The sequence below is a fragment of the Pseudarcicella hirudinis genome (assembly GCF_900115665.1).
GTDB classification, from domain to species: domain Bacteria; phylum Bacteroidota; class Bacteroidia; order Cytophagales; family Spirosomataceae; genus Pseudarcicella; species Pseudarcicella hirudinis.
On the sequence record NZ_FOXH01000016.1, the window covers coordinates 122,926 to 172,136 of the forward strand.

Consider the following 49,211-nt stretch of genomic DNA (forward strand, 5'->3'; position numbering starts at 1 on the left):
GCAGTTACTTAACAATTTTAGTTTCATTCACAGCAATGTGAAAATAAAAGAAGAAGTAAGAATCAGACTAAACGGATAAATTAAAACATTAGAGATACCATAAATAAAAATGCCTAAGAAGCGGCAACTTCAAAGGCATCGATTAAATCAGGAATGTATTAAAGCTGTAGGTGGCTTAACGGGGTTGGTAACCCTTTGGCATTCCATGTTATTGTTTTTATAACAGATTGCAAAGGTAATTGTTTACTTTGATTTACAAAACCTTTCTTCATACTCAATAGCAATACACCTTACCGGCTAGTTATCCTAACTCCGTGATGTAAAAGGATAATATTTTTTCACTTTTCAAATTATTTAAGATGCAATTTGAAGGAGCCGTAGTAAAAGAGCAAGGAGTAACCTTCGCTATCGTAGTGGTAAAACCTTATGTACTTAATAGTTCTATGGAATGTGATGATGCAAGGCAAGGATTTCGCAGCATTTTTCCCGGTATGCCAATAATATTAATGGCACAAGGGTCAAGAGGCGTACCTACTTATCAGGGAAGAACTGATATCATAAAATTCCTGGCTAATGTGCATCCATCAAGAATCCCGTGGAAGAGGTACAATTACAATTAATCATTTTTAAAAAACTAAGAACGCTTTATGGCAAAGAATGGAAAAGTCGGTGATGGTCACCGCAATGGAGCAGTAAAAGAAAGATCGCAGACCTACAATCCTAAAACTGAGACTTGGGTAAAACGCGATACGAACACAGGTAGATTTATGGATGGCAAATCTGATGACAAACCTTTCAAGGGGGTTACTAAAGAGAAGTAGCTTCAAGAATAGCAGGGCTGCATTCTGCAGCTCTGTTATATTTTCTAATTTAGAAAAGTAAAAACCATGTTTGATTTAAGCAAAGAAAAAATAGACGTTAAATGTGATTGTGGAAGAAAGCATATTGCTACGCTTCAAGATGCAATAAACCGGAAAACTATCAAGTGTTCTTGTGGAACCAATATCCAATTGAACGATAATAACCGTTCTGCAAGAAAAGGTGTAAATGATATTAATAAAGTATTCAGGGATTTAGAAAATACCTTCAAGAAACTTGGAAAGTAAGTAATGTTTGATGAGTTGTTAAACTATACCTCAATGTCGTCCATTGTTTCATAGTATTCTTTTAATGTCGCTTGAACAATGACTTCAATAATAAGATTTATAAAAGCCTTTCCTCTTCATTTTGAGCATGGAAATCGGTTATTCTCTGATCCAAATCTTTTTGGCTTCGTTCTATTTTAATTCTTGATTTTCGTTCCATAAAAACTGATTTGTTTGTTCTTACAACAGAGAAAGGGAGTCGAACTCCTAAAATATCGAAACACATTTATTATCAACTGTTTATTCAGAATTGATGATATAATGACAACATGAGTATAAAACAGCAAATCCTGTTTAAATCGTTGATTTAAACAGGATTTCGATATTTTCCAGTGGGCTGTGAGGGATTCGAACCCACGACCTCCGCCCTGTCAAGGCGGCGCTCTAAACCAACTGAGCTAACAACCCTTTTACCGGGAACTGCAAATATAACGGTCTGCTCTATGCCGGCAAAACAACTTTATAGGTTTTTTGAGAAGGGATTTTGCTTAACATCAGCACTCCCGCAAAAAATACCAGAACCAGTACCAGGATACTATTCCGCATTCCAAAGGCCTGATCTACCAATCCAAAAATCGAGGTTCCCAGAAAGGTTGAAATCTTATCCGTTACATCATAAAAGCTGAAATATGAGGCGGTATCGGTTGTTTCTTCCGGCAATAATTTGGCATAGGTAGATCGGGAAAGCGATTGAATACCTCCCATCACCAGTCCGATTGCTGAAGCCAGTACATAGAACTCAATTTCTGTATAGACAAAATAAGCACAGATGCAAATGACTACCCAAACACCCGCTATAAGCATCAACGCTTTAGTATTTCCAAGTTTCGCAGATAAATTGGCAAAAACATAGGCCCCGAAAATTGCAAGGATCTGCAATAGTAATATCGTCACGATCAGGGAATTGTCAGGTAAATGTAATTCGCTGCTTCCAAAAATCGTTCCTAAATACATAACCGTCTGAGCTCCCATATTGTAGAAGAAAAATGCAAGGAGGAATCTTTTCAAAATCGGGATTTGTTTCAACTGGGCAAATACTTTCTTCAATTCCTTAAAACCATTCCAGATCCAGTCTTTATTTCTTTCTCCGTTACTGACCTTCTTGTCTTCAAGGTAATGAAACGGAATCTGAGCAAAACCAAGCCACCATATACCAACTGTAAGAAATGAGATTTTACAAGCGGTTCCTGACGAAATACCTCCATACCATTGCGGCATGGTCAGCATGGTAAGATTAAAAATCAACAGCAAAACACTCCCGATATAACCCATCGTAAAACCCCGGGCACTCAGTTTGTCAAATCGGTCTTCTGTTGCAATTTCGGGGAGATAGGCATTATAAAAAACAATACTTCCACTCCATCCGATCAATGAAAACATAAAGGCAAATACACCCAGATACAGATGGTCCCGGTTAAAAAAGTACAAAAGCAAACAACAAACCGAACCCAGGTAAACAAATCCTTTCATGAATAATTTCTTCCTTCCGCTGTAATCAGCAATAGCACCAAAAACGGGGCTTAAAAAGGCAATTAATAAGAAAGCAGCAGAAACAGTAAGTGAAAAAAGTGCGGAGTTTTTGATATTAAATCCGAGAAATTCAACAATTTCTCCTCCCTGGGCATTTACTGCGGTATTGCTGAAATAAATCGGGAAAATACTGGAAACGATTACCAGAGCATGTACGGAGTTTGCCCAGTCATACATGCACCAGGCGTTTAAAATCTTAGGGTTATTTTTCATTTTAAAAATTAGGTAAAACTTAATATCATAGCTATGGGGAATTTACACAATCTATTGCTAACTGAGATTACCCGACGGATAAACTTCTCTTAAAAAATCAAGTACCGCATTGGTAAATGCGTGATTCGAGTCTCCGGCAACCATATGTCCTGCACCAGACACGTTCACACTTCTTACATGCGGAACAGCATCCAGAAACTCTGCCATTATTTTCTCAGAAACAACGTCCGACATCCCTCCTCTTACAATCATAGTCGGAACATTCAGCTTTTTAGCGGCTTCATACATTCTTTCCTCATTTCGGGTCATTTGATCCGGTCCAAGGCTTTTCCATAATTTAAGCATTTGCACATCCCAATGCCAGTAGTATCTTCCATCTTCTCTCAACCGCAGATTTTTCTCCAGCCGGGAATGATCTTCCGGTTTTGTCCGATGAGGCAAATATGCCGCTACAGCCTCAGCTGCTTCATCCAGAGATGCAAATCCATGTGTATTTGAAGACATAAATGCAAATATTCTTTCTATTCCTTTTTGCTCGGTTTTAGGCGCAATATCTACCAAAACCAGGGCAGAACAGATTGATTCCTCCGCTTCTCCTTCTGCAACCAGTGAAGTCATACCTCCGAGTGAAGCACCAACCAATGCGGGTTTACCTTTGAGATTGGCAATCAAAGATTTCAGGTCTTTAACCAGGTCTTCAATACGATAGGCTCCTTCCTCAGACCAACTGCTGTCGCCATGTCCTCTGGCATCAAAAGCTATAGCATAATATCCCTGTCCGGCAAATTTTGCGGCGGTATCTCCCCAGGAATGCCTGGTTTGTCCGCCTCCATGTAAAAGCACTACGGGAGGATTATCTGCATTTCCGAACACATCTGCGGTAAGATAAAAGTCTTTTGCTACTTCAAATTGTAATTTTTGAGATAAAATCATGTTTTTGGAAGAGAATCGGGCAAGATATCTTCGGATACCTGACAAAGTGTTTTTTATTTGAAATAACAGAACATTTTTCCTGATTTCAAAATTTCGACCTTATTTATTGTAATTGAAGAAGATCAGGGGGCTTATTTGTAATGAATGATTCTTTGCTGAACCGGGGAGGCTCTTTTAGACTCATACCTTGATCTGTCAAGGAGATATACATCAAGAATAGCTTTTGGTCTGGCAAGGTATTCACGCAGGTAGGTACGGAAAGAATAACCTCCGGGAACGTCCTGCGCTGCAAATGCTACGGCATCTACGCCCAGTTCCTTGGCGAGAAACAATGCTCTGGCATTATGGGTAGGCTGGGAAATAATTGTAAATCTGCTTTGTTTGAAAATCTCCTTGCAGCGGATAATCGAATCATAGGTCCGGTAACCTGCAAAATCCAGCACCATTGCTTCTTCCGGAATACCCAATGCCAGCAAAGATTTTTTCATATCAGCAGGTTCGTTGTAAAACACAGAATCATGATTACCACTCAGTATCAGAAATTTCACTTTTCCTTCTTTGTATAAACGGGCGGCAGCCTCCATTCTAAGTTTAAAGAACAAATTTTCCTTCCCTTTGTACACATATTTACTGGTACCTAAAACAAGCGCTACATCATTGGATGGTAATTTATCTATGTCGTAATAGTTCCTGCCGGAAGTGGAAATGACAATCCAGATATTACAGATCAGAATCCCACCTACAATCAGAAAAAACGCCGCAATAACGCCCTTCACCAGTATTTTTACATATCTGGTGATATCATAGGGGTTTTGCAGCGATATTTCTAATGTGTATCTCATTGGTTTTCAGGTCAGAATCATCAGATTACAACACTTAAATGAATTTACAAAAAACATTTTAAATCTGTGTCGTTCCTTAAACAATATCCTGTTCAAAATCAGATTGAAATGATATTATCTCCGTTCCTGAAAATTCCAACTTAGAATAATCCTAATTGTTCTCCTGTTCCGGTCTCACCCGAATCCGGAAATTCTATTTCCTCAGGTGGAGTTAGTTTTACTGCGGAGTCGTTTTCAATTTCCTGTTCTTCAGCAGTGCTTTCTGTTTCCTGCTCTTCTGTCGCTTCAGAAACTGTTGGTGTTACCAATCTTGGTTCCAGTACTTTTATATGCTGAACTTTAAATCCGGTCAGTTTAGAACCCTGTGCTTTCCAGCCTCTCACTTCAGCTAATTCATCCAGATTAATCTCTTCTTTCTCCAAAACAGCATTTTTTTCATCTTTTTTGAAGGAAAGTTCTATTCTCGGATAAAGATCTATTGATGCTGAAATCAGCTTGGATCCTTTTTCATCCGAAATAAACAAGAATTTTTTGTCAATTGTGGTGGTTTCTATACGGAATCGCTTCACAAAATATGTTTTTGAGCCTCCGTCATAGTAAACTGCGGTGATAATTTTATCCGGAGTAAATCTCGCTAATACAGAAATCTCCTTTGATTCATAGCGATTTGTCAGTTCGAAATTAGTGAGTTCATACTGTCCGTCGTTATAAACAACCAGAATATTATCTTTGGCATTAAAATTACCCAGGTATCTGCCATGTTCATCACGGTTTAATCGTCCTACTGTGCTGTCATACCAGATATCCACTCCTCCCAGGGTAGAAACTCCCGCTGATTTCAAGGAAATTTTTCTTACCGGAAATTTGGTTAGCACATTCCCCAATGAATCCCTTCCTTTGATCATCAGTTTAGAAAAATCATAATCAAACTGCTTGATTTTGGCCGTACAGCTTGCCGTCAGATTGATCTGTATGATTTCAGCTTCACCATTTTCATTGGCAGAAAAATAAGTAATCTTGGATTTCGGATTCCCGGCGGTTAAATCATATTCCCGGTCACGGGTTACGGCAGTTACCTTAAATCTTTTTACATAAGAAACACCTGTTTTCGCATCAAAATAGGCGAGATTGTACACTTTCCTGTCATCATTCTTTTTGAAGACTGCGCAATGAATGATGTCTTTACCTACAAAAACCTTATCCTGTATTTTAGTGACAAGGCAACGTCCGTCTCTTCTGAATACAATGATGTCGTCGATATCCGAACAATCCATCACATATTCATCTTTTTTAAGGCCATAACCGATAAATCCATCTTCTCTGTTAACATAGAGTTTCTGGTTTGCGGCTGCCACAACTGCGGCGGTAATGGTATTAAAGTTTCTGATTTCAGTTTTACGCTCCCTGCCTTTTCCGTATTTCTTTAATAAATCTTTAAAATAGTCAATAGAATATCTGATAATATGGGCAAGATTGTCTTCAACTTCCAACAATTCTTCCTGCAGACGTTTCATCAGCTCATCTGCTTTGAAACTATCATATTTAGAAATTCTTTTGATTCGGATTTCAAGTAAACGAAGGATATCATCTTCTACAATTTCTCTGTAAAAATCAGCTTTATAAGGTTCCAAACCTTCATCTACTGTTTTTATGACTTCTTCAAAAGTCTCACATTCTTCAATTTTGCGATAAATCCGGTTTTCGATGAAAATCTTTTCAAGAGAACTGAAAAGGACTTTTTCCATCAGTTCTTCCTTGCGGATTTCCAACTCTCTTTCCAGCAAACGAACGGTTTGATGAGTACAGGTTTTCAGAATATCCGAAACACCCACGAAATGTGGTTTGTCAGCAATAATGACACAGGCATTCGGTGAAATGGAAATTTCACAGTCGGTAAAGGCATAAAGGGCATCAATTGTTACATCCGGTGAAGTGCCGGGAGCCAATTGCACCTGAATCTCAACATCTTTGGCCGTATTATCTATTACTTTCTTGATTTTGATTTTTCCGGTATCATTTGCTTTAATGATCGAATCGATCAAACTGGTCGTAGTAGTAGAGAACGGGATTTCCCTGATTGCCAGTGTTTTTTTATCTATTTCCTCAATTTTCGCCCTTACTCTGATTTTACCGCCACGCTGTCCATCGTTATAGATCGAAACATCAATAGCTCCTCCGGTTTGGAAATCAGGGTAAATTTCAATGTTTTTATTCTTAAGAATATCAATAGATGCCTCCACCAGCTCACAGAAGTTGTGAGGCATAATTTTAGTGGCCAGACCAACCGCAATACCTTCTACGCCCTGAGCAAGCAATAAGGGGAATTTTACAGGCAGGGAAATCGGTTCTTTCTTTCGTCCATCATACGAAAGCTGCCATTCGGTGGTCTGATTATTAAAAACTACTTCATTGGCAAATCTGGAAAGCCTGACTTCGATATAACGGGCCGCTGCCGCACCATCTCCTGTGCGCACATCTCCCCAGTTACCCTGACAGTCGAACAGCAAATCTTTCTGCCCCATGTTTACCATGGCCTCATTGATAGAAGCATCCCCATGCGGGTGATACTGCATGGTCTGTCCGATAACATTGGCTACTTTGTTGAAGCGGCCATCGTCCATTTCACGCAAGGCATGTAAAATTCGACGTTGTACAGGTTTTAATCCGTCCTCTACGGCAGGTACGGCACGTTCAAGAATAACATAAGAGGCATATTCCAGGAACCAGTTCTCATACATCCCCGCTACCGCAATTTGTTCATGTAAGGCGTCGTCTTGTTGGTTTTCCATGATGGGTTTACTGTGATTTACTAAAAAGAGTTAGTGGCTCTAATTCGTAAAAATAGTGATTATTGTTGATTTACGCCATATCTGAGTATTTAAAAAATTAATCAGAATTTGTGGCAGCTTTCTCCCTCACAAGCTTTTGCATTGCCCGGATAATTGCTTAAAATCACTGAGTATTTACAAATAATCTGAGTCAGAATGACATTTAAGCAGACTTAAATTAAAAGGAAGTGAAAGAAAAACAGCCATTTACCTGTCTGAAAAAATGGAGTCCTGCATCTCCAAAAGACTGATTTCTAATCAGAATAAGCTCAGACAAAATTGATTTCAGGAAACAGGTTTCTCCATTTTCAGGAATAAGTCTTTTACAGGATTTTTGAAAAATTTCAATTTACGTTTACCTAAAACCGTTAACAGTTTCATATTGAGTCTTAGTATATACGTTACTATAATTTAACATTCGGAATCTGTCATAAGCGCACTAGTTACGCTTTCAGCTTTCTTCATTATAATCAAATGTCAATCAAGGTGATAGGCAATTTTTCTTTTAAAAATCATTCCTGTGTAATTCATTTTAGCATTCAGGCTTTGTTTTAAGCATTTCATAAAAAAATCTGCAAGAAAACAGTTGATAAATTATATTTTTTCTCAAAAAACAAATATATTAATCATGTAATTATCAAAATAGTTTTATCTGCACAACCTATAATTTCTTATCGCAATGTACAGTTTCATCAAAAAAAATGCTGGTTTTACTGCAGTGATAATCCTGCTGGTTTTATTCATCCAATTCATTCAGAATTCTTTGTTTCTGAGTTTTAAGGAACTGGGGAAATGGCTTATGGAAAAAGAGAGCGGCCCGTTTATCATTTCTCATTTCAAGGTCTTCCTGCTTCTGATATGGTTTTTAGGAATTATTTACAGCAAAAGACTTTTTCAGAGCTCTATAATTTACAAAATCTTCTTTCTTCTTAGCCTCCCGTTTCTGATGTATGCCTGGAATCTGAAACTGCGGGTTATGCCTCTTTACAATCTGGCCAAAGAACGGGGAGATAAAGTCGGGAAAGTTTATATAAATGATAATGTGTTTGGTTATACTCATGCCCCTTTTTCAACAGGATACAGGCAGCTTGGCGAAGGTGATATTATCATTCATCACGATGCTGAAGGGTTCAGAATCCCAGTAAATTTTGTCCATTCCGGCAAGAGACCAGGTTTTCTCGTACTCGGGTGTTCGGTTTCTTACGGAGATGCCTGCCGGGCAGAAAAGACTTTTCCATATTTATTGAGCAAATCAATGAACGGGGATTATTTTAATGCCAGTGTCAGCGGTTACGGTCTTTCACAAATGGTACTGAAAGCTGAAAAATACATCAATGAAAAACATCCCGATTATGTAATTGTCCAATATTCTCCCTGGCTTGCAGATCGCTCTAAAACGTATTACCAGAATTTCCTGGGAGGTAAATTTCCGATACCTTATTTTAGCAAAAAAGGACTGGAAATGCCTGTTTTTAGTCCTAAAGGTCTGAAAATGCCATTGGCGGATTTTAAAAATACTCCGAATAATACCTGGGATTTCAGCAAATTTTATCTGAAAGTTACTCCGGTATTGGCCTATCAGGACATTAACTCTATGATTACAAGGATTAAATCTGTACTTGGTATAATCCCGAAACCTCTGAATGACAATGAAAAAATTGAGGAATATGGCTACGACAGAATTTATCAGGCCTGTAAAAGGAATCATGCCAGAATGATTCTCTGGACCAGCGGTACGGGGTTTTCATTTCCAACGAAATTACCTCCGACGAAACTCATTACCAATAAAGAAATTATAAAAGTATATATCGACTCATTATTCATGCGTCTGCATCCTACCGGTAATTTTAATGCTTATCAGCACTTCTATGGTCACTGGTATGTGCCAAAAGGAAGTAAAGATTCTGTTTTTGCAGATGGTCATCCTAATGACTATGCACACAAACTGATTTCGGATGAGATTTTGAAGAATATAAAGGAGCGGGAAGATTCTTCGGAATGATATACGGAAAATGCTGCTGAGCTCAAAAAGGAAACTCAGCAGCATTTTCAGATTTATTTTCTTACCAGAATCACTTTAGGCTGAGAATTTGTGGAATCTAACTTGATTCTGCCGTCCTGATCGTAAACAATCACTACAAATTTTCTTTGATTCAGTGAATCGGTTTCAATTGGCTGCTGCAATGGGTTTTGAGCTACTTCTTCTGTATTTTCATCAGATAATGTATCTTCTTCCGATTCCTCCTCTGCAAGCAACGCACCACTGCCCAATGATAAGACTTTTATTCTGACATGTGCTGAGCCTTTGCTTAGCAGCCCTAATTGCTTGGCGGCTTTATAAGAAACATCTATAACTCTTGAACGGGTATGAGGGCCTCTGTCGTTTACTCTGACAATGGCTTTAGAGCCATTACTCTGATTGGTTACCTCCAGTATTGTACCAAATGGAAGGGTTCTGTGAGCGGCGGTAAGGCGGTTTGCCCGGTACTTTTGCCCGCTTGAAGTGCGTTTGCCTTCAAACTTTCTGGCGTAGTAAGAAGCTTTGCCATGGAGTGTTTTTTTCCCTGTATGAGATATATTCAGCAGGCTGGCTGCGAAATAAAAGAACAAGAAAACATTTTTTAAAATCATGCCTTTGGGTTTTCGTTCAACAATGATTTAGTACCCTGAAACGAGTCTTCGACACTAAAACTTTAACGTCAAATAAGAATAAAAAGGATGTTAAATCCTTCCAAAGTCAGGCTGCTTTTCTTCTTATTAATTGCAAAGATACGCATTCATCTGGTAAAAGTCCAAATTTGAGACTTCCGGAGTGCAAATTCTGATCAGGCTTTTATTCTGTTTTGCGCCAGAACATGACCTTTAAAACGTCTGTTTTTCTTTTATTATTGTAAAAAGTATTTCCGGAAATCAGATTCAGTCTTTCAAAAACTGCTGCTTCAAAACCCTTTGCCATCAAATGGCAGCAGGAATTTTTCAGCATCAAATTTCCCGGGTGAAGTATTGGCCAGTCCTGAAAAGGTTTTAATAAAATGTGCCTGGTCATAAAATCCATTTTCCAAAGCCAGTTGAACCATCGAGTGAAACTGCTTCATTCTGGTCATCTCATCAACTGAATTCCTGATTTTAAGAATGGTGCTGAATTCCTTCGGACTGAGTCCTAAATGCTGTTTAAACTTCTTTTCCACAAAGCGGGTAGAAAAACCTAATTTCCCTGACAATTCTGCTACGCTTATATTTCCTTTGCCTTCCTTCATCAGCAGACTGGCTTCCAGAATCAGGTCAGAATCTCTGTTTTTCTCAAGATATTTCAGGAAATGATTCTGGAAAAACTGAACAATAAATGCCTCATTATAAAGCTCTATTCCGGCAAGATTTCGGCTCATTCCGGAATTAATTTCCTGTAAAGGGACATAACAATCAGCAGTCTTTTCGAAAGGAAAATCAGAAAACATGACCGGAACCCAGGGATACAGTTGCGTAAGAAAAATCTTGGTGAAAGGTTTTATAATTACGTCGATCGTCATACTTAACTGACAACTTAAATAAATCCCTTCCTTCAGAACCGTTTTCCCGGATTTATTCTCAATTACGATCTCATTTCCTGAAATAAACGCAATGTTAAAACATCCGTTAGGCAATACACTTTTGTTGGAAAACTCACTGTGATTCAAAGCATTATCGAGCACCCAGAATTTCTTGACAAACTTTGAAAGTTCCTGAGCCGCCGCAAGTTCTCTATAATTAAACAGGTTCATGGCATGCAATATATTTCCGGTAAATTTTCATTTTAAAGCAGTTTACACTATCCTTTTCTGTAATGAAAAAAAACAGGCAAGGTCCGCAGTCGCAAGCTTCGTTCGCATTTTTACAATATCGGGCTTTTTGCCGAACCTAAATTTGTCACTTTGATGAGAAAGTTTTTCATCAAAACCAAAAACAACTATCCCCTAAATAAATTTAATATGAGTAATCGCAGAGAGTTTCTGAAAAAAGCCGGATTATTAGGTGCATTTGCCTTCTCCAAACCTGAGTTTATAAAAAGCCCGAAGTTTAAGCTGGGCTTGCAATTGTACACCCTTCACAAAGAAATGTCCGCTGACGTTCCCGGAACTTTGAAAAAGGCAGCTTCCTTCGGATATCAGGAAGTTGAAACCTACAGTTATAATTATGGTAAAAATAAATATTACTGGGGCCTGAAACCGGCAGAACTAAAGCAAATTCTGGATGACAACAATCTTAGCAGTTCAAGCGGGCATTATGATCTTGATAAATTCATTCTGAACGGTTCTACGCCTGACGACATGAAACGTTATGTGGATGATTGTATTTCAGGAGCGCTGGTACTTAAACAGGATTATATCGTCTGGCCCTGGCTGGATCCACAATTCAGAACGATGGAAAAATTCAAATTTCTTTCCGATACCCTGAATACAATCGGTGAACAGATTAAAAAGGCAAAGCTTCAGTTGGCCTATCATAACCACGATTTTGAATTCATTGATCATAATGGTCAAATCGGCTATGACTTGATCCTGAAAGAAACAGATCCTGATCTTGTTAAAATGGAAATGGATCTTTACTGGTTTTCACATTCCTCTAAACTTACTGCTCATGAATATTTTGTAAGAAATCCGGGACGTTTTGTCTGCTGGCATATTAAGGATATGGACAAAAACAACCGCGATCTGCACACAACGGTCGGAGATGGTACTATTAACTTTAAAACATTTTTCCCTGATGCAAAACTGGCCGGTGTAAAACACATTTTTGTGGAGCAGGGAAATAACTACATACCAAATGCACTGGATTGTGTAGAAAGAAGTGCAAAATTCGTAAAAAGAGAATTGCTCTGAGAAAGTTGTCTTTATTTTAATTTTTTAAACAAAAGGGCAGGTTTATGACCTGCTTTTTTGTTATAGGTTTTCTGTTTTAAAACTGCTCACTCTGAAGCAGCTCCAGCAATTCAGCAATCATCATGGCAGTGGCACCCCATATCTTCCGGTTCTGGATATTGTAAAACGGGGCATCAACATCAACTCCCCGTACATTCATAACCTCTCTGCCAATAATATCAATATTTCTGAGCTCTTTCAGATTAACTTCAATCACATCCTCCACTTCTCTGGCATCCGGATAAAACTCCGGCCGGCTGGTCAAATAACCGATGACAGGCTGTACAAAAAAATTAGACGGAGGTATAAACAGTTCGGTAAGTTCTCCGATTATTCTGACATCCGTCAGACGTATTCCAATTTCTTCCTGAGCCTCGCGCATGGCTGTACGGATAAGGTTTTCATCCTCCTTTTCCATTCTTCCACCCGGAAAAGCCATCTGACCGCCATGTACCCCGTCATAAGCAGGACGCAGGATCAGGGGAAGATAAATTTCTCCTTCGTAAGGATAAAACAAAATCAATACCGCACTTCTTCTGGTTTTTGCATTGGGAATGGCTTTTACCAGAAGACGATTCGAAGAAATCATTTTCTCATGAGCCGGTCGTCCCGGAAGCGGTTTCTCAAACCGGACCTGCAATTGCCTGATGAAGTGGTTAAAATCCTGCATAAAACTTTTAATAATTAGAAATACTATTCAAATTCTCACACTGCTTTTACTGACTCAACGTATTCTTCAATTCTGTTTCAGACTGATTTTTTCATTTAAGGTCATTATTTCCCATACAATTCCACTAATTTTTCGGCGCATCTTTCTCCATCCATTGCAGCAGACATGATGCCGCCTGCATATCCGGCCCCTTCAGCACAAGGGAAAAGTCGCAGGATTTCCACATGCTCCAGCGATTCCTTGTCTCTCGGAATTCTTACCGGAGAAGATGTCCTGCTTTCGATCCCGATAATCTGAGCTTCGTTTGAAGTATAACCCCTCATTTTCTGGCCAAATTGTTTCAAACCATCTTTGAGAGGAAAAGCAATGTGTTCTGGTAAAACCTCTGACATTTCCATTGATTTCAGACCCGGCTGATAAGATGTTTCCAGTAATTGCCGGGAAGTTCTCTTATTTACAAAATCCGCCACTAACTGAGCTGGAGCAGTCTGTCCACCTCCGGCCATTTTGCAGGCTTTTTGCTCCAGATCCATTTGTAAATGCAAACCTGCCAAAGCTCCGAATTGTTTGTAAGGTTCAAGGTCTGAATCATTTATTGCGACAACCATTCCGGAATTGGCAAATTTTGAGTCTCTTCGTGAAGGAGACATTCCATTTACAACCAATTCACCCGGAGCAGTTGCTGCAGGAACGATGAATCCTCCCGGGCACATACAAAACGAAAACACTCCCCGCTGAATACCTTTATGATAAGTCTGTGCTACCAGGCTGTAAGAAGCCGCAGGCAAATAAGGTCCCCGATCACTCCGGTGATATTGCAGATTGTCAATCAGGCTTTGCTGATGTTCTATCCTTACTCCCATTGCAAAAGGTTTGGACTCAATCAGCACCCCCCGGTTCTGACACAACTCAAAAATATCTCTGGCTGAATGTCCGGTAGCCAGAATTACGCCTAAACCCGTTAATTCCTTCCCGTTCTCAGTTATTACTCCTTTTATCTTTTTCCCTTCCAGGATAAAATCTACCACTTTTGTATCAAAATGAACTTCTCCTCCGGCCTTTAAAATACTTTCCCGGAGTTCTGCTACAATCTGCGGAAGTTTATTTGTTCCAATATGAGGATGTGCATCTACCAGAATCTCTTCCGTAGCACCATGTGCCACAAAAATCTCCAACACCCTGCGAATATCCCCCCGTTTCTTACTTCTGGTATAGAGTTTTCCGTCAGAATATGTACCTGCTCCTCCTTCACCAAAGCAATAATTGGATTCCGGATTGACAATATGGTCTTTATTAATCGCGGCAAGATCCCTTCTTCTTGTTCTTACATCTTTTCCTCTTTCCAGAAGGATCGGTTTTACGCCCAATTCAATCAAACGAAGTGCGGCAAACATTCCTGCCGGACCTGCACCTATTACAATCGCTTCTTTTGCTTTAGAAACATCCTTGTAATCTTTCTGAAACTCAATCACCGGATCGGGTGTCTGATTGACAAAAACATCAGCTTCAATATTTACTTTTATCTGTCTTGACCTGGCATCAATCGATCTTTTCGTAGCCCTGACAAATGCTTCGTTGTTTTCTGCAGGAATATGCAGTAATTTGAAAATATGTTGTTGAAATTTGCCTGCATCGAAGGCAATTTCCGGTTCGAGAACCAAAGAAACGTGCTTTTTCATTATTCCGGTAAGGTTTTTATCCTTAAAGCTTTAGTGGATTCTGGAAGAAAAATATCTGAGAGGAGTATTTTGAGTTAATCAAATCTCCAAATCAAACCTTATTGATTTTTTAACACAAATTTAAAATTTTCATTCGATTAAAATTTAGATTACGCTCAATTTATACTCAATCAAAAGTATAATCTTATGTACTTTTCGCATTTCTCAGGCATAATGTTTATTATTTTTGAGAAAAAATCGATAAAATCAGAGCGATTTACAGTTGGCTATTTCAATCCGCAAACCTTAAAAATCTTAAAAACATTCCATGAACAGATTGTCACAGGAAACCAGTCCTTATCTTTTGCAACATGCCCATAATCCGGTAAACTGGTACCCCTGGAGCGAAGAGGCGCTTCATAAAGCTAAAACAGAAAACAAGCCTGTATTGGTTTCTATCGGTTATTCCGCTTGTCACTGGTGCCATGTCATGGAACGGGAGTCCTTTGAAAATGAGGATATTGCCAGAATAATGAACGAGCATTTCATAAACATTAAAGTTGACCGGGAAGAGCGGCCAGATGTGGATGCTATTTATATGGACGCCGTCCAGGCGATGGGTGTAAACGGAGGCTGGCCGCTGAATGTTTTTCTGATGCCTGACGGGAAACCTTTTTACGGAGGCACTTATTTTCCTCCTCAGAACTGGCGGCAAATGCTTCTTGCCGTTAATAATGGTTTTTCTAATCATTTTGAAGAACTGCAAAAATCAGCAGAGGGATTTACGAAGAACATGCTTTTTTCCGAATCTGAAAAATACGGACTTACCATAGAAGAGAAACTGTTTTCTGAAAAAGGTCTTGAAAATATGTTTAAAAAACTGGCCTTTGGCTTCGATGCGGAATGGGGAGGTTTTAACAGAGCACCTAAATTTCCGATGCCGAGTATCTGGCTTTTTATGTTAAGATATTTCAGGTCATCCAACAATCCTGAAGCCCTGGAACATCTGAAACTGACTTTGAATAAAATGGCTCAGGGTGGTATTTACGACCAGTTGGGTGGTGGTTTTGCCCGCTATTCTGTGGATGGAGAATGGTTCTGCCCTCATTTTGAAAAAATGCTTTACGACAACGGACAGCTGGTCAGTCTGTATGCAGAGGCTTATTCTCTGACCAAAGAACCGCTTTACAAGGAAACAGTTTATGAGACCATTGAATGGCTGAGCCGGGAGATGGTAAATGCTGAAGGTGGATTTTATTCTGCACTTGATGCGGATTCTGAAGGGGTTGAGGGGAAATTCTATACCTGGACCAGGCATGAAATCGAACAGATTCTCGGAGAAAATGCCGGAGAATTCTGTGAGACTTATCAGGTTACCGAAGCAGGGAACTGGGAAGATGAGGTAAATATTTTATGGAAAGCCGAGCCTGTACTGAACAGCAAATTTGCAGAAAGTATTCGTTTGTTAATGCTGGCAAGGGATCAAAGGATAAGACCTGGCCTTGATGACAAAGTATTATGTTCCTGGAACGCTCTCATGCTGAAAGGATTAGTGGATGCTTATAGGGTATTTAATGAAGACCGTTTCCTGGTGCTGGCAAAAAACAATGCGCATTTCATCAAAGACAAAATGATGAATGGATCTCAGTTGTGGCATTCCTATAAAAACGGAACAGCAAAAATCATGGGGTTTCTGGAAGATTATGCCGCAGTTATTGATGCTTTTACCTCACTTTATCAGGCTACATTTGAGGAAATCTGGCTGCATGAGGCGGAAAAATTAACACTTTATGCCTACCAGAACTTTTATGATGAAAATGAGCATCTTTTCTTTTTTACGGATCAAAATGCAGAAGCACTTATCGTCAGAAAGAAGGAAATATTTGACAATGTCATTCCAGCTTCCAATTCCATCATGGCGAAGAATCTTTATGTTTTGGGTCTGATTCTCGATCGGCAGGATTTTAGTGAACTCTCCAGAGTTATGTTGGGGAAAATGAAAAAACTGATTATTTCCAATGTAGATTATCTGACAAACTGGGCATGTCTGGCTACGCAGCTGGTCAGTCCGACTGTTGAAATTGCCATCGTCGGACCTGATTATCTGAAATTCAGAGAAGAAATCGATCAAACTTATTTTCCAAATAAAGTGCTTTCAGGCACAAAAGTGAAAAGCGAATTACCCTTGCTGGAAAACCGTACTGCCAAAGGAGAAGAAACGCAGATTTTTATCTGTTACAATAAGGTATGCCAGATTCCGGTGACCTCTGTGGAAAAAGCCTGGGAGATGGTTTTGTAACCATAACATTGCAACCACATAGGAACATAGGACACAGAGAGAACAACTGTGTGGAAACATTGTAACCACATAGGAACATAGGGTACATAGAGAGCAACTACCTGGAAACATTGTAACCACATAGGAACATAGGGCACATATAAAACAACTGTGTGGAAACATTGCAACCACATAGGAACATAGGGCACATAGAGAGCAACTGCTTGGAAACATTGTAACCACATAGAAACATAGTGAACATAGAGGCATTGCAACCACATAGCAACATAGGGCACATAGAGAACAGACTTCACTATCTTATTTGTAACCACATAGAAACATAGTGAACATAGAGGCATTGCAACCACATAGCAACATAGGGCACATAGAGAACAACTGCGTGGAAACATTGTAACCACATAGGAACATAGGGCACATATAAAACAACTGTGTGGAAACATTGTAACCACATAGAAACATAGGGCACATAGAAAAAAACTAACCACATAACATAGGACATATAGAACCAAGCCCTGGAAATACAATCTATATTTCCAGGGCTTGGTTCTTATGTATCGCTTCTTTATTTCACTCTGTCAGGGTTTTCGTTTACGAAAGCGCCCCAGCCTTTTTTGGTACCTTTGGTAGTTGACATAATGCTGTTTCCGTGGAAAAAATGACATACGGCAATCCCTAAAGCGTCAGTAGCATCAAACATGGCAGCGTCAAGTTTCTGCTTCAGTAAATGATCAAGCATGGCCGCGACCTGCTCTTTGGAGGCATTTCCATTTCCTGTAACTGATTGTTTAACGGTTTTGGGAGAATACTCCACAATCGGGATCTGATGTGACAACGCAGCAGCCATTACGACTCCCTGAGCTCTGCCCAATTTTAACATAGATTGCACGTTTTTTCCAAAGAACGGAGCTTCAATTGCCATCTCATCCGGAGTAAACTCTTCGATAATTCCGACAATTCGTTCATATATCTTCTTCAATTTCAATTCCTGCGTGCTATATTTGCTCACATTTATGACCCCGTATTGTAACAAAGTCATGTTTCCTTTGTCGGTCAGAATGACTCCATAACCCATAAAGCGGGTTCCGGGATCAACGCCTAAAATAATTTTTTCGCCCATTTCCGTTCCTCTGAATACAATTCGAATAATTCTGATGCAAGGTAACTCCAAATTCATCCCAAAAACAAACAACCTCTCTGAAAAACTATTCCTGTTTCTGAAGATTTTCTTGTTTTTGAGCGTTTTGACTGGCATTGTTTATTCCTTTCAACAGAAGCATCAAAGCATTGACAATCTGATACTTGAATACAAAAAAGCATTTAATTCCACTAATTTCTGGTTATTACTAACACTCATTGTACTCACTTTTGCCAATTGGGGATTTGAAGCATTAAAATGGCAAAAACTAGCCAGTCCTATTACGAAATTTTCCTTTTCAGAAGCGTATCAGTCAGTTATTATTGGTTTGTCATTGAGTTTTATTACACCGGCCAACCTCGGTGATTTTGCCGGAAGAATCTGGAAACTCAATAGTCCCAACAGATTTCAGGGAGTCGGGGCAATTTTAATGGGAAACGGGATACAGTTTTATGTAACGCTTTTCTTCGGAACCATCGCTTTCGGGCATTTTATCCTGCATCAGTTACCGCAAATACCGCTGTTATTCTGTATTTTCTTTTTACTCCTGATCGCCAGTCTTCTGTTTGGAATTTTCTTTTATTCGAGAAGACATTGGATTGGCCTATTTTTTCAAAAAGTAAAATTCCTCAAACGTTTCGCTTCATATTTTGAAATTTTCGAAACTTATAATTTGTCAGAAATTCTGGAAATCCTGCTTTGGGCCACACTCAGATACCTTACTTTTTCGATTCAGTTTATTATTGTTTTACTGATTTTTTCAATAAATCTTCCTCTTTTGGAGTTGTTTACACTGACAAGTCTTGTATTTTTCTTTAAAACCCTCATACCTTCGTTCAACTTCCTGAGCGATTTGGGAATAAGAGAATTCACAGCCTTGTATTTTTTTAGTTATTATGCTATTCCTCCGGCAGCTGTTGTTTCTGCCACGCTGAGTTTATGGCTGATTAATATCCTTACTCCGGTTTTATTCGGAATGGTTTTCATCGTAAAAGAGAAAAAGAAATAAACCGTTTTAACAGGAATTTACCGAAAAACCTTCATGCTTTATTTTGCGGTAAACGGAAGCACGAAATTTATTTAAAACTTGCTGATTATTTGACCAAATCCTTAGTAAATGATTCTTTCGTTTCTATATATTATTGCGCTTTTATACTTTTTATTCAATCTGGTACTTATCTTCACCTGGCTCCGGTTCAGAGAGGTCGGGAAGGACTATACTTTTCCACAAACCACCAGAATATCTGTTATTATTCCTGTCAGAAACGAGGCTGAAAATATCCTGAATTTATTGGAAGATTTAAACGATCAGACTTATCCTTTTGAAAACTTTGAGGTAATTGTAGCAAATGATTCTTCAACGGATTCTACTGCTGAGCTTGTTAAAGATTTTCAGAAAAAGGCTCATTTTAAGCTTATTCTTAATAATCTGTCCGCTGACAAAAGCCTTTCTCCTAAAAAAAGAGCTATTACAGAAAGCCTTAAAATCGCCACGGGAGAATTAATAATGACCACCGACGGAGATTGCCGGTCTGGCAAAAACTGGATACTTGCTGTTCAGCAGTATTTTCTGGAAAAGCAGGCAAAATTAATCAGCTCACCTGTAACTTTTCATTCCCGGAAAGGGCTTTGGAGTAATTTACAAATCATAGAGTTTTCCAGCCTGATTGGTTCCGGAGCCTGTGCTATGTTTATGAAAAAGCCAAATATGTGCAATGGTGCCAATCTGGCTTATACACGGGAAGCCTTTTTTGAAGTGGGTGGCTTTTCAGGTTTTGAACACCTTGCCTCAGGTGATGATGAATTTCTTATGCATAAAATCGCCGGGCAATTTCCGGAAAAAGTTTTCTTTCTGAAAAATCAGGATGCCATTGTGGAAACAAATGCTCAGGAAACACTGCATGATTTTTACAATCAGCGAAAAAGATGGGCAAGTAAATGGAAATTCTACGAGCGTATGAACGTAAAAGCTCTGGCCATTTTCGTATTTTTGACAAACTTTTGCTGGATTTTAACTGTCCCGGGACTTATTTCCGGCAGCCTGAGTCTGTCAGATTTCATTTCACTGACAGTAATTAAGTTTTCAGCTGAAATGATCATTTTATCGCTCTTTTTATCTTTTTTACGTAAATCAGCTTTAATATGGCTGGTTCCGGTTGTTCAGGTAATTTATCCGTTCTATGTAAGTTTTTTCGGACTTCTGGCACAGGGAAAAGGTTACGAATGGAAAGGAAGAAAATTGCAGTAATCTGGCAATACAAAAAGGAAACATTTAATCTCATGTTTGTTCATAAAACAAATTTCATCATGCGGGCTATTTATCCGGATTTTATCTGGAAAATTCCCGAAAAAGACAAGGTCATTTACCTGACTTTTGATGATGGCCCGATCCCTGAAGTGACGGAATTTGTCCTGGAACAGCTTGATCTTTTTCAGGCAAAAGCGACATTCTTCTGCATTGGGAATAACATTGAGAAAAACCCTTGTATTTTCAGCAAATTAGTTGAAAAACAACACGGTATCGGCAATCATACTTTTAACCATCTGCGGGGCTGGAATACCGAAAAGGATGAATACCTCGAAAATTTCTCAAAATGCCATGAGTTGATCAGCAGCCAGTCGGGTATAGCAGCACCTCAGTTATTCAGACCACCATATGGCAGAATTAAAAAAAGCCAGGCAAGAGAAATCATTAAATCTCATCAGATTGTCATGTGGGACGTATTAACGGGAGATTTCTCCAGAGAACTATCCCCTGAAACAATTTTGAAAAAAAGCATAAAATACACCGAAAATGGCTCTATAGTCTTATTTCACGACAGCATAAAAGCCAGTCCTAATATGAGTTTCGCTCTTCCGAGATTTCTGGAACATTTCAGTGAAAAAGGATATCAGTTCCTTCCCCTGCCTGAAAAACTGTAAATACATTTTTCATCAAACTATTTTAAAAAACTTCATGCTTAACCCGGAAAGAATGCTCCCGAATGTTACCGTCTGGATTGCCGCAAGAAATGAGGAAGACAACATTCTGCATAGTCTTTCAGCCATGAATGCCTTAAGTTATCCCAAAGAGCAGCTCCAGATTCTGATCGGAAACGACCAGTCTGATGATAAAACCAGGGAATTAGTATTGGACTTCATCAAAGACAAGCCTCATTTTCAATTAATTGATATTGAAAAAACTATCAATAATCAACGGGGAAAAGCCAATGTTCTTGCCAACCTTTACGAACATTCCACAGGTAAATATTTTTTAATTTCCGATGCTGATGTAAAAGTTAATCCGGATTGGATTCACGGAATGATCCGAAACTTTGAACAAGATGCCAGAATCGGTCATCAGGTAGGCGTAACGGCTTTAAACGTCGGATCCATGTTTCATGCTTTTCAATCAATTGACTGGCTTTATGCTTTGTCTTTATTGAAAAAAGCAGCAGATTTAAAGATTCCCCTGACAGGTCTGGGGAATAACTCAGCTGTTAGCAGAGCAGCTTATGAGGCAACGGGCGGGTATGCAAAAATGCCTTTTTCAATCACCGAAGATTTTGCACTTTTTCATGAAACTATAAAAAAAGGTTTCGGTTTCAGAAATACCATTAATCTACAGGTTTTTGCCAAAACACAGCCTATTTTCAGCATGAAGGAATTTCTTCATCAGCGGAAACGCTGGATGGTCGGAGCCTTGCAATGCCCTTGGTGGATTGTGTTGCTGCTTTATCTGAATGCTTTATTTCTTCCGATTCTGGCTGCAATCGGTATCTTTTTTTCCTGGAAACTGGCGGCACTAGTCTGGCTGATAAAATGGATTATCCAAACCCTGAATGTTTTGCCGGTAATTTTAAAACTAAAGCAGTTTTCATTGGTAAAACACCTGATTTTTTATGAATTTTACTCGAATTGGTGGGGACTTACAATGGTTCTTTTCTATTACCTGCCTGTAAAAGTAGATTGGAAGGGAAGGATTTATGAGTAATACGGCATCGCCATTGTTTATGGCCGGTTTGTATGTGTTTGTGTCATCACAAACGAAGTCCTCAAAACAGAAACTTTAATTATCCATTGATAGCCAATACATTATATCATCATTCATGAATTATAAAAACTTAAATTTATCTATTATAGAAACTCATGCTCATATTTATGATGAGCAATTTGCTGAAGACCGGAATGAAATGCTGGAAAAGGCCTTTTCTAATGGAATTTCAGAAATATGGATGCCCAATTGTAATTCTGAAACAATTGATGGAATGATGGCTCTGGCTGGCCAGTTTCCTGAAAAATGCCTGCCTATGATCGGTCTCCATCCCTGTTATGTGAAGGAGGATTTTGAAAAGGAACTTTATATCATGGAAGAATGGCTGGGGAAACATAAATTTCTGGCAATCGGAGAGATCGGAATGGACTTGTATTGGGATAAAACCTTTGTTAATCAGCAGGAACAGGCTTTTCTTACCCAATGCCAGCTTGCCAGAAAACATAATCTCTGGATTGATATTCATTGTCGTGATGCTTTTTGGGAGACCGTTAAACTGATTGAAAAGAATGGAGATTCAGAATTGAAAGGCATATTTCATTGCTTTTCCGGTGGGTTAGAAGAGGCTCATAAAGTAATTGAACTGGGATTTCTGCTCGGAATCGGTGGAGTTGTTACCTTCAAAAACGGAGGCATTGATAAGCTTATTCCGGAAATTGACCTGAAACATATCGTTTTGGAAACCGATAGCCCTTATCTGGCGCCTGCACCACACAGAGGAAAGAGAAATGAGCCTTCATATCTGACACTTGTTGCTCAGAAAATTGCCGATTTGAAACAGATGAGCATTGAAGATGCGATTCGTATTACTACTGAAAATGCTTTAAGATTAAAAGGATAAATTTACCACAGTGGGCTTAACCGGGATTTACTTCATCAATCGCTATGACGACTTTAATTATTATCACAATCTGCACCCTGCTCCTGGTAGCTTATGTGTTTGATCTGACCTCTTCCAGAACGAAAATCCCTTCGGTGATTTTGCTGTTACTACTTGGATGGATAGTCAGACAGGTCTCTGATATGATGAAATTTCATATTCCGGATCTCACTCCTCTTTTGCCGGTTCTGGGAACAATCGGGCTTATTCTGATTGTACTGGAAGGTTCTCTTGAACTGGAGCTTGATAAATCCAAGGCTCCGTTAATCAGGAAATCATTTGTGGTGGCACTGCTTCCGATGCTGGGACTTGCTTTTGGGATGGCCTTTCTTTTTCAATATTTCGGGCAGGGTTCATTCAAAAATAACCTGATAAACGCCATTCCTTTATGCGTAATCAGCAGTGCGATTGCCATTCCCAGTGTGAAAAGTTTAAGTGCCGGTGTGAAGGAATTTGTTATTTATGAAAGCAGTCTGTCAGATATTATCGGGGTATTATTTTTCAATTTTATTGCCTTAAATGAGACATTCGGATTTGCCTCTTTTGAGCATTTTGTACTTGAATTACTGATTATGATTGTGATTTCTTTTGCTGCAACCATTGGTCTTTCTTTGTTGCTGAATAAAATCGATCACCATATCAAATTCGCTCCGATTATTCTGCTGATCATTCTGATTTACTCTGTTTCCAAAATTTACCATTTGCCCGCTTTAATTTTCATTCTTCTGTTTGGTTTGTTTTTAGGAAATCTTGATGAATTAAAAAGGTTTAAATGGATCCGTAAACTGAAGGCTGAAGAATTAGATAAAGAGGTACATAAATTTAAGGATTTGAGTAATGAAGCTACCTTTCTGGTAAGGGCTTTGTTCTTTCTGCTCTTTGGCTATCTGATTGAAACAAAAGAAATCCTCAACGCTGAGACCATTGTCTGGGCGATAGGCGTTGTGGCCGGCATATTTGCCCTTCGTGCCATTCAGTTAAAATTATCAAAATTGCCTTTAAAGCCCCTGCTGTTTATTTCACCAAGGGGACTAATTACCATCCTGCTGTTTCTTGCCATTGAACCTGCCCAGAATATCCCGATTGTGAATAAATCACTGATTATTCAGGTCATTATTCTGACGGCGTTCATCATGATGATCGGTATTATGGCTCCTTCATCTCCTCAAACCGAAGAGAAAGATGATACTGAAGGCCATGCCTGAGAAAGAATATTCTATATAAATACATAAATCCATCAACAAATTTAAAATGTATAAAACCGTAAAAATCAAAACCAGTTCCAACAATCAGGCTGATGCCAAGGTACTTGTAATCTATACCGGAGGAACATTAGGAATGGTTTACGACAAAAAATCAGACAGTCTCGTACCGTTTGACTTTACTCAAATTCCGGATAATTTACCAGAAATGGCAAGACTGGAATTTGAAATAACAGTACTGACTTTCGATCAGCTATTGGATTCCTCCAATATGAAGCCCTCTGTCTGGGCTGATCTGGCAAGGATTATCGGCGATAATTATGAAAAGTATGACAGTTTTGTAATACTCCACGGAACTGATACCATGGCATATTCGGCCTCCGCTTTAAGCTATTTATTGGAAAACCTTAATAAACCTGTCATTTTCACAGGAGCTCAGTTACCCATCGGAGTGGCTAGAACTGATGCCAAAGAAAATTTCATTACAGCTTTGGAAATTGCAGCGGCCCGACAAAACGGAAGGCCACTTGTTCCGGAAGTCTGCGTATTTTTCCATTCCATGCTTTTGAGGGGCAATCGTTCTAAAAAGCAGGAAAGTGCCCAATTCAATGCTTTTCAGTCAGAAAATTACCCTGCATTAGCCGAGGCAGGAATTTACATAGAATACAATCATCCTTTCATTAAGCATTATAAACCCAATTCTTCGTTGAGGATCCATGAAAGACTTGATGAAAATGTGGTTATTCTGAAGCTTTTTCCGGGAATCTCTGAAAAGATTGTCCACAATATCCTTTCAATCAATGGATTAAAAGGGGTTGTTCTGGAAACATATGGCTCCGGAAATGCCCCTACCGATGAATGGTTTCTCAATGCCATCAAAAAGGCTATTGAAAATGGAATTGTTATTTTCAATGTCTCTCAATGTAATGGCGGAAGGGTTACTCAGGGACGTTATCAGACCAGCAAGGTCATGCAGGAAATCGGGGTAGTCAGTGGTTCTGATATTACCACAGAGGCTGCTATTACAAAAATGATGTTTGCCTTCGGACAGACTCATGAAGTGAATGAGGTGAAAGCCATTCTGGCAAAGCCTTTTTCGGGAGAAATGTCATAAAACAAAAAGACCAAACGTTTTTAGGGGGCGTTTGGTCTTTTTTCTGTCAAATTCACAATCTAACAAACAGTTTCTTGCTGTCAGAAGTGTAAGTATGACAAAATTAGTAACAAATACCTAATTTCCAAATTTAATTAAGCATATATACTCAATTTTCATATTTCACTAATTTTCTTACAGATTTGGGTAACGTTCGAAGAATTCCCTGAAAACATTTAAGGCACTCGACACAAATTTGCTCACATATTCCTCCTGCTTAGATTTCAGGATAACCTCCGGTTTATCCAGTTGCAGTAGTTTTCCTTTGTACATCACTCCTATCCGGTCTGCTACCAGAAAGGCATCCATTAAATCATGTGTAACGAATAAGCAGGCAATTTCTTCCTGTCTGATAACTTCGACCAGTTTTTCCCGAAGTTTCTGCTTATTTATAGAATCCAGGTTACTGAATGGTTCATCCAGTAACAATACCTGTGGTTCCTCTGCAATGGCTCTTGCTATTGCGGTACGCTGTTTTTCTCCGCCGGAAACTTCCCTGGGTTTCTTGTCTTTTACTTGTGTAAGTCCGCAGAGTTCCAGCAATTCCATTACTCTTTCCCTGCGGTATTCATGCGTGTATCGGGTAAGCGCCAGGTCAATATTCTCCCAGATTTTATGTTCAGGTTTTAGTCTGTAATCCTGGGGAACCAGTTTAATTTCAGGAAATTCTTTAATTAATCTGTCAAATTGTAAATCCAGTTCCTGATTTTCAAGAAATAAATGCCCGGTTTCAGGTTTCACATTTCCTGAAATCATATTTAATAAGGTCGTTTTCCCTGAGCCACTTTCTCCTACTATGGCAACGATTTCACCTTTCCCAACTACCAGTGAAATATCATCTACAACGGTTCTGTTTTCGTACTGTCTGGTAAAATTACTAATTGTTAGAATGGACATTTTTTATTTCGACTTTAGTCTTTGTTCTTCCTGTAAATCATGCAAAAATAGTTGATTATTTTCAGGAGTTTGCAACCACATAGGAACTGTAACCACATAGCAACATAGAGAACATAGAAATCTTTATAACCACATGGCAACGCAGGAATCTTTGTAACCACATAGCAACATAGAGAACATAGAAAAGGGAACATAAGACATGCCTAACCACATGGCAACGCAGGAATCTTTGTAACCATATAGCAACATAGAGAACATAGAAAAGGGAACATAAGACATGCCTAACCACATGGCAACATGGAGAATATAGAGGATAGATATAAGATAGATGGATAGATATAAATGGATAGATATAAATCGTATTTCTGATTTTTATACATTCTCCTTAAATATGAAACAAAAAGAAACCTCAGAAATCTCTTAGAACTTCTCTGCAATGAGAAAAAGTTCTACGAGATTTCTGAGGTTTAATGAAAAACGTGTGATACTTGAAGATTCTACTTAACGCTGAAACTTACTCCCACTCTTAGCCCTACGTTGTATGCATTGGTACTCAATAAATGCTCATCATCTGAAAGCCCTGTAAGCGAATAAGAGGTGGTTGGTTCAAATGTCAGAAATACTTTCTGACTTAAAATATGCTGCAAACCTAAGGAGAAATTCGCAAATGCCTTTGGTTCTGCATCTTTCAGGGCCAGTAATGCTGAGGCTCCGAGGCTTACGAAATAACGGTTTCTGCCTGAAATCCTGAAAAACTTCTGCACATCAGCCTTCAAACCTATCATCTGAAGCTGCTGACTTTCATAAACCGTATTTCCTACGTTCTGTAAAATATCCACGCCAAGGCTATTTCCAAGGGTATTCGCAGGTTTGTAAATGATCTGATCTGTTCCGGTCTGGTACTTTGCCCAGTTATGCATACTTAACCACGAAACTCCTCCTCTGAAATTCCAGTTGTTTGAAATCGGTTTTACCATGTTAATATCTGCCTGCCATCCGTTTCTTTCAGAACTGATTAAACGGTCTGTTTCAACATTCTGAATCATCATTTTTTGATTTGGCGATTGTCTGATATTGACAATTCTATAAGTCTGCAATGGTGTAATACTGATACTCACAAACCATGGTTTTTCAGAAGGTTTAACCACTGAAGCATACGAGTTAGCCGCTACTTTTGGTAAAATAAGTCCTGATTTTTTCATTGCAAATGCCTTGCTTTCCAGCAAAACCAATGGGTAAACCCGACGGACTTCCTGAATCAGTGATTCCTCCGGCAACCCTGCCTCATTTTCCTCCTTGAGGTTATTCCTGCTTTTTTCAGACTGCTTTTTATCATTAATTACCTGTTGCTGAACAGTTTTACCTTTCGCTGCACTAAGTGTTTTAACAGAAAGATTTGCCAGATCTTTTGAGGAATTTGCCGGACTTTTAATTGTTTTCGAATTCCTTCGGGCAATAGTATCCTGATCCGGTTTTTGTTTTCCATCAATCTGATCCGGTTGATGAAAAGCCATTGGAGTTTTCTCAGCAGAAGATAAATCTTCCTTTGTTTCTGAAAATTCCAAATGGCTTTGTTTTATAGGAGAGGTAAGCGTAATGTTTTCAGAAACCTTTTCTGTTTTATTTAAATGTGTTTTATTTCCGTTTACTGCAATAGTCTGATTTGATAATCGGTTTTCTGAAATATAGGAGTCTAAACTTTTATTTCCTCTTCTCCGGACCTGTTTCAGGGATTTTTCAGTATAAATCTTATTTTCTGGAGAATATTTTAACCCCGTCGATCTATTATCTGCAATTTGTGTTTCTGATGCAGTGTTTTTTGCCTCATGAATTGTCCTCTTATTTTGAAAACCGGAAGCCTTTATCTCATTAAAGGACTTCGTTTCTGCTATATTATCCTGTTTTTTAGTAAGTAAATTATCAGTAGATTTTTTCTGCACTTGTGAAGCAGATTCTTTGGAAACGCCATTCTTGTTTACTGCTTCTATCCCGGCTACTTCAGCAGTCAGTTTATCAGGCTGGTGAGTGACAAAAGTGGTCATCCCCATAAAAATCAATGCAGCAACCGGGGTGATCCAGGATTTCGCTGTTCTCCAAAACGAAAACTCAGGAGCTGCTCCTATGGCTTGCTGGATCTTACCCCAGGTCTCGTTCTTCGGTTCGGCTTCGAAATCCGAGAACATTCCCTGCAGAAAGTCTTTTGTTATGTCTTTTCCTGTCTCCGACATGATATTAAGGTATTAGCAAATGTTTTTTCAATTATTCGTTTCAGGCCAGCGTTAAGCCCAGTTTGATTAAACGTTGTTTTAAAATCTCTTTAGCCCTTGAAAGCTGGGATTTTGAAGTACCCTCAGAGATATTCAGCATCTGGGCAATTTCTCCATGATTATATCCATCAATCAGATAAAGGTTTACAACCATTCTATAGCCATCCGGCAGTTTATTAATTGCCTCCAGTATCTGCTCCCGGTTAAATCTGGCAAATACATTTTCTTCCTCGCTGACAGAAATATCCAGTAATTCATCGTAATTGCTCTGCTCCCGCTCCTGAATCGTTTTCCGGTAATGGTCAATCGCAGTTCTGATTACAGAGGATTTTACCCAGGAATTAACCGATTCCGGCTTTTCAAGGCTGTGCAGGTTTTTGAAAATCTTAATAAAAGCTTCCTGAAAAATATCTTCAGCCTCCGCTTCCGTACGCGCATAGCGTCGGCAAACGCCTAAAAGCCGCCCCTTATATAAATTATAAAAGGCGGTTTGAGCTTTAGGGTCGTTGCTTTTACAGGCGATGACTAATTCCTTTTCTTTCAACATTTATAGTTCTTTGAGGCAATGGCAAATCCGGAAACTTTAGTATTAATTACCTCCAACTATCTTTCATAAATCATGTAACAGAGTTGTTTTCTGAAATAAGTAATCAAAATTCTCCAAATCAAACCCGGGACAGGAATGTGCTTTTGACTTTTACTTATCGAACAGTGTACTGGTATTGAAATTCTCCTTTTCCGTTAAATCTCAATGCGTATTTTCCTGATCCCTTTAATACTTCTATGGTGTAATGATTGATATTTCCTCCCACACCATTTTTACTGACTTCTTCAACTAATCTTGCTGAAGAGAATGTCCATCCGGTAATATTGTTATTTAAATACGTCAGAATATTTTGTGGTAAAAGACTTTGGTCAACCTGTCTCGAATTAGTAACAGACAGGTTATTTTTATCCGTTACATCCACTCCTATCCTGATACTTTTTGTACCATTCTGTACCTCAACAAAATAAACAGCATCTTTGGCATAAGACTGTTTTGCCAGGGCATAATCTACCGTAAAAGAATTAGCGTTCCGGGTCAGGTAGCTGGTTATTTCTCCTGGTAATTCTTCAACCTTCAATGCACGGTAAGTCAATTCCCTCTGTAATGGTGTTTCCCATTGTAATACTTCACCCTTTTCAGACATCAGAATCCGGGAAGAAATAACAGAATCATTTTGTTTTTCCCGATAATTCACGTCAATCGTAATATTACCATCGTCCAATCTGGTTACGAGCAAAGCTGCACTTTTGAATTGATTCTGCGTAAAAAACTGCCTGACAACTTCAGGAATACCGGGGGTAAAATTGATTTGTTCGGTACTTGATGCGTAAATGGCATTTATTCTGATGGAAAACTGCGGGGTCTGTCTGTTAAAACTTTTACTTGCCTCGTCAAAAAACAATTCAGTGTTTCCGGTATCTGACTTTTTTAAGAGTACTTTAAACCCGGCAGACTGAGCAGGGCTTTTACTAAGTTCGTACGCTCCTGCAATATAATTATCAGCCCCCTTTCCGGCAGCGGATTGCTTCACGGCATCGGGCAATGCTTTTTTCAAGCCATTAAGCTGCTCTAAATCAATCACTTCACCTTTATAATCTACGGCAGAAATTACGGTTCCGTCAGAATATACAAATACATTCTCCCAGGTTTTTCCCTCATTTAAAGGACGAAACCTGAAATCCTGAACACCCGTATAAACCTGCCTGAAAGCCTCAAGTGTAGCCTGAGGAATTGCGCTGCTATTCGGATTATTCTGATTGGGACCGACCGGATCATTTACGACTGTATCACAAGCCGTAAAGCCCCAAATGGCGAGTATAAAAAACAGGTAAAAATTCTTTTTGTGCATGGCTTAAACTCCTTAATTTCTTCTCTTCAAAAACATAGACGTGATTAGACAGGATAATGGTTGCAATACGAAGAAATATTTTCTTCTTTTTATTCTGAGACAACCTCCAAAAGCCTTGTTTTCAAGAAAAAACAGTTATCTACTGTTCTATTTTTATTTTATCTGAAAAAAAGTGAATTTATTCTTTATTTTTGTCAAAATAAATCCACATTAAACTCAAATCTGAAACATTACACATGTTACTTTTAGGAATTGATTTAGGTACGTCCTCCATTAAAGCTTCAGTTGTTGACGGTTCGACCGGAAAACTGATTGCTTCAGCACAATACCCTGATACCGAAAACACTATATCTTCTCCAAAAGAGGGATGGGCGGAACAAGACCCTGAAATGTGGTGGGATTGCGTTCAGCAAGCTATACAACGTTGTAATTCTTCCGGCAAATATAATCCAAAAGATATTCAGGCGATAGGAATTGCTTACCAAATGCACGGCCTGGTGATGGTAGACCGTGATCTGAGAGTTCTCCGTCCGTCAATTATCTGGTGTGACAGCCGTGCGGTGGCGATCGGAAATAAAGCTTTTCAGCAAATCGGGGAAGAAAAATCTTTAAAACATCTTCTTAACTCTCCCGGGAATTTCACTGCTTCAAAACTGGCCTGGGTAAAAGAGAATGAACCAAAAGTATATGGTTCGGTATATAAAATCATGCTTCCGGGAGATTATATTGCCATGAAACTGACCGGAGCCATTACCACATCTAATTCTGCGCTTTCAGAAGGTATTTTCTGGGATTTCCAGACTAATGCCGTATCAGAAGATGTGATGAAATATTATGGTTTTCCTGCTGCAATTCTGCCGGAAATCCGTCCGCTTTTCTCTAATCATGGGGAAGTAAAAAGTTCGATTGCTGATCTTTTAGGCTTAAAAGCAGGAGTACCCGTAACTTATAAAGCCGGTGACCAGCCTAACAATGCCCTTTCCTTAAATGTACTCGAGCCCGGAGAAGTAGCAGCAACTGCCGGAACCTCAGGGGTGGTGTACTCTGTTTCTGATCAGATCAGTTATGACCCATTATCAAGAGTCAATACTTTTGCTCATGTGAACCACGAGCTGAACGGGCAAAACCGCTTAGGTACTTTGCTGTGTATAAACGGAACCGGTATTCTTAACCGTTGGGTGCGTGACAATGTGGCCAGCGGATTAAGTTATCAGCAAATGAATCAGGCCGCTTCTGAAGTTGCAGCCGGAGCTAATGGTCTGAGGGTTTTACCTTTCGGAAATGGTGCGGAAAGGGTTTTAAGCAACAAAACTCTAGGCGCCTCTTTTTCAAAACTGGATTTAAACCTTCATTCAAAAGGACATATCATTCGCGCAGCGCAGGAAGGAATTGCCTTTTCTTTGAAATATGGAATGGATATCATGGCTGAAAATGGTACAAAACCTACTGTTATCCGTGCCGGAAAATCCAACATGTTCCTAAGTGATGTTTTCTCACAAACAATGGTGAATGTTACCGGAGTAGCTGTAGAATTATATGATACAGATGGCTCTAAAGGAGCTGCACTCGGCGCAGGAATAGGGAATAATGGCTTCAGCACGCCTAAAGAGGCTTTTGCCAATATGGAAAAGACGGGCATTATCGAACCGGATCACAGACTTGCCGGACAATATAAGGAAATTTACCAGGATTGGGAAAATGTTCTTTCCAACCGCTTAAAAGAAATTCCTGCCTGAAATAAACCCGCAATTCCCGGAACGAAGAAGGCTTCGGGAATTGCGGGTTTTTTAAGTTAAATCTTATAACTCTTTAAATAGCTTCTCTTTCAGGAGTTTGTAACGTGTTCTGCCGATTGGCAAAAGTTCTCCGTTTTTCAGTAAAATCATATACTTGCTCCCCGACTGAACAATAATCTCTTGAATCTGAGCCATTTCTACCAGATAAGATTTATGTATTCTTCCAAACGAATCCGGAAGAAGTTGTTCCAGTTTCTCCAATGATTTATCATGCAGCTCTTTCCTGCCATTTTTCAAATGAAGCTCGGTATAGATCCCTGCTCCTTTTACATATAATAACTCATTGATGTCAATAAGCAGAATATTGCCATTCTTTTTAACCGCCAGAAACCTGAGCCCTTTTCCCTCTTGTTTTTCATGATTAGAAATCCGCTGAAAAGCCTGCGCCAGTCTGGCCTGGTCAAAAGGTTTGGGAATAAAATCCAGAACACCATATTCAAATGCCAGAATTGCTTTCTCCTTATAGGCTGAAATAATAATGGTATGAAATGATTCAGAAACAACTTTCCTCAGTACGTCAAAACCATCTTCTCCATTGAGGTTCAGATCAAGAAATAACAGGTCGATCGGATGAGTGAGGATAAAATCTATGCCTTCCTGTAAAGAATCCCTGATGGTGATATTACCGGCATTTCTTCTCAAAACGTCCCGGCTTATCCTTTCTATCCTTCCGGCAATTCTGGCCTCATCTTCAATAATCAGAATATTCATGATTTTTTATAAATTTTAATGGTCGTCTGCCAGCCGTTTTCCATACTTTCAGAATGCAGCTCCCAGTCAGAATCATAACTTTCTCTCAACCGGGCTTCCATATATCTGATACCGGTTCCAGCCTGTTTTTCAGAAGTTTTGGGTCGGTTTTGGGCAGTGGTTGTCAATTGATATTGCTTAAAATCTTTCGATTTTTCAAAAGAGAGTCTGAACCTGATTGATCCGTCAGCCAGGGCCTGACTATGGGTAACACCATTTTCAAGGGCTGTATGAATCAGACCGGGCGGGGTCATTTCTGAAGGATCAATGCCGGAATCTTCCCAGATATAATCAATCTCTTTTCTGAATTTCATCACGGCAAGATGGCTTTTACATAACTGGATCTCCTGCTCAACCGGAATGAGTTTTAAGGTCGAAATCTTGCTGAAAATTTCAAATTCACCGGCCAGTGCTTCAATAAATATGACTCCCTGTCGTGGGGACTCCTCCACCCAGTCGATCAATGAAGTAAGTGTATTCATAAGAAAATGTGGTTGAATACTCTTTTTCAATAACTCAGCTTCCAGTCTGGAAGAAAGCATCTGAGAGGAATGATAAGCATTTTCAATTTCTTTAATCCTGAGACTAAGCAAATAAAGCATGCAGAAAATAATAATCGTAAAGCTGATAAATAAGCTGTAGTCGTAATAAATTAAAACCGCCAGTACACCACTCAACAGGATTCCGCAAAAAACAACAGTACTCCCTTTTTTCTTCTGCACAACCGCATAACTTACAACAATAAATGAGGCGATCCACATTGTTAAACTCATTAAATGGGCCGTGAGATCATATCGTTTGAAATACCAGCCATAAATTCCCGCCAGAATGAAAAAAAGCATCCAAAGGTAAAATCTCTTTGTCGGAAATGAGAATTGCATGGTAAAAAAATGCGGGATCAGGAAGGACAGGATAAAAGTAAATATGCCTATCAGCTCAAGTCTGATGGTTTGAAAATAATAAGGATAAAGCAGGTAACGACCGGAGTATTCCAGCATAATCAGTCCGAAAAACAAAAAGCAGATAATACTGAAGCTCAGAAAAGAATATTCTTTCCGTTTATTCAGGAAAAGAAAGAGGTAATACAACGCTCCGACAAAATACGCTCCTCCCAACAGATGCATCCAAAGTGTAGAAATAAGGGCATTTCTGGCAAGGCTGAAATAATCTGCGACGATTACATTATAAAAACTGTAATTATTTAAGGCATAAAAATTAGAAACCCGTAAGGCAATTATATGGTTTCCCTGAGTTGCCAGAGAATCCGGAATTAAAAAATAGCTTCTGTGTTTTCCGGGAATTTCCTCTGTTTTCGATTTCCCTATTTTCCCGTTTTCTCCTACCTTGACACCATCCCAAAAAGCATCAAAAGAACCTAATGAAATCGCTTCCATTCCTAATGCCTTATAAGGACGCAGAGCAGAATCTACTTTTATATGAAATCTTAACCAAAGTACCGTTTTCCCATTGATCCCATTTGCAGAGAGCCAGTGGTGGTCATCAAAGTCCTTTGCTGCCCAGGCCGGATTATCTCCGGTCTTCAGCTTTGCTCCTTCCGTTTTTTGAAAATTATCAAGTTTACAGGAAGCAGCAATAAAGGTCATGCAGAGATACAAAACAGTCCTGAATCCTTTTGTTGTAAACATTTTAAAGCTGATCAAAATTTATGTTCGAAAGATAAGGCTTATTGTAAAAAGAAAAGTGCAATTCGAAAGTAATTGGAGCAGTTGACAAGTCATGGCTCATAAAATCCTGAATTCCAGGTTAAAATTGTATCGGCTAATAAATATCAATCATTTCAAAACATCAGTTTATGTGTAAAATTCCTTTCATATTCCTCATTCTTTTTTTCTCAATTGTTTCAGGAAATAACCTCCTGGCGCAACTCAGTCCTACAAAAGTGAAACAGCTTGATTCTCTTTTAGAGGCAGCGCATCAGATTGGCGTTTTTAATGGAAACGCCCTGGTTTCAGAACATGGAAAAATCGTTTATCATGCCGAAACTGGATATGCAAATGGCAGCAAAACAGTTAAATTAAGCCCGGATCATTGTTTTGATATCGGTTCTATTTCCAAAGAATTCAATTCTGTCGGGATTATGCTTTTACAGGAAAAAGGAAAGTTAAAACTTAGTGATAAACTGTCGAAATATTTCCCGGAACTGCCAGCCTGGGCTGAAAAAATCCAGCTGAAACATTTGCTGCAATATACCAGCGGTCTACCCAATAGTAAAGCTCTGTCTGATACAGCTATTCTGAAAGAAATAAGTCTGCTGAAAAACCTGCAATTCGAACCGGGTACGGCGTTTGATTACAATATCAGCAATGTTTATCTGCAAAGGGCAATTATTCAGAAAATTACGGGTATTTCTTACAGCCGGTTTGTAGAAACTTTCCTGCTGAAACCCTGCAAAATGGATCAGTCTTATGTAGATAAACCGGGTATTAATACCATCACAGCTATTCCGTTTGACAATAATTTCAGGGAAACAATCTATCAGCAAAATATGACCGGCTGGGTACGATTGCCTGCGGAAGATTTGTTCAGGTGGGCTCAATGTCTTAATTCTTACAAAATTATCAGCGAAAATTCTTTCAAAGAACTTTCCGAAGGCTTTCCCAATAGCGAAACCAGTCTTGGCGGAACAAAATACGAAAACGGTAAACTGATCTGGCATCAGCATCATGGTTCGAACTACAATTATGAAGCCCTGATGTACAGTAATCTGCAAAAAGATATCACTATTATTCTTATGACGAACAATCAAAATTTCAAGGTACATGCCCTCAAAGATGCCATACTTGCCATACTTGAAGGCCAGCCTTATAAAGTTCCGAAGAAATCCATTTATCTTGATATCAGGGAAAAGGTCTTAAACAATTTTGAACAGGGAATTGCTTTTTTGAACCAGATAAAGGCCTCTGAGCAGAACAAATATGATTTCTCAGGTGAAAAATACGATCTGGTCAGTACCGGCAAATACTTAATGAGACGCGAACACTTTGACGACGCAATTAAGATGTTTCACCTTGCTACATTGGCGAATCCCAATAAGGAAGATTTTTCATATGCGTACGAGCTTATTGCAGAATCTTATTACAAAAAAGGCAGTAAGGAGTTAGCCATTATTTACTATAAAAAGGCTGTAGAAGTGTATTCAGAGAATAAAAATGCCGCGGGAATGCTTCTTGAAATAGCAAAGGGGAAATAAAACCTCAGCGATGACTCGCTCTGCTTCAGGAAGTTTTTATAAATTCATGGGATTATGCCACAATATTCAGGTTATATAAGAGTTAAATCTGAGGTCATATATTACAAACAGGCATTACAAAGATCATTTTCATGAATAAGACTTTTTTATACCTTTTTACATTTTCAACACTCATTACTTCTGTAAACTGTGCTCAAAAGAATACGGCACAGACATCTGCTTCTCAGGCAAAGAATGACTTTATTACAGGTCAGGTAGCGGAGATTCAGCGGGGGAAAGATGGTTTTACTGCCAAAATCATTACATCAAAGCACAAAGTATATTTTGCTACGATCAGCCGGGCTAACCTTACTGACCCATCGCAATACCGCTCTGTCAATACCGGAGAATCGATACAGGTAAAAGGAGATCTCTGGAAAATGGGAAAGGAATCTCATATTACAGTAAGACAGCTAAAGTAGCTGTCCTTTAACCCACTGAACAACAGATATACCCATAAAGCTTAAAACTCCCTGAAACATCTTTGATTTCAGGGAGTTTTTTCAGCGATTTATACCAAACCAAAAGTGCTATCTTTTCAGGTTTTCTTTTACAATTTTCCGGATTTGGTCATGGAAGAAAAAGGTACGTATGACGTTATCAAAATTCCAGGCAATATTTTCAAGGATGACAATACTTGTTTCTGTTTCAGGAAAATACAAATTGGAAGAGATAAAACCAATCAAAGCGCCGCTATGGCTTAGCTCTAAAATGTCATCCTGCTTATCAATCTGAAGTCCGTAACCATAATCAATATTTCCCCATCTGGCATGTTCTCTGGAAGAAGATGCAGTAGCCATCAATTTATAGGTATTCGTTTTTAGTAATTTCCCGTGGTGAAGTGCTTCATTCCATTTAATCAAATCATTTTTAGTAGAAATAATGCCTCCGCCCGGCGTTGCAAATCCCAGTTCCTCCGGTTTAACCTTTTCCAATGCCAAAGTACCGTCATTTTCTTCCGAATAACATGAAACCAATTTTCCAGACTTATATGCAACAGGAATGGTTGAATTGGTCATATCACATTTCTCAAAGAGTGTTTTCATCAGCTCCTGATAAGTTTTGCCACTCAGTTTCTCTGCGATTTGCGCTAAAAGCTGGTAACAAAGCAAGGGGGAATATGAAAACTTTGTACCCGGTTTAAAGGACAAAGGTTTATCCAAAGCCACAATTCCGGAAGTATGATTAAGCAAATGATGAACCGTTACAGAATCGGCCCAGCTTTCCTTTAAATCAGGCAGGTATTTTCGGATAGGATCTTTTAAAGACAAATGCCCTTTATCAAGTTCCTGAAGCACTAAAACGGCTGTAAACTGCTTGCTTAGCGACCCAAGAATAAACTGACTTTCTTCGGTAAAAGAGGTTTTCTGAGCAAAGTCAGAATAACCATAGTTTTGGGAGTATATTATTTTCCCGGATTGAGCGATGGCAATAACACCGTTAAATTTCCTCGGAACGTTCAGTTTGATCAGAGAATCAACCCGGGTCTTCAAAGGAATCGATTGTGCAAAAGCAGAAAAAATACTTAAAAAACAGAAAAAGGTAAAAAGAGAAGCCGGGCGAATCAGGTTCATTTATCGGTTATATTGAGAATTAATTGGTTGACAGCGTTAAGATTAAGTATTATTTATTGATTGCTTTCAAAGTATTTTTTAATCAGCAGATTGATATATCGTTTCAGATAAACCTCATTCAGGAAGGTATTTGACCAGTTTTCATATCGCTCACACTGAATACCAATGTAAAACAGGTAAAGCGCCACTCCTAACATTGGCAAAAGACGCTTTTCTTCGCCGGAAATCGCTGTAACAGATTCATAACCTCTTAAAAAGCTTTCTTTTCTGAGATTACATTCATTCTCGTCCTTTTCCGTACTATGAATCTGCAATACATAGTAAGCAATGTCTAAACAAAGCCAGCCATTTCCACAGAAATCAAAATCGAAAATTGTAACCTCATTATCTGAACTGATGTTAAGATTGTCAAACCAGATGTCAAGGTGCACGACTCCCTTTCTGATTTCAGATAAATCTACGCTGAGTAATTCCTGTTTGAGGTATTGCTGGGTAGATTTCATAAAAGCCATCTCCTTAGATTCTTCCGGAAGAAATCCGGCAAGATTGACAAGAGAATCTTCAACCAGTCTTTCGGGCGTATATTCAACACGCTCCAATTTTAAATCAAGAGTCTGCTTATGAATATTTGCCATAATTTCTCCGATTTTAAAATGGATTTCCGGAGAAAAACTGAGCATTTTCCCACCATTTGCATATGAAAAAAGAACGGCCAGTCTTTTACCTTCAATCGCTTCAAATGTCTGAATAAAATTATCATTGACATCAGCAATTGCATAAGAAACCGGAATTCTATTCGTTTGAAGCAGGGTTAAAAGTCTTATTTCCTCAGAAATTTCTTTTTCCGTTCTCCAATTGAAGCTATAAATCCTGAAAATAAATTTATCAGAACCATCTTTGATCAGATAAGTATGATTTATTCCGGCTTTGATCAGTTTACAGGAAACGTCTGTACTAAAAGCATATTTCTCCTGTAAAAATGCATTAAGATGAATTGAAGAAAGGATAGAACTTGCTGCGGGGAAAAAGGCCATGACCGGATTAATATTTAGCTGTTTTTAGTACTGTAAAATTAGCTGAAAAAGAAGGTTTTTTCATACAAATATGTTTTCAAATTCCGGCCTGAAATCACGAACCGGAAGTATTATTTCCGAAAAATAAAACCTGTTTGAAAACCTCAAAATATACTATTCTTCCACAATCTTCATTCCCCAGGGTTCCAAGGTAATCCGGGCATTTTTATCGATGCGAGTATTAGAAAGTAAGTCTGTTCCTCCGTTATATGGATAAGTAAAGTTACCCGGTGAAGAAGAATAGTTGAAGTAATAATGAATCTTTTTTCCGTATTGATTTACACCGGATTTGGTAATAACCGGAAAAGCAATTTCTTGATTCGGACCCCATAATCCTGCATTTTTCACCGTTTCCTGTATAATCTTTTCGGTAAGACTGTTACTGGTCATACAGCCGATATAAGTGGCTGTTCCTTTACCATATTTATTTTCCGTAATAGCAGCATATTTTCCCCAAACCGGATGGTCATAAGATGCAAGCACTTTAGCTGTAGTTGGTGTAACAAGTTCCATCCAGTTTTTTACCTGATTCTTTTCTTTTCCTACCTTGTAAGGATCGCCCTTCAGGCTTACATTGTCCGGAATCGTAAACTGACTATATGAAATGCCACAGGCTTCATTAATAATTCCGGGCTGCACCGCAGGTCTTACTTTTACATTTTCATCAGAAAAACCACTTTTAAAAGTATAGACCACATTTCCTCCGTTTTTTACAAATCGATTCAGACGATTCAATAAGCTGTCAGGAGCGGCATATAAGGCCGGCACAATTATTAGCTTATATTTCTCAATATCTGTACTCGTTGGATCAATAAAATCAACATCGAGGTTACTACGATATAAAGCATCATAAAAGGGACGCAAAATGTCATTATAATTTTCTTTCGCTCCCCAGCCAAAACTAAAGGCGTTAAAGGCTGTCAACGCTTCATTGCTGAATAAAATAGCAACATCGCTTTTCTTTTTCAGGTTAATGAGATGGTCTCCGATTCTTTCAAAATCTTTACCGATGGTTTTTGCTTCGTTGTAAGTAGGATTGGGTTCAAAATCATGACTTAATAACCCTTTCCAATACGTTTCTGCTGAATTATGGATTGAATGCCAATGCCAGTATTCCAGCATATTCGCTCCCGAAGCCAGATGGCTGAAAGCTTGCAGACGAAGCTGATTCGGGTATGGAAGCCATTGAGGAAAACCCTGCGCTTCTGTTTCAATTACCAGATAGTTTTTACCGTTTTTCATAGAACGGGCCATATCTCCTCCAAAAGAAATCTCAAGGCCGGTCAGATTATCCTGAGAAGGATGGTAAATATCAACTCCGGCAATATCAAGAGCTTTGGCAGCAGCAAAATGATCTACATCCGGTTGGATTCCATAGGAATAGCCTCTCCATTCAAAATCAAAGTTCTGGGTTACAAATTGCTCCGGACGTTTATACTCTTTTACAATAGCAGCTTGCCAGGCAAGGTAATCTGTAACTTCTTTTCGTTGAAACTTAGAAAATTCAGCAGCAAGACTTGCATTAATTGTCCCTAAAGTTGAGGGAAAATCTTCCCAGCTATTAATCCGGTTACTCCAGTAATCTAATCCGAATGCTTTGTTTATTTTGTCGAGTGACTGAAACTTTCCTCTCATGTATTGCACAAAAAGTTTCTGTACCTCCGGCCCTGCTGTATTATAGTGTTTGGTCTCATTGTCAACCTGATATCCTATGATAGCCGGATGGTCTTTTACATGTTCCATGATTTTACGGATAACCCTTTCCGCATGAAAACGAAAATGAGTATTGGTAATATCCATATTCTGACGAACACCATATCTGTTTTGTCCATGTGAAGTAAAAGCTAATACGTCCGGATATTTTCTTACCAGCCAGGTAGGAACAGCATAAGTGGGCGTGCCAATAATGACTTTTATTCCTCCTTTATGCATGGCATTCAGCACCCTGTCGATATGGGAAAAATCAAAAACATTATCCTGAGGTTCTACGGTACTCCAGGTAGATTCTGCAATTCTTACTACATTGATTCCTGCTTCCTTCATCATGACAACATCTTTTTCCAGTCGCTCGGAAGGCATGTATTCATCATAGTAAGCTACGCCAAAAAGTAATTTCTCCTTAGCCGTATTCTGAGCCGATAAACGATTGAATGGAAATGCAAATAAGGTAATGGTAAATAAGGCTATAACCCGAATATTGAAAGGAGTCAGGAATGATATTTTCATGAGTAAATTGTTTAGGATCAGGTAAATTTACAACATAAATTTCAAAGATTTCCATACTGTGTCTAAAACACACAAACTACTTTTCAATGTCCTGAAACCGTTGAAACCGTGGTTTGTGGCACACAAACCACCCTCTGCTTTTATACTCTTTGGGTCACAGAGCATGGGGAGGGGGCTATAATTACTATTTTCCCAATAAGTATTTTTTAACAGCATTGGCAACATGAATAGGATTACCACCACGTTCTGGATTCCAAGTAGCGGCATGATCTACACCATGAATTTCAACCCATGTAGAGTTAGGGAGAATAATTTTTAATTGCTGTAAAGCATTTTTGAGATACTGAGGGCTTTCAAAAACCGTGGTTTGTGGCACACAAACCACAATTCTCAATACAGCATCCTTTCATTTTGGCTTCTATGCTCTGTGTGCCACAGAGCATAGGGAGATAATACGTTGTTTAAAATTGTTCCATATAATGTGTTAATATCCCAAAATCATCAATTCCTGTCTCATAATATTTTGCAGAAGACCAAACATATTTCTCAGGACTTTCTGCTAAATTCCATCTCTCTTGCAATGGATTGGTGTGAATATAATCAATCTTCTGTTCCACCTTAAATTTGGTATCCATCAAAATTGCCAAGGCATCACGCTGCCATACTCTATATTCCCGTTCCGTTTCCTGAACCTTGAAATGTTTCAGAACATTAACATGATTGGATTTCAAATCCTTTACAATTTCATGAGCTGTTTTCTTACTGAATGAAGCATGAGGCATCTCTCTGCCATTTTTTGAACACAATTCCCAAATAAGATGAATATGATTTGGCATAATAACAAAAGCATAAACCTTAATTAATTGTTTTTCGACAAGCTCTTTTAAACAGTCAACAACTAATTTTTTATACTTTTCCTGATTCAATAACTTTTTCCAATCTTTTATGGTTGAAGTCCAAAAGTATACTTCATTTAAGCTCATTCTTGAGTTACGAATAGCCTTTCTAAATTGATTTGAAGATTTCATTATATTATTTTTTAGTGTAGAATGATTTTTATGTCATCTTTAAATTTATGTAATTCCTTATTTATTTCAAAAAGCCGTAGTTTGTGGCATACAAACCACAATTCTCAATGTAGTAACAATTTCATTTTAACTCTTATGCTCTCCGAGATTTTATGCTCTGTGTGCCACAGAGCATGGGGAGGATTTCCATACTGTGTCTAAAACACACAAACTACTTTTCAATGTCCTGAAACCGTTGAAACCGTGGTTTGTGACACACAAACCACAATTCTCAATACAGGATCCTTTCATTTTGGCTTCTATGCTCTGTGTGCCACAGAGCATGGGGAATTATCACAGCATTCTTAAGAAATCCTCCTCAGACAGGATTTCAATATTTGCTCCTTTTTGTAAAAACTCCTGTGTTCTTTTATGTTTACTGCTTAAACTTATTCCATTATCTCTTTTATAATCTTTCCTTCCAATGACGAGGTAATTTGTACGAATGGTAATTATATCATCAATTATACCACCTATGTCTGCTATCTTTTTCTGAGCTTCCGATCGGGTCATTGATTGTAAGGTTCCGGTAAATACAACCTGTTTTTGAAAGAATATGTGTTCCGGATTACGTTTGAGTACATCCCCGACTATGGGATTTCTGGGTTTTATCTTTGATTTTGGCCTTATTTCGGAAGAATCATAACCATTTGCATCCAGTTTGCCTACCTTGACAGATATCATTTTCACCAGTTCATCAAAACTCTCAAGTCTCAGTTTTTCAAAGGCTTTGATTAATATTCTTGCGCAGGCCTCTGCATCGTCTCCGGCTTTATGATGACGAAACGTAATATTATGATAAGATGACACGGTTTTTAAATCATACTTTACCAGACCTGGCCAAACCCTTCTGGCAACTTTATGCGAACACAAAAATTTCAAATGCGGATACGGCAGTCCGTATGCATCCAGCGTACTTTTTAAAACACTTATGTCGAAACCAACATTATGAGCTACCACATAATTATTTTCCAGGTAAGGTCTTACTTCTTCCCAGATCACATCAAATTCGGGCTTATCCCATACCTGATATTCATCAATGCCATGAATCATTACATTGAACGGGTTAAAGTACATTTTCTTAGGTTTGATCAACCAGGATTTCTGCTCTTTTACAATGCCGTTCTCCACGATCGCAATTCCTATCTCGCAAGCGCTGTCTTTGTATTCATTGGCGGTTTCAAAATCAAATGCTACAAAATTCATATCACAAAAAATTAAAAAATCTGGTACAACAATAAAACCGTTTTTATCCGGATCCAGTATGCGGCCTTTCTCAAAAGCCGGCTGCCAATTCCTCTCCCTTTAAAATCCGGATTTACCTATAAATTATCAACCAAACTCCTCATTTTCATCGCCATACACGCAAATAAACCCGGTTATTCTCCCCTTTCCTCCGTAACAACAATATATTAATTTCCGGATGCTTTTTTCAGTCAGTTTTGCCAGAGTTCAATCCTGTTCTCAAAAACATTATTTCCCAGAAATTGATCTGAAAACATATCTACCGCTCAGCCAGAATAAGAAACTCCAAAAATACATCTTTGTGTCTGAAAACCCCGGATCAATAAAATAGTCCAGAAAATAAGCTGAAGGAATTTGCATAATCAACAGAGAAACAGCATAAATATACTCAGAGACTGAATCTTAAAACCCTCAGATTTTATATATCCAACGTTGAATAACTCCGGTTTTTCACAAAACAGGAAGAAAACAGGAGTTACATGAGCTTCTGAACAAAATACTTTGAGCTTTTTAACAAAACAGGAAGGCTTCAATCAGACCTAATTTTGTATCAAATAAAAATCAGAAATCATGAGAAAAGTTTGGTTTATTACAGGTAGTTCCAGAGGATTAGGAAGAAGCCTGACAGAAGCAGTTTTAGCAAAAGGAGATCAGGTTGTTGCAACCGCCAGAAATCCTGAACAATTAAAAGACCTTACAGAAAAATACCCTGAGCAAATCTATGCTGTAAAGCTGGATGTTACCTTACGGGAAGAAATTTATCAGGTCGTTGAAAAAGCCATTACCCGTTTCGGTAAAATTGATGTATTGGTCAATAATGCAGGTTTTGGTATTATTGGCGCAGCAGAGGCTTTCACTTATCAGCAGGTGCGAAGTCAGCTGGAAACAAATTTATATGCGCCCATAGAAATAACACGTGCCATACTGCCATATATGCGGGCACAACGTTCAGGAAGAATTCTGCAAATCAGTTCAGTGGGAGGACGAGTAGGAAATGCCGGATTAACAATATACCAGGCATCAAAGTTTGGATTAAGCGGCTTTAGTGAAGCATTATCAAAAGAAGTGGCACCGCTTGGCATACTTGTAACCAGCGTGGAACCGGGTGGTTTCCGTACCGATTGGGCAGGAGATTCCATGTCTTATGCTGAATCGCCTGAGGGTTATGAAACCACGGTTGACAAACGTGTCGATTTCTTCAAAGAAGGTGGCTTTGTTCCGATGGGAGATCCTGAAAAAGCCGCAAAAGTAATGGTTGAACTAGTTGAACATCCTGAACCTCCAATACATCTTGTTTTGGGAAGTGAGGCAATCGGTTTACTAAAACATGCTGATGCAGAAAGAAGCGCAGAACTTGAAAAATGGATAAAAACCAGCATTTCTACAGATCATGATGAAGCCCGTGATTTTCTGGAAACCGAAATGGGTAAATCATTCACAAACAAGTAAGCTTGGATAATCAGTTATTATCAGACCATGAAACCGTATTGCTGTATAAAATCGTTACAGTAATACGGTTTGCTTTATTAAATTTGGTTATGGAGAAACAAGAACAAACTCGACCCGATATACTTTATTCCTGTTACCAGCATAAAAACGGGGAAGGAGAATCTTTTAACGCCAATCATATATTCAGTTATATATATTCGGGAAATTCTGAGGTATCTGTTGGCGGAAAAACTTATTTTTCCAGGGAAGGTGATTTCAGATTTTTCAGAAAAAATCAATTGGCGAGGTATATAAAATTTCCTCCTCCGGGCGGAGCCTACAAATCTATCTCCATTTCTATGGATCAGGAAACTTTAAGGAGCATTCAGGAGGAAAATAATCTGGAAATAAGCCAGCCTTATAACGGAGAAGGGGTATTATCTTTAAAACCGAATAATCTTTTTAAAAATTATATTGAATCGTTAACACCTTATTTAAATGGCGAAAATGATATCAGCAAGGCCCTGACTACCCTAAAAGTTAAAGAAGCAATTATGATTTTACTGGAATCCAATCCCTCTTTAAAGAATATTCTCTTTGATTTCAGTGAACCGGGAAAGATAGATCTGGAGGCTTATATGAATACGCATTACAAATTTAACGTTGATCTCAGTCGTTTTGCGTACCTTACAGGCAGAAGTCTGGCAACCTTTAAAAGGGATTTTGAGAAGATTTACCATGATTCACCCAATCGCTGGTTACAACGGAAAAGGTTAAATGATGCTTATTATCTGATTAAGGAAAAAGGCTGGCGATCTTCTGATGTTTACCTCGAAGTAGGGTTTAAAGATTTTTCTCATTTTTCCTTCGCTTTTAAAAAGGCTTACGGCATTGCGCCTTCAAGGTTAAACTGAATCATTGAACGGATATTTTAATCTCTGAAAATCATAAATCTTATCGGTATGAACACCAATTTCCTGCAAAATTCAGAAGATTTGAAATATGAGTATTTATTGATTTTATCACCGGAAAAGCAATCACAGCTTTCTTCAGAAATCATGAGGATCAAAGCGCATTTCAGTGACATGTATGGTTGTGAAAAAGCAAAACATCTGTATCCTCATATTACGCTGAGCAATTTTAAGCAGCATATAGGAATGGAAAAGAAGATTATCCGGGGTTTCGACAGAATTTCAGCCGAAGTATCTCCTTTTCAGGTCAATCTCAATGGTTTTGGCGGTTTTCCCTTCAAAACCATTTATCTGAAAGTCGAACCCGCTGCTACAGTCCCGATTATAAAAATTGTTAAAAACATTCGGGCCAGATTTGGCAGTCTGCTCGGGAAAAGTAAGTTTTATTCTCTCACACCTCATTTAACCATTGCAAGAGGAATGAGGCTTGGTCAATATACCCAGGCGTATAATGACTGGGAACACAAACCCTTCAGCGGTGATTTTTATGCTTCGGAAATGAAGTTACTCAGAAGACATCCTGAAGAAAAATATGAACTTATCAAAAGCTTTCCGTTCTCAGGCATTCATTACAAGGAATATATCCAGGGTTCGCTTTTCCAGATTTCCCCGGTTAATTTCTATGAGTAAAATCAGGTAGTCCTGACCTTTTTACAAAGGGAAGTGTATCGCGATTCATTAATTACTCAAAGAAATATGGAAAATATATCAAGAAAATCATTCTTAAATCAGTTTTTAGGACTTAGTGCCTTTGCCGTTCTTTCTCCTTATATCAGCAAGGCTCAATGTGAAAAAATCACGGAAGAAGACTTTTATCAAAAAACAGTTCAGGCTAATAGTAAAGAAGTAGCAAAAATTCTCCAGGTTCTGGCCTCAGATATTATCGATATCCGAAGAAGGTTAGGATATGATCTGGCAAATTTATCCGCTGCTTTTTGTGAACCGACTTCTCCTTACTATCAAAAAGAAGAGTTGGTACCATTTCTAAATAAAATCATTCGTTTTTTGTTAAAAGCCCAAAAAGAAGATGGCACTCTTGATTTAGGCAATTTGGCTTCTCCACCTGATACTGCTTTCATTCTGGAGCCGCTTTGTGTTGCAGCTACTATTTTAAAGAAAAATAATACGGCATCTCTCAATGAAGTAAAAAGCTCTCTGAAAGTATTTATTCTGAAAGCTGGCGAAGCCCTGAGAACAGGCGGCATACATACACCCAATCATCGCTGGGTAGTTTCTGCGGCTTTATCCCAGATAAATGCGTTATTTCCAAATCCGGCCTATGTCAGCCGGATCGACGAATGGCTTTCAGAAGGTATTTATAATGATAGTGAAGGACATTATCTGGAAAGAAGCATGATTTATTCAGAAGTGATAGACCGATGCCTTATTACCATGTCCCGTTTGCTGAAAAGACCTAAATTGTTGGAACCGGTACGTAAAAATCTTAATCTGACCTATTTTTACATGGAACCTAACGGAGATTTAGTGACCAATGACTCAAGAAGACAAGATCAGTACTTACCGATCAATATTCTGAATTATTATCATGATTACCGTTATCTGGCCATTAAAGATAACAATGCGGAATTTTCGGCCATTACCAGATTTATTGAAGGAATAAAAGGTTTCGAGGAAAAGATAAGTGTTGATTTATTGCCTTTTCTTCTGGATGAACCTTTCTATCTGAAACCACTTCCGGCTCCTCAAAATCCTTCTGTTAATTTTGAGAAATTCTTTAAGACGACCAATCTCGTAAGAATCAGAAGAAATGATACCACTACTACTCTGTTTGGTGGAAATGACTTTCCGATAACTATTGCTTCCGGAAGATCAACTAATCCGAATTTCTTTGCTTTCAGAAAAGGAGAAGCCATTCTGAAATACATGAGATTTTCAACGGATTTCTTTAACACAGGCTATTTCAGGAGTCATGGAATTACGCATGAAAATGGCAAATATATTTTGCATCAGAAAATTGAAGCTCCTTACTATCAGCCATTACCCAAACAATTTAAGAGAGCCGACGGTGATTACAAACACTCATCAAGCACCGACGGAAGATTCTGGAACAAAATGGATTTTGCACATCGCCCGCAAAGCAATATTAAAACACTGGAAACAACGATTACTTCAGAAGAAAAAAATGGTACAAATGAGTTATTCTTTCAGACAAAAGGAGCTGAAGGAGTGCGTGTAACCATCGAGCTTTGTTTCAAAGAAGGCGGACTGTTGAGCGGATTAAAGAAGATAGAAGGTGCTTCAAACGATTATTTACTGGAAAACGGAACTGGTGAGTATAGTTATGGAAAAGACAGTATAAAATTCGGGGAAGGTATTTCCAAGCATGCTAAGATTACCGGACTTGAAGGCGAAATGTACTCTTCACACTTTGGCAGCCTTAAAACAGAGGGTATGCGGGTCTTTTTAACCGGAATTACGCCTTTTGAACATCGCTTTGTTATTGGATAGAAGATTTAGTACAACATTGAAATCTGTCCGTAGAGTTCAGCAGAGCTCTACGGAATATTAAATGAACAAGTTGCATATAACATATGGATTCGAAATAAACGATATCCTGGCTCCCCGCCCTCGTTTAAGTCTTTTCAAACGAGCATATTCTCAGGCAGGTGTGTCTCAGAACAGATGGAAGAATCTAAGAGTCAAAAATCCGAAAATCGCAAAAAAATATTTCTATTGAATAGAAATAAGGGAAAAGTTCCACAAAATTTTAGTCTATTCGCAAGGGGAAAAGGCAAAAGAGGAAATGATGAAATGTGGGGAAAACGATTTTGGAAATGACACTTTACAACAAAAAAGCCAAATCTCATGAAGAAATGGCTTTAGCTATTTAACTAATAAAATTGGGTCAACGGAACGGCATTGACCAATTCTATAACCAAATAAATTGGAATGAGCTAATAAGACGCAGCCTTCTTTTAAAGTCACTTCAAAAACTGCATTGGTCATTAATTTTCAACCCTTAAAATATCAATCTCTTAACATTTGTCAAAAAACCGTCATTTTACTCCAAAAAATGTAACTAAACCAGCCTCAAATTTGCCTGTTTTAATATTTAAGCAGAAATTCACTTTTGATAAGGACTTTATCCTTCAACACACCACTGTTTGATTTATTAATTCTTAATAAACAATAATGATGTTGAAGTATTACCGATCAGTTCTCTCACCGATCAAAGTCTTTCTGATTCTACTTCTAATTATTTCTCCTTTCGGGGAAAGGGTGCTTTTAGCCCAGAGTAATTTCCCTGTCAGTTGCAGCCCCTATTTGTTGCCTCAGTATAGCCTCAACTGGAGTGCTTTAACTTCTTCCAATAATTTCCTGAAAGTTACCCTGGT

43 protein-coding genes, 1 tRNA gene and 1 pseudogene (1 of these 45 running past the window's edge) are annotated in these 49,211 nt (G+C 38.6%); 22 read left to right on the forward strand and 23 right to left on the reverse strand.

Annotated elements, in window-relative coordinates:
- The 4 genes from BM179_RS21395 to BM179_RS21410 form a co-directional block, all read left to right on the forward strand.
- Positions 1-79 carry the final stretch of a S8 family peptidase gene (locus BM179_RS21395; protein WP_092019214.1) on the forward strand. The gene continues 2,282 nt to the left of window position 1, outside the view, so 79 of the gene's 2,361 nt are visible here — the last part of the coding sequence; its start codon lies off the left edge, out of view; the stop codon is at positions 77-79.
- A 280-nt stretch (positions 80-359) separates the two neighbouring features.
- Positions 360-620, forward strand: a complete 261-nt coding sequence (locus BM179_RS21400) for a hypothetical protein (RefSeq protein ID WP_092019215.1) — start codon at positions 360-362, stop codon at positions 618-620.
- Positions 621-647: 27 nt separating this feature from the next.
- A complete protein-coding gene (locus BM179_RS25420) occupies positions 648-821 on the forward strand; it encodes a hypothetical protein (RefSeq protein ID WP_092019216.1) in 174 nt (57 codons plus the stop codon).
- A 66-nt stretch (positions 822-887) separates the two neighbouring features.
- A complete protein-coding gene (locus tag BM179_RS21410) occupies positions 888-1,106 on the forward strand; it encodes a hypothetical protein (RefSeq protein ID WP_092019217.1) in 219 nt (72 codons plus the stop codon).
- Positions 1,107-1,478: 372 nt separating this feature from the next.
- Here BM179_RS21410 and BM179_RS21415 read toward each other — a convergent pair.
- The 5 genes from BM179_RS21415 to BM179_RS21435 all read right to left on the reverse strand — a co-directional run bounded on the left by BM179_RS21415 (position 1,479) and on the right by BM179_RS21435 (position 7,452).
- A tRNA-Val gene (locus BM179_RS21415) sits at positions 1,479-1,553 on the reverse strand.
- Between the two features lie 33 nt (positions 1,554-1,586).
- Complete coding sequence (locus BM179_RS21420; RefSeq protein WP_092019218.1) at positions 1,587-2,888, reverse strand: MFS transporter; 1,302 nt, start codon at positions 2,886-2,888, stop codon at positions 1,587-1,589.
- 57 nt (positions 2,889-2,945) lie between these two features.
- Positions 2,946-3,821, reverse strand: coding sequence for an alpha/beta fold hydrolase (locus BM179_RS21425; RefSeq protein WP_092019219.1), 876 nt, complete (start codon positions 3,819-3,821; stop codon positions 2,946-2,948).
- A gap of 131 nt (positions 3,822-3,952) precedes the next feature.
- Positions 3,953-4,663, reverse strand: a complete 711-nt coding sequence (locus BM179_RS21430; protein ID WP_092019220.1) for a SanA/YdcF family protein — start codon at positions 4,661-4,663, stop codon at positions 3,953-3,955.
- Positions 4,664-4,803: 140 nt separating this feature from the next.
- Positions 4,804-7,452, reverse strand: a complete 2,649-nt coding sequence (locus BM179_RS21435) for a DNA gyrase/topoisomerase IV subunit A (protein ID WP_092019221.1) — start codon at positions 7,450-7,452, stop codon at positions 4,804-4,806.
- Between the two features lie 718 nt (positions 7,453-8,170).
- Here BM179_RS21435 and BM179_RS21440 point away from each other — a divergent pair.
- Positions 8,171-9,493 (forward strand): SGNH/GDSL hydrolase family protein, encoded by a 1,323-nt coding sequence (locus tag BM179_RS21440; protein WP_092019222.1) that lies wholly within the window; start codon positions 8,171-8,173, stop codon positions 9,491-9,493.
- 53 nt (positions 9,494-9,546) lie between these two features.
- On the opposite strand, the gene BM179_RS21445 is transcribed toward BM179_RS21440, so the two are convergent.
- Positions 9,547-10,122, reverse strand: a complete 576-nt coding sequence (locus BM179_RS21445; RefSeq protein WP_092019223.1) for a septal ring lytic transglycosylase RlpA family protein — start codon at positions 10,120-10,122, stop codon at positions 9,547-9,549.
- A 308-nt stretch (positions 10,123-10,430) separates the two neighbouring features.
- Positions 10,431-11,249 carry a helix-turn-helix domain-containing protein gene (locus tag BM179_RS21450; RefSeq protein ID WP_092019224.1) on the reverse strand — a complete coding sequence of 273 codons (819 nt, stop codon included), beginning with the start codon at positions 11,247-11,249 and terminating at the stop codon, positions 10,431-10,433.
- 207 nt (positions 11,250-11,456) lie between these two features.
- Here BM179_RS21450 and BM179_RS21455 point away from each other — a divergent pair, with 207 nt between their 5' ends.
- Positions 11,457-12,347, forward strand: a complete 891-nt coding sequence (locus tag BM179_RS21455; RefSeq protein WP_177219478.1) for a sugar phosphate isomerase/epimerase family protein — start codon at positions 11,457-11,459, stop codon at positions 12,345-12,347.
- A gap of 76 nt (positions 12,348-12,423) precedes the next feature.
- On the opposite strand, the gene BM179_RS21460 is transcribed toward BM179_RS21455, so the two are convergent.
- Together BM179_RS21460 and BM179_RS21465 are read right to left on the reverse strand one after the other, a co-directional pair.
- Positions 12,424-13,056, reverse strand: a complete 633-nt coding sequence (locus BM179_RS21460) for an NUDIX hydrolase (RefSeq protein WP_092019226.1) — start codon at positions 13,054-13,056, stop codon at positions 12,424-12,426.
- A gap of 104 nt (positions 13,057-13,160) precedes the next feature.
- On the reverse strand, positions 13,161-14,735 hold the full coding sequence (locus tag BM179_RS21465; RefSeq protein ID WP_092019227.1) for an NAD(P)/FAD-dependent oxidoreductase: 1,575 nt from the start codon (positions 14,733-14,735) through the stop codon (positions 13,161-13,163).
- A 307-nt stretch (positions 14,736-15,042) separates the two neighbouring features.
- On the opposite strand from BM179_RS21465, the gene BM179_RS21470 reads away from it, so the two are divergent.
- Complete coding sequence (locus BM179_RS21470) at positions 15,043-17,013, forward strand: thioredoxin domain-containing protein (RefSeq protein ID WP_092019228.1); 1,971 nt, start codon at positions 15,043-15,045, stop codon at positions 17,011-17,013.
- A 562-nt stretch (positions 17,014-17,575) separates the two neighbouring features.
- Here BM179_RS21470 and ruvC read toward each other — a convergent pair.
- Positions 17,576-18,130, reverse strand: a complete 555-nt coding sequence (gene ruvC, locus BM179_RS21475; RefSeq protein WP_229633010.1) for a crossover junction endodeoxyribonuclease RuvC — start codon at positions 18,128-18,130, stop codon at positions 17,576-17,578.
- Positions 18,131-18,245: 115 nt separating this feature from the next.
- Between ruvC and BM179_RS21480 the strand changes: the two genes are divergently transcribed.
- The 7 genes from BM179_RS21480 to BM179_RS21510 all read left to right on the forward strand — a co-directional run bounded on the left by BM179_RS21480 (position 18,246) and on the right by BM179_RS21510 (position 25,377).
- Entirely contained in the window at positions 18,246-19,157 is a 912-nt protein-coding gene (locus tag BM179_RS21480; protein WP_177219479.1) for a lysylphosphatidylglycerol synthase domain-containing protein, read from the forward strand.
- 108 nt (positions 19,158-19,265) lie between these two features.
- Entirely contained in the window at positions 19,266-20,396 is a 1,131-nt protein-coding gene (locus tag BM179_RS21485) for a glycosyltransferase family 2 protein (protein ID WP_092019231.1), read from the forward strand.
- A complete protein-coding gene (locus tag BM179_RS21490) occupies positions 20,372-21,070 on the forward strand; it encodes a polysaccharide deacetylase family protein (protein ID WP_229633011.1) in 699 nt (232 codons plus the stop codon). Before BM179_RS21485 ends, BM179_RS21490 begins: the two co-directional genes overlap by 25 nt.
- A 34-nt stretch (positions 21,071-21,104) precedes the next feature.
- Entirely contained in the window at positions 21,105-22,121 is a 1,017-nt protein-coding gene (locus BM179_RS21495) for a glycosyltransferase (RefSeq protein ID WP_092019232.1), read from the forward strand.
- A 115-nt stretch (positions 22,122-22,236) separates the two neighbouring features.
- Positions 22,237-23,022, forward strand: a complete 786-nt coding sequence (locus tag BM179_RS21500) for a TatD family hydrolase (RefSeq protein WP_229633012.1) — start codon at positions 22,237-22,239, stop codon at positions 23,020-23,022.
- A 44-nt stretch (positions 23,023-23,066) separates the two neighbouring features.
- Positions 23,067-24,266, forward strand: coding sequence for a cation:proton antiporter (locus tag BM179_RS21505; RefSeq protein WP_092019233.1), 1,200 nt, complete (start codon positions 23,067-23,069; stop codon positions 24,264-24,266).
- 46 nt (positions 24,267-24,312) lie between these two features.
- Positions 24,313-25,377, forward strand: a complete 1,065-nt coding sequence (locus BM179_RS21510; protein ID WP_092019234.1) for an asparaginase — start codon at positions 24,313-24,315, stop codon at positions 25,375-25,377.
- Positions 25,378-25,551: 174 nt separating this feature from the next.
- On the opposite strand, the gene BM179_RS21515 is transcribed toward BM179_RS21510, so the two are convergent.
- From BM179_RS21515 to BM179_RS21530, 4 genes are all read right to left on the reverse strand, one after another.
- Complete coding sequence (locus BM179_RS21515; RefSeq protein ID WP_092019235.1) at positions 25,552-26,313, reverse strand: ABC transporter ATP-binding protein; 762 nt, start codon at positions 26,311-26,313, stop codon at positions 25,552-25,554.
- Positions 26,314-26,810: 497 nt separating this feature from the next.
- Positions 26,811-28,541, reverse strand: coding sequence for a hypothetical protein (locus BM179_RS21520; protein ID WP_092019236.1), 1,731 nt, complete (start codon positions 28,539-28,541; stop codon positions 26,811-26,813).
- A gap of 40 nt (positions 28,542-28,581) precedes the next feature.
- Entirely contained in the window at positions 28,582-29,127 is a 546-nt protein-coding gene (locus BM179_RS21525) for an RNA polymerase sigma factor (RefSeq protein WP_092019237.1), read from the reverse strand.
- Between the two features lie 154 nt (positions 29,128-29,281).
- Entirely contained in the window at positions 29,282-30,475 is a 1,194-nt protein-coding gene (locus BM179_RS21530; RefSeq protein ID WP_092019238.1) for a hypothetical protein, read from the reverse strand.
- 236 nt (positions 30,476-30,711) lie between these two features.
- Between BM179_RS21530 and BM179_RS21535 the strand changes: the two genes are divergently transcribed.
- The gene (locus tag BM179_RS21535; protein WP_092019239.1) at positions 30,712-32,211 is read left to right on the forward strand and encodes a xylulokinase; all 1,500 of its coding nucleotides are present in this window, start codon (positions 30,712-30,714) and stop codon (positions 32,209-32,211) included.
- A gap of 63 nt (positions 32,212-32,274) precedes the next feature.
- Here BM179_RS21535 and BM179_RS21540 read toward each other — a convergent pair whose 3' ends face one another.
- A complete protein-coding gene (locus BM179_RS21540; RefSeq protein WP_092019240.1) occupies positions 32,275-32,982 on the reverse strand; it encodes a LytR/AlgR family response regulator transcription factor in 708 nt (235 codons plus the stop codon).
- Positions 32,979-34,667: a histidine kinase gene (locus tag BM179_RS21545; protein ID WP_092019241.1), complete on the reverse strand. Its 1,689-nt coding sequence runs from the start codon at positions 34,665-34,667 to the stop codon at positions 32,979-32,981. Before BM179_RS21545 ends, BM179_RS21540 begins: the two co-directional genes overlap by 4 nt.
- A 167-nt stretch (positions 34,668-34,834) precedes the next feature.
- On the opposite strand from BM179_RS21545, the gene BM179_RS21550 reads away from it, so the two are divergent.
- Complete coding sequence (locus tag BM179_RS21550) at positions 34,835-36,232, forward strand: serine hydrolase domain-containing protein (RefSeq protein ID WP_092019242.1); 1,398 nt, start codon at positions 34,835-34,837, stop codon at positions 36,230-36,232.
- Positions 36,233-36,363: 131 nt separating this feature from the next.
- Complete coding sequence (locus tag BM179_RS21555; protein WP_092019243.1) at positions 36,364-36,693, forward strand: hypothetical protein; 330 nt, start codon at positions 36,364-36,366, stop codon at positions 36,691-36,693.
- 108 nt (positions 36,694-36,801) lie between these two features.
- Here BM179_RS21555 and BM179_RS21560 read toward each other — a convergent pair whose 3' ends face one another.
- The 7 genes and pseudogenes from BM179_RS21560 to BM179_RS25825 all read right to left on the reverse strand — a co-directional run.
- The gene (locus tag BM179_RS21560) at positions 36,802-37,845 is read right to left on the reverse strand and encodes a serine hydrolase domain-containing protein (RefSeq protein WP_092019244.1); all 1,044 of its coding nucleotides are present in this window, start codon (positions 37,843-37,845) and stop codon (positions 36,802-36,804) included.
- Between the two features lie 53 nt (positions 37,846-37,898).
- Positions 37,899-38,879, reverse strand: a complete 981-nt coding sequence (locus BM179_RS21565; protein WP_092019245.1) for a phosphotransferase — start codon at positions 38,877-38,879, stop codon at positions 37,899-37,901.
- 153 nt (positions 38,880-39,032) lie between these two features.
- Positions 39,033-41,144, reverse strand: a complete 2,112-nt coding sequence (locus BM179_RS21570; RefSeq protein ID WP_218159268.1) for a beta-galactosidase — start codon at positions 41,142-41,144, stop codon at positions 39,033-39,035.
- A gap of 184 nt (positions 41,145-41,328) precedes the next feature.
- A complete protein-coding gene (locus BM179_RS21575; RefSeq protein WP_092019246.1) occupies positions 41,329-41,520 on the reverse strand; it encodes a hypothetical protein in 192 nt (63 codons plus the stop codon).
- 85 nt (positions 41,521-41,605) lie between these two features.
- Entirely contained in the window at positions 41,606-42,172 is a 567-nt protein-coding gene (locus BM179_RS21580; protein ID WP_229633013.1) for a transposase, read from the reverse strand.
- A gap of 333 nt (positions 42,173-42,505) precedes the next feature.
- Positions 42,506-43,417 carry an exonuclease domain-containing protein gene (locus BM179_RS21585; RefSeq protein ID WP_092019248.1) on the reverse strand — a complete coding sequence of 304 codons (912 nt, stop codon included), beginning with the start codon at positions 43,415-43,417 and terminating at the stop codon, positions 42,506-42,508.
- A gap of 11 nt (positions 43,418-43,428) precedes the next feature.
- Positions 43,429-43,527: pseudogene (locus BM179_RS25825) on the reverse strand (GNAT family N-acetyltransferase); the annotation flags it as partial.
- Between the two features lie 499 nt (positions 43,528-44,026).
- Between BM179_RS25825 and BM179_RS21590 the strand changes: the two are divergent.
- The 5 genes from BM179_RS21590 to BM179_RS25625 form a co-directional block, all read left to right on the forward strand.
- Positions 44,027-44,905 carry an oxidoreductase gene (locus tag BM179_RS21590; protein ID WP_092019249.1) on the forward strand — a complete coding sequence of 293 codons (879 nt, stop codon included), beginning with the start codon at positions 44,027-44,029 and terminating at the stop codon, positions 44,903-44,905.
- An 89-nt stretch (positions 44,906-44,994) separates the two neighbouring features.
- Positions 44,995-45,798: an AraC family transcriptional regulator gene (locus BM179_RS21595; RefSeq protein WP_092019264.1), complete on the forward strand. Its 804-nt coding sequence runs from the start codon at positions 44,995-44,997 to the stop codon at positions 45,796-45,798.
- A gap of 48 nt (positions 45,799-45,846) precedes the next feature.
- Entirely contained in the window at positions 45,847-46,485 is a 639-nt protein-coding gene (locus BM179_RS21600; RefSeq protein ID WP_092019250.1) for a 2'-5' RNA ligase family protein, read from the forward strand.
- A gap of 66 nt (positions 46,486-46,551) precedes the next feature.
- Positions 46,552-48,324 carry a hypothetical protein gene (locus tag BM179_RS21605; protein ID WP_092019251.1) on the forward strand — a complete coding sequence of 591 codons (1,773 nt, stop codon included), beginning with the start codon at positions 46,552-46,554 and terminating at the stop codon, positions 48,322-48,324.
- A gap of 684 nt (positions 48,325-49,008) precedes the next feature.
- Positions 49,009-49,211, forward strand: a 203-nt coding sequence (locus BM179_RS25625; RefSeq protein WP_218159269.1) for a hypothetical protein, incomplete at its 3' end; no start/stop codon positions are given.

Excerpts from the sequence above, each read along its gene's own strand:
- BM179_RS21400 (WP_092019215.1), top strand. The coding sequence starts at position 360 with ATGCAATTTGAAGGAGCCGTAGTAAAAGAGCAAGGAGTAACCTTCGCT.
- BM179_RS25420 (WP_092019216.1), top strand. The coding sequence starts at position 648 with ATGGCAAAGAATGGAAAAGTCGGTGATGGTCACCGCAATGGAGCAGTA.
- BM179_RS21410 (WP_092019217.1), top strand. The coding sequence starts at position 888 with ATGTTTGATTTAAGCAAAGAAAAAATAGACGTTAAATGTGATTGTGGA.
- BM179_RS21420 (WP_092019218.1), bottom strand. The coding sequence starts at position 2,888 with ATGAAAAATAACCCTAAGATTTTAAACGCCTGGTGCATGTATGACTGG.
- BM179_RS21425 (WP_092019219.1), bottom strand. The coding sequence starts at position 3,821 with ATGATTTTATCTCAAAAATTACAATTTGAAGTAGCAAAAGACTTTTAT.
- BM179_RS21430 (WP_092019220.1), bottom strand. The coding sequence starts at position 4,663 with ATGAGATACACATTAGAAATATCGCTGCAAAACCCCTATGATATCACC.
- BM179_RS21435 (WP_092019221.1), bottom strand. The coding sequence starts at position 7,452 with ATGGAAAACCAACAAGACGACGCCTTACATGAACAAATTGCGGTAGCG.
- BM179_RS21440 (WP_092019222.1), top strand. The coding sequence starts at position 8,171 with ATGTACAGTTTCATCAAAAAAAATGCTGGTTTTACTGCAGTGATAATC.
- BM179_RS21445 (WP_092019223.1), bottom strand. The coding sequence starts at position 10,122 with ATGATTTTAAAAAATGTTTTCTTGTTCTTTTATTTCGCAGCCAGCCTG.
- BM179_RS21450 (WP_092019224.1), bottom strand. The coding sequence starts at position 11,249 with ATGAACCTGTTTAATTATAGAGAACTTGCGGCGGCTCAGGAACTTTCA.
- BM179_RS21455 (WP_177219478.1), top strand. The coding sequence starts at position 11,457 with ATGAGTAATCGCAGAGAGTTTCTGAAAAAAGCCGGATTATTAGGTGCA.
- BM179_RS21460 (WP_092019226.1), bottom strand. The coding sequence starts at position 13,056 with ATGCAGGATTTTAACCACTTCATCAGGCAATTGCAGGTCCGGTTTGAG.
- BM179_RS21465 (WP_092019227.1), bottom strand. The coding sequence starts at position 14,735 with ATGAAAAAGCACGTTTCTTTGGTTCTCGAACCGGAAATTGCCTTCGAT.
- BM179_RS21470 (WP_092019228.1), top strand. The coding sequence starts at position 15,043 with ATGAACAGATTGTCACAGGAAACCAGTCCTTATCTTTTGCAACATGCC.
- ruvC (WP_229633010.1), bottom strand. The coding sequence starts at position 18,130 with ATGGGCGAAAAAATTATTTTAGGCGTTGATCCCGGAACCCGCTTTATG.
- BM179_RS21485 (WP_092019231.1), top strand. The coding sequence starts at position 19,266 with ATGATTCTTTCGTTTCTATATATTATTGCGCTTTTATACTTTTTATTC.
- BM179_RS21490 (WP_229633011.1), top strand. The coding sequence starts at position 20,372 with ATGGAAAGGAAGAAAATTGCAGTAATCTGGCAATACAAAAAGGAAACA.
- BM179_RS21495 (WP_092019232.1), top strand. The coding sequence starts at position 21,105 with ATGCTTAACCCGGAAAGAATGCTCCCGAATGTTACCGTCTGGATTGCC.
- BM179_RS21500 (WP_229633012.1), top strand. The coding sequence starts at position 22,237 with ATGAATTATAAAAACTTAAATTTATCTATTATAGAAACTCATGCTCAT.
- BM179_RS21505 (WP_092019233.1), top strand. The coding sequence starts at position 23,067 with ATGACGACTTTAATTATTATCACAATCTGCACCCTGCTCCTGGTAGCT.
- BM179_RS21510 (WP_092019234.1), top strand. The coding sequence starts at position 24,313 with ATGTATAAAACCGTAAAAATCAAAACCAGTTCCAACAATCAGGCTGAT.
- BM179_RS21515 (WP_092019235.1), bottom strand. The coding sequence starts at position 26,313 with ATGTCCATTCTAACAATTAGTAATTTTACCAGACAGTACGAAAACAGA.
- BM179_RS21520 (WP_092019236.1), bottom strand. The coding sequence starts at position 28,541 with ATGTCGGAGACAGGAAAAGACATAACAAAAGACTTTCTGCAGGGAATG.
- BM179_RS21525 (WP_092019237.1), bottom strand. The coding sequence starts at position 29,127 with ATGTTGAAAGAAAAGGAATTAGTCATCGCCTGTAAAAGCAACGACCCT.
- BM179_RS21530 (WP_092019238.1), bottom strand. The coding sequence starts at position 30,475 with ATGCACAAAAAGAATTTTTACCTGTTTTTTATACTCGCCATTTGGGGC.
- BM179_RS21535 (WP_092019239.1), top strand. The coding sequence starts at position 30,712 with ATGTTACTTTTAGGAATTGATTTAGGTACGTCCTCCATTAAAGCTTCA.
- BM179_RS21540 (WP_092019240.1), bottom strand. The coding sequence starts at position 32,982 with ATGAATATTCTGATTATTGAAGATGAGGCCAGAATTGCCGGAAGGATA.
- BM179_RS21545 (WP_092019241.1), bottom strand. The coding sequence starts at position 34,667 with ATGTTTACAACAAAAGGATTCAGGACTGTTTTGTATCTCTGCATGACC.
- BM179_RS21550 (WP_092019242.1), top strand. The coding sequence starts at position 34,835 with ATGTGTAAAATTCCTTTCATATTCCTCATTCTTTTTTTCTCAATTGTT.
- BM179_RS21555 (WP_092019243.1), top strand. The coding sequence starts at position 36,364 with ATGAATAAGACTTTTTTATACCTTTTTACATTTTCAACACTCATTACT.
- BM179_RS21560 (WP_092019244.1), bottom strand. The coding sequence starts at position 37,845 with ATGAACCTGATTCGCCCGGCTTCTCTTTTTACCTTTTTCTGTTTTTTA.
- BM179_RS21565 (WP_092019245.1), bottom strand. The coding sequence starts at position 38,879 with ATGGCCTTTTTCCCCGCAGCAAGTTCTATCCTTTCTTCAATTCATCTT.
- BM179_RS21570 (WP_218159268.1), bottom strand. The coding sequence starts at position 41,144 with ATGAAAATATCATTCCTGACTCCTTTCAATATTCGGGTTATAGCCTTA.
- BM179_RS21580 (WP_229633013.1), bottom strand. The coding sequence starts at position 42,172 with ATGAAATCTTCAAATCAATTTAGAAAGGCTATTCGTAACTCAAGAATG.
- BM179_RS21585 (WP_092019248.1), bottom strand. The coding sequence starts at position 43,417 with ATGAATTTTGTAGCATTTGATTTTGAAACCGCCAATGAATACAAAGAC.
- BM179_RS21590 (WP_092019249.1), top strand. The coding sequence starts at position 44,027 with ATGAGAAAAGTTTGGTTTATTACAGGTAGTTCCAGAGGATTAGGAAGA.
- BM179_RS21595 (WP_092019264.1), top strand. The coding sequence starts at position 44,995 with ATGGAGAAACAAGAACAAACTCGACCCGATATACTTTATTCCTGTTAC.
- BM179_RS21600 (WP_092019250.1), top strand. The coding sequence starts at position 45,847 with ATGAACACCAATTTCCTGCAAAATTCAGAAGATTTGAAATATGAGTAT.
- BM179_RS21605 (WP_092019251.1), top strand. The coding sequence starts at position 46,552 with ATGGAAAATATATCAAGAAAATCATTCTTAAATCAGTTTTTAGGACTT.